This is a genomic window from Actinoplanes sp. 13 (assembly GCF_056134165.1).
On sequence record NZ_JBVYOQ010000024.1, the window covers coordinates 1 to 57,671 of the forward strand.

Sequence of the window (57,671 nt, forward strand, 5' to 3'; positions counted from 1 at the left end):
GAGGGCTCTGCTCCCGAGGGCTCTGCTCCCGAGGGCTCTGCTCCCGAGGGCTCTGCTCCCGAGGGCTCTGCTCCCGAGGGCTCTGCTCCCGAAATCGAAGAGACGTCGTCCAACACCGGGACGGTCATCGGGGTCATCGCCATCGCCGTGGTCGTTCTGGCCGGGCTCATTGGTTTCCTGTACGTTCGTCGCCGAAAGGCATGAAAGGTCCCGTGATGAAGCAATCCCTCCGGCGCACCGCCGCCGCCTCCGCCCTCACGGCGGCGTTCGTGCTCGCCCTGGCCGCCCCCGCGGCCGCTCACGTGACGGTGAACCCCGGCACGGCCACCCAGGGTGGCTACACCAAGGTGACGTTCCGCGTGCCGAACGAGAGCGACACCGACTCCACCACCAAGCTGGAGATCAACCTGCCGGCCGACGCACCGGTCGCCTCGGTCTCGCTGCGGCCGGTCCCGGGCTGGACGGCCACCCCGGTGAAGACCAAGCTGGCCACCCCGATCCAGGCGCACGGCACCGACATCACCGAGGCGGTCACGAAGATCACCTGGACGGCGGCCGCCGGCTCCGAGATCAAGCCCGGCACGTTCCAGGAGTTCGACGTCTCGCTCGGTCCGCTGCCGCAGACCGACCAGATGATCTTCAAGGCGCTGCAGACATACTCGAACGGTGACGTCGTGCGCTGGATCGACGAGCCGGCCACGGACGGCACCGAGCCGGAGAGCCCGGCGCCGGTGCTGAAGCTGACCGCCGCGGGAGCCGACGGGGCGCCGCCCGCCGCGGCCCCGTCCGAGCAGGCGGAGCTGACCGTCGGCGAGGCCGAGGAATCGGACAACAGCGGCGTCGTGTGGGGCATTGCGGGCCTGGTCGCCGGTGTGGCGGGCCTGGTGCTCGGGCTGCTCGCCTACCGCAGGGCGGCGGCGGGCTCCACCACTTCCTGAGCCGACGGCTTCTCGCACTTCCGGGGCGATCCCGGCGCTGCTGCCCAGCGCCGGAGATCGCCCCGGATCCTTTTCGGCGTGCTCAGTTGTCGGGAGGGCTCAGTTGTCGGGAGGGCTCGGCTGTCGGGAGGGCTCGGCTGTCGGGAGGGCTCGGCTGTCGGGAGGGGCTCAGTTGTTGGGAGGGGCTCATCCGTACAGCCGAAGCTTGATGCTTGAAAGGCTCTGCTCAGGCGTTCAGCTGCGCCTGGATCTCCTCGGGAGCGCGCATTCGCCACGCATCGGTGATCAACTCAGTGAGTCTGGCCACCGAGACCTCCGGGAGCCGCAGCATGACCAGCGGCAGGCCGTCGTACCCCGGCGTGGTGAAGAAGAGGTCCGGCTCGCCGAGCAGCAGCGCCTGCTTCTCCGCCTCGTCACCGACGAACAACACGGCCACATCGGTCCGGATCACGCGCGGCTTCCCGGGCGGGCGTTCCGGGTACGACCAGACGAAACCCCTGTTCGCCACCCGGAAGTCGAAGCCGTCACTGTCGATCTCCACGACCTGGGGCAGCGAGAGCGCCAGGCGGCGCACGTCGTCCGCGTCAGCCATGGGCACAGGCTAACCGGGCCGATATCGATCACAACATGTGGACGCCCGCTTGTCGGGGGGTGAGCTATGTACTAATCTCCGACCCAATAAATAGGAAATAGAGACCAGGCATAAATAGAAATCACCGCGCAGGGGTCGGCGACGAGGCCGAATTGCTCGCTGTGCGTAGGTCGTCCACCCACCATCGGCGGTGAAGACATGCAGAAACTCCTCCTCCTGGCTCTGGTCGGGCTCGGGGCTCAGCTCGTCGACGGCAGCCTGGGCATGGCCTACGGCGTGACCTCGACCACCCTGCTGCTGGCCGTCGGCACCAACCCGGCAGCCGCGTCGGCCACCGTGCACCTGGCCGAGATCGGCACCACGCTGGTCTCCGGCTTCGCGCACTGGCGCTTCGGCAACGTCGACTGGAAGGTCGTACTGAAGATCGGTGTGCCGGGTGCGATCGGCGCCTTCGCGGGCGCGACGTTCCTGTCCAGCATCTCGACCGAGACCGCGGCGCCGCTGATGGCGATCATCCTGCTCGCGCTCGGGCTCTACGTCTTCCTCCGTTTCACGTTCCAGGGCCTGCCCCAGGGGCAGCTCGGCAAGCCGCTGCGCAAGCGGTTCCTCGCCCCGCTCGGCGTGGTGGCCGGCTTCGTCGACTCCACCGGCGGCGGTGGCTGGGGCCCGGTGGGCACCCCGGCGATCCTGGCCAGCGGCCGCCTCGAGCCGCGCAAGACGATCGGCTCGATCGACACCAGCGAATTCCTGGTCGCGGTGGCCGCCAGCATCGGCTTCATCATCGGCATCGGCTCGGAGAACATCGACTACGGCTGGGTGCTCGCGCTGCTGATCGGCGGCGTGATCGCCGCACCGATCGCGGCCTGGCTGGTCCGCCACGTGCCGCCGCGGGTGCTCGGCGCCGCCGTCGGTGGCGTGATCATCCTCACCAACACCCGGTCCCTGCTGCGCAGCGACTGGATCGACGCGTCGGACACCGTCCGCTACGGCTTCTACGCGGTGATCTACGTGGCCTGGGCGGCGGCGCTGGTCTACGCGATCAACCAGTACCGCAGCCACCGCGACGAGGACGCCCGGATCCTGGCAGAGGCGGAGGCGGAAGCCGCTGCCGCCGGCGGCGACACTCCCGACGAGAAGGCCGGCACACCCGCCTGAGCGGCGCTGCCACAGTCGGCTCTGTGCGGCCGGCTCTGTGTGGCCGGCTCTGTGTGGCCGGCTCTGTGTGGCCGGCTCTGTGTAGTCGGCTCTGTGTAGTCGGCTCTGTGTAGCTGGCTCTGTGTAGTCGGCTCTTTGCGCGGCCGGCGTCGTCAGTGGTCGGGGGTGCCGGGCGGGGCCATGATGCGCAGCGCGTTGGCGTCCAGCGCGATCCGCAGCGGCGTCTGGCCGCACGGCTCGCCGTCCACCTCGACGTGCGCCGGCCGGTCGGTCTCCAGCCACAGCTCGCCGACCGCCAGGAACGGCCGCTCGTGCTGGCTGCGCCGGTGCCCGGTCAGCGCGTTGCGGGCCGTCTCGCGCAGCAGTTCGCGGCGGGTGCGGCCGCCGACCGGGTACGCCACCAGCAGCCGGTCGTCGGCGTGCGCGTCGGCGGCGATCGGGCGGCCGGCGTGGAAACCGCCGTTCGCCACGTACACCTGGTGGGTGGTGAAGACCAGCTCGCGGCCCTCCGCGCGAACCGTCACCCGCAACGGCCGGTGCCGGGTGAGCAGGCCCAGCGCGGTGACCGGATAGGCGAGGCGGCCGATCACCCGCTTCAGCCGGCTCGGCGCGTTGATCATCACTTCGGCGGAGAGCCCGGCACCGACATGGTTGGTGAACGGCATGTTCCCGGCGACACCCAGATCCACGTCGATGACCGCACCGTCGCTGAGGACAGCGATCGCCTCGTCCAGGTCCGGCACGATGCCGACCGTACGCGCGAAGTTGTTGGTGGTGCCCAACGGCAGCAGCCCGAGCGCGATGTCGCGGTGCGCGAGCATCCGGCCGGCCGTGCTGATCGTGCCGTCGCCGCCGCCCGCGACGAGCAGGTCCGGACCCTGCTCGATCGCCGCGGCCAGCGACTTCTCCAGGTCACTTTCCACCGCGTACGCCCCGGTCAGCCGGAAGCCGGCGGCCTCCAACCGGGCCCGGGCATCCGCGTAGAGCTGCCGGCCCCGGCGGGAGCGCGCGTTGACGACCAGCGCCGCCCGCCGGTCGCGCCGGATTGCCTCGGTCAGCTCCTGCTTCGTGCGCACCGGCAGACCCTATCGCCCGGCCCGTCCGTTCCCGCCGCGACCGGCGGGCATCGCGGTCCCGCCGTCAGCGCGTCACCCGAACCTGGACCGCCCGGTAGCCGCGCAGCACGAATGTCGGGTGATACGCCGGCTCGGCGGCCAGCGTAAGACCCTGCGTGGTTGGGTGCTGCGTGGTCGGGTGCTGCGTGGTCGGGTGCTGCGTGGTTGGGCGCTGCGTGGTTGGGCGCTGCGTGGTTGGGCGCTGCGTGGTGGTGCTCTGCGTCTGGAGCATGGCGGTGAGGCCGGCCTCGAGCTCGATGCGGGCCAGCGGGGCGCCGAGGCAGAAGTGCAGGCCGGCCCCGAAGCCCAGGTGCGGGTTCGGGTCGCGGCCGGCGTCGAAGCGATCCGGTTCGGTGAAGACCGCGGGATCCCGGTTGGCGGCGCCGATCAGTGCGGCCACCTCGGCGCCCGCCGGAACAGTGACGCCGGCGATCTCGACGTCCGCGGCGGCGGTCCGGATGAACAGGTGCAGCGCGGCGTCGTACCGAATCATCTCCTCGATCGTGGTGGCGATCAGCGCGGGTCGCGCACGCAGCCGGGCCATCTCCCCGGGGTGGCGCAGCAGCGCCACCGTCCCGTTGCCGAGGGTGTTCACGGAGGCCTCGTGCCCGGCGTTGAGCAGCAGGACCGCCGAGGCGATCACCTCGTCGGCGGAGAGGCCGACCGCCACCAGATGACTGATCAGGTCGTCGCGCGGCTCGGCACGGCGGCGGGCGGCCAGATCACGCAGGTAACCGGCGAACTCACGGCAGGCGTCGAGGGCCGCCGCCTCGATCTGCGGGGTGCGGGACACCTCGTACATCCGCACGATCGCGGCCGACCACGGCCGCAGCCGTCGCCGGTCGGCCGGCGGCACCCCCAGCAGCTCCGCGATGACGGTCACGGCGAGCGGCTCGGCAAGGTCGGCGATCACATCGAACTCGGGGCCGGCGGCGGCCAGCAGAGCGGTGGCCTCGGCGGCGATCCGCGGTCGCAGGCGTTCGACGTGCCCGCGCCCGAACGCCTTCGCCACCAGTGAGCGCAGCCGGGTGTGCACCGGCGGCTCGGTCTCCATCAGCTGGTGGCGGTGCAGGACGTTGAACGGTTCGAAGATGTCGGCCGGCTGCCTGTCCCGCCAGAACCGGCCCAGCCTCCGGTCGCGGAGCACGGCGTTCACGGTGGCATGGCTCGCGGCCAGCCAGCGCCCGCTGGGTGCGTGGAAGCTGAGCGGGGCGCTTTCGCGCAGGGCGGCCAAGGTGGGGTACGGGTCTCGCAGGAACCCGGGATCCGCGAAGTCGACGTGCACCCGGTCCAAGGTAGAGCGGCGAAGCGGAAGTGGGCGACGCCCGCCTGGACCGGCACGCGGGTGTCCGTTAGCCGACGAGGCGGGATAAGGACTGGAAGGCAGCGATCAGCGGTGGCGAGAATGACGCCGTGAGTATCCAGGTGGGCCTGCTGGGGCCGATCGAGCTGCGCCGCGACGGTGTGCCGGTTGCGCTCGCCGGTGTGCCGCAGCGTGTGCTGCTCGCCCGGCTCGCGCTGGCTGCCGGGCGTGTCGTGCCGGTCAGCGAGCTGATCGACGTCCTGTGGGAGAGCGCGCCGCCGGAGAACGCGGTCGGCAACCTGCACAGCTACGTGTCGCGGCTGCGGCGGTGCACCGGCGGGGACGCTGTCCGGCGCGAACCCGGCGGCTATCGCCTGGAATGCGCTGTTGATCTCAGCCCTGTTGATGTCAGCCCTGTTGATGTCAGTGCTGTTGATGTCAGTGCTGTGGATATCGGGGTGGTGGAGCGGCTCGTCGAGGCGGCCCGCGGTCAGGACGCGGCCCGGGCGGCGGCGACGCTGGCCGAGGCGCTCGCGGTGTGGCGCGGGGACCCGCTCGCGGATGTGGCGGACCGGCCGGCGTTCGCGCCGGAGGTGGCCCGGCTGGCGGAGTGGCGGCGGCACCTGCGGGAGGAATACCTGGAACGGCGCCTGGACGCGGGGGAGGCGGCGGCCGCGCTGCCGGAGGTGGAGGCCGTGGCGCTGGGGGAGCCGCTGCGGGAACGGGCGCAGCTGCTGCTGATGCGGGCGCTGCACGTGACCGGGCGGACCCCGGAGGCACTGGCGGTGGCGCGCGGGTTCCGGGAACGGCTCGCGGAGGAGCACGGTATCGATCCGTCGCCGGCGTTGACCGGGCTTCAGCAGCGCATCCTCAGCGATGATCCGGGGTTGCGGCCGACTGCGCCTGTGCCCGCAGTGACCGCACCGCCTGCACCCTCTGACTCTTTGGCGCCGTCCGAGCTGTCGGCGGGTGCCGGGCCTGCGGCGGTCGGCGCGGTTGAGGGGCGTGCGGTTGTGGGGCGTGCGGTTGAGGGGCGTGCGGTTCGGGGGCATGCGGTTCGGCGGCGTGCGGATCGGTTCTTCGGGCGGGTGGCCGAGTTGGCGGCGGTTCGCGACGCGCTCGCCACTGGGCGGGTCACCACGCTGGTCGGGCCCGGCGGCGTCGGGAAGACCCGGCTGATGACCGAGGCGCTGACCGGCGGAGAGCTGGTCGTCGAGCTCGCCGAGCGTTCGGTGCCGGCCGACGTCTTCGGCGACGTCGCGGCGGCGGTGGCGGGCGCGCTCGGGCTGCGCACCGCGCCCCGCGGCGGGATCGCGGCGCTCGCTGAACGGCTCGGGGCGACGCCCGCCGTCCTGGTGCTGGACAACTGCGAGCACCTGCTGGACGCGGTGCGGGCCCTGGTCGGTGAGCTGGTCACGCGCTGCCCGCAGGTGCGTGTGCTGGCCACCTCCCGGCAACGTCTGGACGTGCCGGGCGAGCGGGTGCTGCGCCTCGGCCCGCTGCCGGCCGACGATCAGGTCGCGCTCTTCTGCGACCGCGCAGCCTTGCTGCGGGCTGATTTTCCGGACGATTCGCGTACGCGTGAAGTCGCCGCCGAGATCTGCCGGCTGGTCGACGGGTTGCCGCTGGCGGTGGAACTGGCGGCCCGGCGGGAGGCGGTGTTCGGGCTGACGCACCTGCGGGACCGGCTGGGCGCCGGGCTGCACGTGCTGGACCCGGCGCGGGGAGGGGATCGGGCTACTGCGGTGGCGGCGACCGTCGAATGGTCGTACCGCCTGCTGGATCCCGCGGCGCAGCGCCTGCTGGACCGGCTCGCGGTGTTCCGGGGTGGTTTCGGCCTGCCCGTCCTGCCGTATCTCACCGGTCCAGATCACGTGGGTCCAGATCACGTGGGTCCAGATCACGTGGGTCCAGATCACGTGGGTCCAGATCACGTGGGCCCAGATCACGTGGGCCCAGATCACGTGGGTCCAGATCACGTGGGTCCAGATCACGCGGGTCCAGATCACGCGGGTCCAGGGGGCTCGGGTGCACCGGACCAGCTGCTCGCTGAGCTGGTGGACGCGTCGCTGGTCACCTGTGACCTCTCCGCCGACCCGCCGCGATATCGCCTGCTGGAGACCGTCCGGCACGTCGCGCTCGCCCACCTGAGCCCGCACGCCGAGCACGAGGCCCGGGACGCGCATGCCCGCTGGGCGCTCGACCTCGCCGCCGAGCTGGTCGAACGCGGCCGGGAACGCGATCCGTGGACCACCCCGACGCTGCGCCGGGAGCTGGCCAATCTGCAGGAGGCGCTGACCTGGCTGGGCGCCAGCAACAGGGATCGCGCCAGCAACAGGGATCGCGCCAACAGGGATCGCGCCAACAACAGGGATCGCGCCAACAACAGGGATCGTGGTGCCCGCCTGGCCGCGCTGCTCGCGGTGATCGGCTCGGACGCGCCCGATCCCGGCCTCACCGAACAGCTCGCCGGCTGGGCGCCGCAACGGGTGGAGACCGAGACGGAGGTGCTCCGCGCGCTCGCCGCCGGCAACGCCATCTGGCTGCGAGGCGACCTGCCCGGCGCGGACCGGCTGATCAGTCAGGCGCTCGACCGGATGCCCGGGGACCATCCGCTGCGCTGGGCGGCCCTGATCGTACGGATCTCCTGCGCGATGTTCGCCGGCCGGGCCGATGCGGTGCGGGCCGACGCCGAGGTGATGGCCGACGATCCGGGGGCTCCGCGGTGGGCGCGGGCCACAGGCATCTGCTGTGCGGCGTTGATGGACGCTTACGGCGGGGATGCAGCGGCGGGCCGGCGGTGGTTGCAGAGGTACGCGGATCGGCTGCAGAGTCCCGACGGCTTCGTCCCGTTCACCCACGGTGAGCTGCTCGCCGACAGCGATCCGGCGGAGGCGCTCGCCTGCTATGACCGGTCGATCGCCGCCAGCGACCGGGTCAACCAGGTCTACGTGGGCAATGTGGCGCGGGTGGCCCGTGCAGCGGTGCTGATCCGGCTCGGTCGCCACGAGCAGGCCGTGGCCGCTTGTGACGAGGTGATCCTGGCTGTCCGGGACACGAGCATGACGGCGCAGGTGTGGACCATGATCCGGTTGATCGCGGAGCTGCTCGCGGACCTCGGTGACGTGGGGACGGCTGCGGCGCTGGTGCGGGCGGCGGACGCGGATCCGCTGGCGCCGGCGGTGATGGCGGCGGACCGGGAACGGCTGGGCCGGCTGCGGGATGCGGTGCCACCGTCCTCCGTGTCGCCGTTCTCCGTGTCGCGGTCCTCCGTGTCGCAGTCCTCGGTGTCGCCGTTCTCCGTGTCGCAGTCCCCCTTGCTGCCGTCTCCGGTGCCTGGGGACGCTGCCATGCTCATCGGGTACGCGCGGGACGCTCTCAGCAAGGCGTGGGCAAGGCGACGGCAAGGGGTGGCCCGCAGTGTCGAGGCATGACTACTTCTGCTGTAACCGCATCCGCATCTGCCGTCGACTCCGCACCTGCCACCGACTCCGCACCTGCCACCGACTCTGCACCTGCCACCGACTCTGCACCTGCCACCGACTCTGCACCTGCCACCGACTCTGCACCTGCTGTCGATGAGGCTCGGGTCGAGGCCTTCGTCGGTCAGCTCATCACTGACTTCGCCGGGGCGGCGAGCACGGCGATGACCGTCCTCGGTGACCGGCTCGGACTGTTCCGGGCGATGACCGGGGCCGGTCCCGTCACGGCGGAGAAACTGGCTGCGCAGACGGGCCTGAACCCGCGCCTGGTCACCGAGTGGCTCCGGCAGCAGGCGGTCTCCGGCTATGTGATCGCGCACCCCGCCGGCTCCGCTCCGGCGGCTACTGGATCTACGGCTGCTGGATCTGCTACTCCTGGATCTGCTACTCCTGGATCTGCTACTCCTGGATCTGCCGCTCCTGGGTCTGCTGCTACTGGGTCTGCCGCTATTGAATACGCAGCCTTCGAGCTGCCCGTGGAGCATGCGCTGGCGTTGTCAGTGGTGGACTCCCCGGCCTACCTGGTGGCGGCAGGCGAGATCATCACCGGCTACTTCCAGGCGATGGAGAAGCTGGAGACGGCCTTCCGGGGTGACGGCGGGCTGCCGTACGAGGAGGCGCCGGGGTGCACCCACCACGGCATCGAGCGGTACTTCCGGACCGCGTACGTCAACCAGCTCGCCCAGATCTGGTTCCCGGCCGTGCCGGGCCTGGTCGCCAAGCTGGAGGCCGGGGCCCGGATCGCCGACGTCGGCTGCGGGCACGGCTTCGCCGACCTGCTGATCGGCAGCACCTGGCCGTCCGCCACGGTGCTCGGCTTCGACAACCACGAGCCGTCGATCGCCCTCGCGCGGGCCCGTGCCATCGAGGCCGGCAGCCCGCCCAACGTCTCGTTCCACGTCGCCGAGGCGGCCGGGATCGGCGGGCACGGGTCGTACGACATTGTGGTGTTCTTCGATGCCCTGCACGACATGGGTGACCCTGGTGCGGCGCTGCGGGCGGCGTACGAGGCGCTCGCCCCGGGCGGGATCGTGGTGGCCGTGGAGCCGTGGTCGGCCGACGACTGGACCTCGACGATCGGGATGCCCATCACCCGGATCGGGTACGCGTCCTCGACCGCCCTGTGCACCCCGGGCTCGCTGAGCCAGCCCGGCGCGTACGGGCTCGGCACCCTGGGCGGCCCCGCCGAGCGGCTGAAGCTGCTGGCCGGAGCCGGGTTCGCCGACCCGGTGGTGGCCGCCGACACCGGCTTCAACCTGGTGGTGTCGGCGACCAAACGGTGACGTGTTTGGTCACAGCGACTTGATGTTCAAGTTGCCCTTCGTCTGCGCGGCCCTTCGTCTGCGCGGCCCTTCGTCTGCGCGGCCCTTCATCTGCGCGGCCCTTCATCTGTGCGGCCCTTCATCTGTGCGGCCCTTCATCTGTGCGGCCCTTCATCTGCGCGGCCCGGAGCTAGTCAGTGGCCTCCGGGCCCGCGCAGATGTAGTTCGGCTCAGCGTCGTACTTCCAGGTGAACTTCTCCCGCTTGACCACCTTGCCGTCCTTGTGGAACAGCCGGAAAGCGTCCTGGGTGAATCCGTTGATGCCGCTGGTGGCGATGCAGCTCGGCCCGTCCGGCAGGGTGATCGTCTGCGGCGAGGTGATGTTGCGGCGCGGGCTGTACTCGGTGGTCACCTTGTCCCAGACCTTGGTGCTCCACACCGACACGGTGATCGAGTTGCTGGTGTACGCGGTGTCGATCAGCACCCCGTGCGGGCTGTCGTTCTTGAACTTGAAGTCCAGGTCCGGGTAGAAGATCGTCGACTCGATCACGGCCGGATAGCGGTCGAAGTAGAACGAGTGCGGCTTGTGCTCGACGTCCTCGAGCCCCGCGTAATAGGTGGCGTTGAACAGCGTAGTGGTGAACTGTGAGACGCCGCCGCCGACGCCCGGGACGAGCTTGCCGCCCAGGATCACCGGAGCGTCCTTGTAGCCCTGCTTGTAGCTGCGCTCGCCGGTGTGCCGGTTCAGCGAGAACGTCTTGCCGGGCAGCACCAGGGCGCCCCGGACCTGCTTCGCCGCCTGCACGATGTTCTGGCTGCGGGACGAGGACAGCCCGCCGGTGAACTTCGTGGTGAAGGTCGAGACCTTCTCCTTCACGCCGAGTTTCTGCAGGTCGGCGGTGGTCAGCTTCGGGGCGCTCTCGATGAGGGTGGCCTTGATCGACCGTTCGCCGGTCTTGCGCAGCACGTCGAGCAGTTGCGGCGCCATCGCGGCCAGGTCGACGGCGTTGCCCTCGGCGCCGTCCACGATCACCGGCTTGCCGCCCTTGAACGTGAACCGGGCGTCGCGGGCCGTCACCTCGACCTCGGCGAGCCGGCCCTTGACGGCGGCGCGCAGCTTCCTCTCGTCGATCCGCGGCTCGATCCTGCCGCTCTTGTCCGCGGTCAGCACCAGGCTCTTCGCGATGGCGGCAGGCGGCAGGGTGACCGTGCCGCGCGGCGAGTTCACCGTCACCGGACCGGAGACCGCGGGCTTGGCGAGCGACTCGACCAGTTCGTCGACCTCGGCCGCGGTGGTGGTCGCGTTCACGTCTACCAGCGGAACGGTGATTGTCTGGTCCGGGCTGGGCTGTCCAGTGCTGGGCTGTCCAGTGCTGGGCTGTCCAGTGCTGGGCTGTCCAGTGCTGAGCCAGCCGGCTCGCACCGCCTCGGCTGACCGGGCCGGGTCCAGGTCGCGGCCCGGCTGGGGGTGCACGGCGCGCGGTTTGACGCCGTCGAAGACTACGGCGGGCTTGCGCATCGGGGTGCCGACCTTCCCGGCCGACTTGCGCAGCGCGGCGTCCAGCAGCTCGGGGTCGACGGCTACTACCGGGGCCACCTCGCGCTCGTCGAGGAGCGCGGGACGGCCAGTGGCGGCCGCGTCGATCGTCGCCTCGACGTCGACCACCAGGCCGACGTCTGCGGGCTTCACGGTGACCTCTTTGCCGCCGCCGTCTGCGTTGCCGCCTTCGTCGATTCGTACTTTGACGGGCTCGGTCAGCTTCTTGTCCGCGGCCAGGTGGTTGCGCAGGGCGGTGGCCGCCGCGGTGCGGCTCAGCCCGCCCAGGTCCACGCCCAGCACGGTGACCCCACGCGGCACGTCGCCCCGGAAGGCCCAGGACGCCGCCGCGCCTGCGCCGATGGCCAGAGCGAGCGTGGTGACGCCGGCGATGAGCAGGCGCCGGCCCCGGCGTGGGCTGCCGTCCGGGCGGTCAGGGTCCGCGGGTGCGCCGGGTTGCAGGAGGACCGGCTGGCCTGCGCTGTCTCGGCTGGCGCTGTCCTGGCCTGCGCTGTCTCGGCTGGCGCTGTCCTGGCCTGCGCTGTCTCGGCTGGCGCTGTCCCGGCCGGTGCTGTCCCGGCCGACGCTGTCGTGCGCCGGTGTGGCCTGGTGCGGCAACCGTATGGTCGGGTTGTCCTCGACGGGCGGCTGGCGGTCACTGGCAGGTGTCACCGGGCGTCCTCCTGGGGGGCGGTGGGCGCTACGTCCGGTCTGGACGCATTTGTTCGCGCCGATCGCGGCGCGGGCTCAGCATGCTAATCGACGCGGAGCCCCTCCGACCTCTCGATCAGTTGTGATGAGTGGCATTCAACGCCGACCGCACCGTGTTGACCAGGGTCTCCCGGTTGTACGGCTTCGCCAGAATGGTGGATCCCGGCTCCAGGTTGTTGCCGGACTCGTCGAACAGCGCCTCGGCGAACCCGGAGACGAAGACGATCGTCAGGTGCGGCTGCCGGGCGGTGGCGATCTGGGCCAGCTGCCGGCCGTTCATGCCCGGCATCACCACATCGGTGACCAGCGCCGACACGTGCCCCGGGTGCTGCTCCAGGACCTGCAGCGCCTCGGCGCCGTCCGACGCGGTGAGCACGTTGTACCCGGCGCCGCTCAGGATCCGCGCGGTCACCTTCAGCAGCGCGGCCTCGTCGTCGACCAGCAGCAGCGTCTCCCCGCCGGCGCACGCCTCGTGCTCCTCGGCCGGCGGCTGCGCCACTGTGGTGAGGACCGGCCCAGCGAGCGGCCCGGCGAGCAGCCCAGACAGCGGCCCAGCGAGCGGCCCGGCGAGCAGCCCAGACAGCGGCCCAGCGAGCGGCCCAGCGAGCGGCCCAGACAGCGGCCCAGACAGCGGCCCAGCGAGCGGCCCAGCGAGCGGCCCAGACAGCGGCCCAGCGAGCGGCCCAGACAGCGGCCCACTCAGCACCGCCGGCAGCGCGAACGTTGCCGTGGTGCCGTGTCCCTCCCGGGACAGCAGGGTCAGCTGCCCGCCGGCCTGGCTCACGATGCCCTGCGCGGTGGACAGGCCCAGCCCGGCCGTGCCGCGGGTCGGCTTCGTGCTGAAGAACGGCTCGCAAGCCCGGTCCAGCACGTCCGGCGGCATGCCGTTGCCGGTGTCCCGGATGCGCAGCACCACGTTGTCTTCCTCCCGGGCCGTGGCGATGGTGACGGTCCCGCCGTCCGGCATCGCCTCGGCGCTGTTGCGGACCAGGTTCTGCACCGCCTGGGTGATCTGGGCCGGGTCGGCCTGCACCTCCGGCACCCCCGGATCCAGGTCGAGCACCAGGTCGACGTGGTCACCGACGGCTTCGCGCAGCGACGAGGAGGCCTCGCGCAGCAGGGCGTTCATGTTGAACGCGGTGGGCTGGGTGATCTCGCGGCGGCCGAACGCGAGCAGCTGCTGGGTCAACGTCTTGGCCCGCTCGCCGCCGTTGACCACCTGGCTGAGATCGGCGAGCAGCGACTCCGCCACCTCCGCCGGGATGCTGCCGTCCGCCTGCCCGTCGGTGATCGACTCGATCGCGAGCGTGGTGTACCCCAGGATGGCGCCGAGGATGTTGTTGAAGTCGTGCGCGGTGCCGCCGGCCATCCGGCGCAGGCTGTCCAGCCGCTCCGCGTCGCGGTGCCGGATCTCCTCCTGGCGCCGCTGGGCCTCCTCCTGGCGGTGCTGGATCTCCTCGCGCAGCCGCTCCTCCGCGGAGACCAGGTCGGTGACGTCGTCGACCATCAGGACGCCGCCGGCCAGCTGCCCGTCATCGTCGTCGCGGATCTGCCGCAGGTGCAGCCGCAGTCGCCGGGTGGTGCCGTCCGGCCAGGTGATCCGATGATCGAACTTGAGCTCGGTCGCGTCGCCGACGCCGTGCACCAGACTCAGCGCGGCGTCCTGGGCGGTGGTGTCGAGGGCGGTGTCGAGGCAGGCCAGCCAGCCCGCGCCGAGAAGGCTGTCCAGCGGCACCTGCATGATCTCGCCGAGGCGCGGGTTGATGTAGTCGGCGTTCCCGTGCCGGTCGAGGATGCCGATGCCGACCGGGGACGCGACCGCCATCGCCTCGAACCGGCGCTCGGTGTCGTGCAGGGCGCGGACCTTCTCGATCAGCTTGGCATTCACGGCATGCAGGTGCGCCTGGGCGAAGGTCTCGTCGGCGGCCGGCACGTCGACGGTGACCGGGCCTTGCGCCAGCGCGGTGTCCACCGCGTCGAGGAGGGTGTGCGGGTCCTGCGAGCGCAGCACCACCTGGCTCACCCCGCACGCGTCGGCGATCGGCCGGGTCTCCGGCTCCAGATAGTTGGCGGTGTAGAAGATCACCGGCGCCTGGGCGGCGAGCGGGTCGGGGTCGGAGCGCAGCCGGTGAACCAGTTCCAGGCCGTCGATGCCGGGCATCAGCACGTCGGAGACCACGACGTCGGGGTGGTGGACGTGGGCGAGGCGGAGCGCGTCGGCACCGTCGTGCGCCTCGATGACGTCGTGACCCCGGTACCCGAGGAGCATGCGCACGATGTCCCGGTTGGCGGCCACATCATCGACGACCATCACCGTCGCCACGGCGCCCCCTCTGTGACGTCGAGAAGCCTGTCCTGTCGAAGGTCGTTCACCAGCTTTGTCCGGTATTAAGGCTAATGCAGAAAATGATCACATGTACGGTGATGCTGAATCAGATTCGTCTTGATGCAGGTGTGGCGCTGGGCTGCTGGGATCATGGCTGCTGGGATCTGGGGCTGCTGGGATCTGGGGCTGCTGGGATCTGGGGCTGCTGGTGGCCTCTGGGAGGGAAAGAGTGGTGGGGGAGAGCGGTGCGTAGGCCGGGGCGGGCGCCCGCACTGCTGGTGCTCGGCGCGCTGACCGCGGCAGGGGTGACGCTCGGCGCCGAGGTACTGCGCTACCGCATAGGGCGCCGGCTCGACCAGTACTTCTACCTGGCCGCGATCCTGGAGCACGCCGAGACGCCGGCCTTCGTGAAGAGTCTCAGTGGCCGCTTCCGTCTGGTCAGTGGGGCCTTCGAGCAGGTTGAAGGGCTGCCCGCCGGCCGAGTGGCTGGTCGCCTCGACCGGGAGGTGTTCACCCCGGAACGCCTGGCGGAGATGCGGCGCCGGGATCGGGCCGTACTGACGGCTGACGGCCCGCTCGCCTTCGAGGACGTCTTCCCGGGCCGTTCAGCGCCGGGCAGCTCAGCGCAGGGCAGCCCAGCGCCGGACAGCTCAGCCTGGGGCAGCTCAGCCTTGGACAACTCAGCCCTGGACAGCTCAGCCTTGGACAGCTCAGCCTTGGACAGCTCAGCTCCCGTCAGCCCATCCTCGGAGAACGCTGCCGGTGAACGGCGGTTCCTCACCACCCTCTACGTGCTGCGCAATCGACGCCAACGGCCGTACGCCATCTTCGGGGTGGGCACCGAGGTCACGCAGTTGCGCCTGGCCGAAGGGCAGGTGGAGAACGAGCGCCGGGCGCAGGCGCACACGAACGCCCGGCTCGCCGCCATCGTCGAGGCCTCCCAGGACGCCATCGTCAGCAAGGCCCTGGACGGCACGATCCACACCTGGAACCCGGGCGCCGAGCGGCTGTACGGCTACACCGCCGAGGAGATGGTCGGCAACGACGTCACCCGGCTGCTCCCACCGGACCGGCTCGGCGAGGAGAAGATTCTGCTCGGCCGGGTGCTGCGAGGCGAGGCACTGAGCCGGTACGAGACCCGCCGTCAACGCAAGGACGGCACCGTCATCGAGGTGTCGCTGAGCATGGCCCCGATGCGCGACATCGACGGTACCGTGATCGGCGCCTCCACCGTGGCGCACGACATCACCGCCCGGGTGCACGCCGAGCAGCGGCTCCGCGTCGAACGCGAACAGCTCGAGATGATCATGCGGGCGGCCAGCGACCCGTTCTTCACGATGGACGGCGACGGCCGGATCGTGGAATGGAACCGGCAGGCCGAGCATGTCTTCGGCTGGCCCCGTGCGGAGATCGTCGGCCGCCACGTGGCCGACACCATCCTTCCGGCCCGCTACCGGGAAGGGTTACGCAGTCTGCTCAGCGGGCGACTGGACCGGCTGCTGGACCGGCCCACCGAGATCGCGGTGATTCGAAGGGACGCTTCTGGCGCCCACCGTGATGGCAGTTCTGAGACCGGCGGTTCTGATGTCGGCGGTTCAGACGTAGGCGGTTCTGATGTCGGCGGTTCTGACGTAGGCGGTTCTGATGTCGGCCGCCCTGTGGTCGGCGCGGAGGTTCCAGCCGAGCTGACCATGTGGCGTCTCGGCTACGACGGGGGAGCCAACTTCCACGGCTTCATGCGCGACATCACCGCCCGCCGGCAGACCGAGCTGGCCCTGGCCGAGGCGCGGGACCAGGCGATCGAGACGGCGCGGTTGAAGTCGCAGTTCCTGGCCTCGATGAGTCACGAGATCCGGACGCCGATGAACGGCGTCATCGGCTTGACCGGCCTGCTGCTCGGCTCGGACCTCGACGAGAAACAGCGCCGGTACGCCCAAGGCATCAGCGCCGCCGGGTCCGCGCTGCTCGCCGTGATCAACGACATCCTGGACTTCTCCAAGCTGGAAGCCGGCAAGGTCCTCCTGGAGGAGGCCAACTTCCAGGTCGGGCACCTGATCGACGATGTGGTATCCCTGGTCGCGCCGCCGGACACCCGCGACTCGGTGACGGTGACCGCGATCTGCGACCCGCGCCTGCCGTCGACCGTCTGCGGTGACCCGGCCAAACTGCGCCAGGTGCTGCTCAACCTGGCCGGCAACGCGGTCAAGTTCACCAGCCACGGACACGTCACGGTGACCGCCTCGTTGGACGACCGGCAGCTGGGTGACCGAGAGCTGGGTGACCGAGAGCTGGGTGACCGGCAACCCGCGGACCCCGACGCGGTGCCGATCCGGTTCGAGGTGCACGACACCGGCATCGGCATCGACAAGCGCCAGCAGGTCGACCTCTTCGAGGCGTTCACCCAGGCCGACGCGGGCACCACCCGGCGGTTCGGCGGCACCGGTCTCGGCCTGGCGATCAGCCGGGACCTGGTCGAGCTGATGGGCGGCCGCATCGGTGTGGACAGCCAGCCGGGGCGGGGCAGCACGTTCTGGTTCACGGTCACGATGCGTGCGGCTCGCCCCGGGCTGGACGTCTCCGACCGGCATTCGCTCGACGGCCTGCGCGTGCTGATCGTCGACCGGGACGACACCGATCGCGCCGCGCTCGCCGACCAGCTCACCGCCTGGTCGATGCAGGCGATCAGCGCGGAGGACACCGCCGGCGCGGGAGCCGTCCTGCGCGAGGCGGCCGCCGCAGGGCGGCCGGTCGATCTGGTCCTTCTGGACATCGGCACGGTACGCCAGGACGGGCAGGACATCACGGGACTGACGCTGACGCCGGACGGCTGCCCGGCACCCAAGACCATTCTGCTCGCCGGCGATGCCCACCACCTGCCCGATGAGCGGGACCCGGAGCGGTTCTCCGCGGCGTTCGCCAAACCGCTGCGCCAGTCACAGCTGTATGACGCCCTCGTCGGCGCGCTGGCGGACCGGGCCGGACGCCAGCGCGCCGACACCGTCGCCGGAGCGTCGCCGAGCCGGGGGCACCTGCTGCTGGTCGAGGACAACGACATCAACCGCACCGTGGCCCTGGGCATCCTGGCCAATCTCGGCTACAGCGCGGACGTCGCGGTCAACGGCGTGGAGGCGGTCGAGTACGCGGCTCGTGCCTCTCGCCCAGGTGAGCCCGGATATCAGGCGATCTTCATGGACTGCCTGATGCCGGAGATGGACGGGTACGCCGCCACCGAGGAGATCCGCCGCCGTGAGCCACCCGGCCGCCGCGTGCCGATCATCGCGCTGACCGCGAGCGCGTTGCCCGAAGACCGGGCGCGGTGTCTGGCAGCGGGGATGGACGCGCACATCGCCAAACCGCTGATCCCGGGTGACGTGGCCCGGGTCCTGGAGGAGTGGGGGAGCGGAAAGCCGGTGCGTGATGTCACCGTCAGCGCGCCCCAACCAGATTTGGCTGCCGAGCCGAATCTGACCCCGGAATCCGAGCGAGCGACGGTGCTTTCGGAGATCGAGCGGCGCCTCGATCAGCTGCGCGGTCCGGATCCGGTGGCCACCGCGAAGGCTCTGGACGCTCTGCTCGGCTCCCTGACCGCGAAGATCCCGGAACACCTGGAGCGGATCGCGCAAGCCCTCGCCCTCGACGACGCGGCCACGCTGCGCGGTGAGGCGCACCAACTCAAGGGCATCATGGCGAACCTCGGGACGACAGCCGCCACCGCGGCCTGCGACCGGCTGGAACTCGACGGCCGGGCCGGCGACCTGGACGCGGCGGTGGTGTCCCTGTCACAGGCCCGCCGCCTGGTCGCGATCGTCGGAGACGCGGTCGGCCGGATCCGCGAGCGCTCCACATCGATGCCCGCACCGGCCGGCCCGCCCCCAGCGCCATAGCGACCCCCCAGCGCCATAGCGGCCCGCCCCAGCGTCATAGCGGCCCGGCTCGCGATCAGTTAACCGACCGGCGTCCGTTCGCGCGCCGCGTCCCGCCGGTTCGCGAGCACGCTGGTCACAGTCACGGTGGCCAGCGTCACCGCGATGACGGCCAGCGACAACTCCGTCGGGATGTCCGGCACCCGCGGCCACACCTTGTGCGCCCAGTGCAGCACCAGCTTCACCCCGATGAAGGCCAGGATGATCGCCAGCCCGTAGTCCAGGTGCCGCAGCCGGTCCAGCACGTTGCGCAGCACGAAGTACAACGCCCGGAGTCCGAGCAGCGCGAACGCGTTGGTGGCGAACACCAGGTACGGGTCCTCGGTCACCCCGTACACCGCCGGCACGGAATCGACGGCGAACACCAGGTCGGTCATGAAGACAGCCACCACGACCAGAGCCAGCGGCGTCAGTGCCCGGCGCCCGTCGACCCGTACGGTCAGCCTGCTGCCCTGGTAGTCCCGGGTCACCGGCATGAACCGGCGCATCAGTCGTACGCTGCGCATGTTGTCGATGTCGACATGGAACTGCTCGTCCCGCATCGCGTCGCGCATGACCTTTATCGCCGTCGCCAGCAGGATCGCACCGAACAGCAGGAACGCCCACGCGCCGGTCTGCAGCACCGCCGCCCCGGCCGCGATGAAGATCGCCCGCAGCACGAGCGCGCCGACGATCCCGTAGAGCAGCACCCGTTGCGCCAGGGCGGTGGGCACCGCGAACGCCGCCAGCAGAAGCATGAAGACGAACAGGTTGTCGACCGACAGCGACTTCTCCACCACGTACCCGGTGAAGAACTCCATGGCCGGTGTCCGGCCGTACACCTGCCAGATGAGCACCCCGAACGCGGCCGGCAGCGCGAGATAGAAGATCGACCATCCCACCGCCTCGCGCATCGCCACTTCATGCGGGCGGCGTGTCACGGCGAAGTCGGCGGCGAGCAGAGCGAGCAGCACTGCCACGGTAAGCGCCCACAATTGTGGGGTCGCGATGGTGTTGAGGGCTGCACTGGAATCCAGGGCGGCGCTTGAATCCAGGACAGCACTGGAATCCAGGGCAGTACTTGGATTCAGGGCAGCGACAGTATTCAGATGTGGCACGGGTCCCCCTCGGACACGTTTCGTCGTCCGAGGTCTCCCTCACCCGAAGCGCCGTTCGTCGGCGGCAGCCGGGCGAGCGCACGGGGGCAAGTTCGGCATGCCCGTGGTGACCGCCACGCTCTTTCCGGAGGTACTCCCCTCACTCCGCAGGATAGGCAACAACTGGGGGGTCAGCTATCCGCATCACGCGAATACGCGATTCGGGTTGACGGGCCGCGGGTCGGGGAGGACCGTGGAAGTACGCCGTTAAGGCAGGTCAAGGGGTTCGCGTGATCCCGTGGTCGCGGTTCCGGGGAGGTTCCGCATGTTGATCGACATCCTGATCGGCACGATGCTCATCGCCTGCATGCTGATCAGCAGCGCCGCGCTGCTGCCACCACGCCGGCACGGGCATGCGGGCCATCATTTCTACCATCGCCGTTTCCACCATCGCCGTTTCCACCATCGGCACAGCTGAGAAACATCCGACCGGCGACCCGTGTGCGTTAGGGCCGCCGGTCCTCCCGTTTGGTCTGATTCACAGGCGCAATCCGTAAGCCGCAATCCGTGCGAATGGGAGCCGCGCCTTTCGGAACCCGGTTCCGCTGATCCGCGCGATTTCTCAATCGCAGCGATTACTCCCTCAGCTAAATAAGATCGCGCAGCGTGGCCGCGAAAGTCGCCGGCGCGCGCAGATGCGGGAAACCCGAACGCGGCCGGGTGGGGGAGACCGGATGGGGCCGCCCACGACCTGCGGTCGGCCGCTTGAACCAGCATCGGTACGCCCGAAGCAGCGTCGCATCCCGTTGAGCGACCGCGAACTGCCGGTACGGTGCCGGAATGTCTCCCAGATCGGCCGCGGCGAGGTGTTGCTCCACGGTGTCCGACGGCTCGGCGAGCGGCTCGTCGAACGTGAGCACCGCCCGGGTCGCGTAGGAGCCGGCGAACGCGTCAGCGAGCAGCGCTGACTCGCCGTGCCCGACGATCACCGGCGCCCGGTGCAGGTCGAGGCCGGCCACCAGCACCGCCAGGTCCTGGGTGAGCGCGTCGAGCTCGTAGTCGCCGCGCGGCGCCGACTGGCCGTGACCCGGCAGGTCCACGGCGATCACGCTGCACGAGTTCCCCAGTTCGGCGGCGACCGGCCACCACATCGTGCGGTCGTACAGCAGCCCGTGCAGCAGCACGACGGGACGGCCGTACCGGCCCCAGCGGTCGTACACGAGACGATTTCGTGGGGTTCCGAAGGCGTGAGTGGTGCGGCGGGGCGGTTGGGGATGCATGCGTCTGGTCTTCCTGTTCCGGGGCGCCACCAAACATGTGACGTCTTCCGCCATGTGCTGAGCCGCGCACGGATCGTGGCCGGCGGCACGGTCCTGGAGGTCCACACTTCGCTCTCGACATCTGCTGAAAACACACCTCCTGTACGAGCCATCCTTATGTACGGACAAGATGATGTTCTCGATCGAAGGCGACGACAGGAGCTCTCCGGTGACCGATCAGGCCGCGCCGTCCCGACCGACGAGCGCGCTCACCCCGTGGCGGGCGATCGTCGGATTCGGGGTGGTGAGCCTGGCGGCCGACATGGTGTACGAGGGCGCCCGCTCGATCACCGGACCGCTGCTCGCCACCCTCGGTGCGTCCGCGTTCGCCGTCGGTCTGATCAGCGGCGCCGGCGAGGCTGCCGCCCTGCTGTTGCGCCTGGTATCCGGCCCGTTCGCGGACCGCAGCGGCCGGTATTGGGCGCTGACCATCACCGGCTACGCGATGACCGCCGTGTGCGTGCCGCTGCTCGCGATCGCGCCCCTGCTCGGCGGCGCCGGCCTCGCGGTCGCCGCGTGCCTGATCGTTGCCGAACGGGTCGGCAAGGCGGTCCGTAGTCCAGCGAAATCGGCTCTGCTCGCCGAGGCGGCCGGCGCAGTGGGCCGGGGACGCGGATTCGCCGTACACAAGGCTCTTGATCAGATCGGTGCTTTCGCCGGTCCGCTGGTGGTGGCCGCGCTGGTCGCCGCAGCGGGCACGCTGTGGCCGGCGCTCGCGGCCCTGGCCGTCCCCGGCGCCGTCGCGATGGCGTTGCTGCTCTGGATGCGGCGTAGATTCCCGGCCTTCTCCAGCGCTACGGCCTCGGGCACGGTTCCGGGGGGCGCGGTCCCGCCGGACACAGTTCCATCGGGCACCGCTCTGTCAAACACCGCTCCGTCAGACACCGCTCCGTCAGACACCGCTCCGTCAGACACCGCTCCGTCAGACACCGCTCCGTCAGACACCGCTCTGTCAAACACCGCTCTGTCAAACACAACATCGCCGACGTCGGCCCAACCTGCCTCACCCGCCGGCCGTCTTCCGCAGCGCTTCTACTGGTTTGCCGCTTCGGCTGCCGCCGCCACCGCCGGGCTCGTCACGTTCGGGATGATCTCCTACCACGCCAACCGCACCGCCGGGATCGCCCTCGCCGCGGTGCCCCTCCTGTACGCCGGCGCGATGGCTGCAGGTGCTCTCGCTGCGCTGGTAAGCGGCCACCTCTACGACCGCATCGGCGCACGGGTGCTGTACGCGCTCCCGCTCCTCGCCGCGGCCACCCCCGCGCTCGCCTTCGCCGACGGGTCCGGAGCGACGGCCGCGATCATCACCGGCACGCTTCTCTGGGGCGCCGCGATCGGTGTGCAGGACTCCACGGTCAAGGCTCTCGTGGCCGACATGGTCCCCGCGCCCCGCCGGGCCACCGCTTACGGAGTCTTCGCCGCGATCCAGGGCGCCGCCGCGCTGGCCGGTGGCGCCCTCGCCGGCGGCCTCTACGGCTATTCGATCACCATGCTGGCTGTCGCGGTGGCAGCTCTCCAGGCCGTTTCAGCAGTCCTGCTGGCCGTAGCCCTCATCCGAACGGCTCGAGCAGACGATCAGCCGTGAGCGCCTGTAACAGGGACCAGTTGCAACAGGGGCCAGTTGCAACAGGGGCCAGTTGCAACAGTGGCACTTGCAACCGTGGCACTTGCAACCGTGGCACTTGCAACAGTGGCACTTGCAACAGTGGCACTTGCAACCGTGGTCGCCCGCAACCGTGAACACCTCCCGATGCGTGGGCAACAACCGATGGACCGTGGGCAAAATGCGGTCTTGTCGCCGATCGTTCGGCTCGGCGTCACGGACGTGTAGCCCTGTTGATCGAACCCGGCATTCCCCTGTGTTCATGCGCATCGCGCTGGTCACAGAGTCTTTCCTGCCCGACGTCAACGGCGTCGCCAACTCGGTCGCACGGATGGCCGAGCACCTGGTGCGCACCGGCCACGACCCCCTGGTGATCGCCCCGGAGCCGCCGGCCGGCACCGGCCAGTCGGTCGGCCCGCTGCCGTACCCGGTGGTGCGTGTGCGGTCCCTGCCGATGCCCGGCTACCCACAGCTGCGGCTCGGCCTGCCGGCTCCGGCGTTGCACGCCGCCATCCGCCGCCACGACACCGACGTGGTGCACTTGGCGAGCCCGTTCGTGCTCGGCGCCTGGGCGCAGGTGAGCGCCCGGTCACTCGGCCTGCCCTCGGTCGCCGTCTACCAGACCGACGTGGCGGCGTACGCCCGCGCCTACCGAGCACACCTGGCCGGAGCACTGCGCCCGGCCGAAGCTCCAGCCCTCCCGGGTTCACGAGGTCTCGCCAGATCCCAGAGCCTGCCCGAACTACGGAACCTCACCGGACCGCGGAGTCTGACCGGGTCACTCGGAGCGCGCATGGCGTGGCGGTGGATCCGTACAGTGCACAACTCCGCCACGCGTACGCTCGTGCCCTCCACCGAATCGATGGCCGCCCTGGAGTCCCACGGCGTGCGCCGCCTCCACCTGTGGCGGCGCGGTGTCGACGACATCCGCTTCCATCCCCGCCACCGCAGCACCGGCATCCGGCGCGCGCTCGCCCCGAACGGTGAGGTCGTCGTCGGTTTCGTCGGCCGGCTCGCCGTCGAGAAGGAGGTCGACCTCCTCGCCGGCGTCGCCCGCCTGCCGGGTGTGCGACTCGTCGTGGTCGGTTCCGGTCCGGCCGCACCGGCTCTGCGCAGGGCACTACCCGGCGCGACCTTCCTGGGCGCGCGGCACGGCGCCCAGCTGGCCCGCATCTACGCGAGCCTCGACATCTTCGCGCACACCGGCCCGTACGAGACCTTCGGCCAAGCAGTCCAGGAAGCGATGGCGAGCGGCCTGCCCGTCGTCGCCCCCGCCGCGGGCGGCCCGCTCGATCTGGTCGCGCACGGCCGTACCGGATATCTGGTGCCGCCACATCAAGCCGGAGGCTTCACCGAGGCAGTGGCACATCTCGTCGCAAATACCCAACTGCGGCGGGCCTTCGGCACCGCGGCGCGGGCGACGGTGGAGGGCCGCAGTTGGTCCGCGATCGGCGACGAGCTTGTCGGTCACTACCGGGCCGCTCTGGGTACGCCAATTGCGGCGCGCGTCCCCGCGGTTGCCGGATAGCGGACGTATGGTGGCCGCGTGGCCGTGCGCTCCGATTCTTGTGATCCGATCCGTATGAACCGTCGCGCAGCGAACCGCAGCCCTGTTCATCACAGCTATCTCAGCCGCGGCCTGCACAGCCACCGCACCCTTGCCCGCCAAGAGTCGAGCCATCAATGCCCACCTTGGTGGTGATTCGCGGGAACTCGGGCAGCGGCAAGACCACCACCGCCCGTGAGGTGCGTCGCCGTTACGGCCGCGGTTGCGCTCTGCTCGAACAGGACTATCTCCGCCGCATCGTGCTGCGGGAGCACGACAGCGGCAGCATTCGCCCCGTTGCGCCGCGCTTCATCGCAGCGACCGCGCGGACCACCCTCGAGCTCGGGTACCACGTCGTGCTCGAAGGCATTCTGCACACAGAGCGCTACGCATCCGCCCTGCACGAGCTGATAGCTGCGCATGCCGGGCCGGTCTGCACCTATTACCTGGACGTCTCCTTCGACGAGACCGTCCGCCGTCACCACGGCCGTGCCGATCCGATCCCGGTCTCCGCCGACCAGATGCGCGGCTGGTACGCACGGCTCGACCTGCTCGGCGTCCCCGGCGAACGCGTCATCCCGGAATCGAGCACCTTCGACGACACCGTCGAGACGATTCTGCACACCAGCGGCCTGGCCACCACGCCGGCCACGACTCCATGCCCCACACGCTGCCCGAACTGCTGACTGCCCGCGCTGCTGACTGCCCGCGCTGTGAGCTCGCAGCCTCACACCTGCATCTCGCCGATACCGGCTTGTCGGCCCACCGCTTATGGCCCACTCCTCTTATAGCCCACTCCTTTCGTGGAGCACCGTTTTCTCAGCCGAACGTGCACAGTGATGGGCATGGCTTTCGTTCTCGACACCGCAGGCCTTCCGCTTCACGACCGGATGGAGGCCGTGCACACCGCGATGATGTACGCCTCCGCGCCCTGCCACGTCATCCACGAGAATCCCGCAGTTTCGATTTACGCCCGGATGGAAGTCTGGGACCTCGGCGACGCGAACGTCTTCACCCAGCGGTCCTCCGGCATCCGCCTGGTACGCACCTCGAAGCTCGCCCGTCAGGACTCCGTACCGGTAATCGCCCTCTCCGTGCAGCAACGCGGATCCGGCCGACTCGGCCAGGCCGGACGCCAGGAGATCTGCCCCACCGGCGACCTGATCGGCGTTGACCTTTCCGGCGCGTACGACTACTCCTGGCCCGGCGACGGCGCGGCCGGCTGCATCCAGATTCCTGTGGACCGGCTCGACCTCCCGGTCGACGTGATCCGGTCAGCTCTGGGCAACCTGCGCGCCAGCCCGCTGTACCGCCTGGTCACCACCCACATTGCGCAGCTCGCCGGCGATCCCGCCCGTATCACCGCGGACCCGGCCGCAGCCACCGTCGCCGCCGCCAGCATCGATCTGTGCCGGGCGCTGCTCGCCTCAGCCGCCCGCGATGACAGGCACTCCCGTCAGGTGCTTGCTGAGACGATGCTCACCCGCATCCGCGCCTTCGTACGCCAGCGCCTCACCGACCCGGACCTGAACCCCGCAATGATCGCCGCCGCGCACAACATCTCAGTGCGGCATCTGTACAAGCTGTGCGCCCAAGCCGACCTGAGCCTCGAACAGTGGATCATCAATGAGCGCCTGCAGGGCGCCCGCCACGAACTACTCCAGCAGTCACCTCACCAACGTGCCGGCCGCCCGATCTCAGCGGGCCGGATCCCAGTTGGTCAGCGTCCCGCCCGCCAAGGGCCCGCCGTACCGACCTCGATCGCTGCCATCGCGCGCGCCTGGGGTTTCCGCGACCCCACCCACTTCACCCGCCGCTTTCAGGCCCGTTACGGCATGACCCCGAGCCAGCTGCGCAGTGCCTCCATCGAGGCCCGTAGCCCTTCTCGTCACTTCCCGCCCGCACCGTGAGCCTGCAGCGTGAGCCGGTGATCGTGCACTCACAGCCGACTGTTACCGGCGGTGCCATGAATACGGTTCGACCTAGTCATGGTTCTCAGGGGAAGAGCCGAGGAGTCCCGCGCATTACACGCCTTCATAGGCGCCCTGCGCAGGGGTCTCGGCGGAACATTGGTGTTGCAGGGCGACCCAGGCACAGGCAAAACAGCCTTGCTGGACAGCGCCCTCTCCGCCAGTGCCCTCTCCGACGGCGCCCTCTCCGGCAGTGCCTCCTGCGACAGTGCCTCCTCCAACAGTGCCTCCTCCAACAGTGCCTCCTCCAACAGCCCCCTCTTCGGCAGCGACCTCAAGAACCGCATTACCCCCGACAGCCCCGCGCAGGGTCCCATCCTGCAAGTCCTACGGCTGTCCGGCGTCGCGGCGGAGACCGACTTCCCTTACGCGGCCCTGCACCGCCTGCTGCTGCCGTTCTTGGAGGATCCCAACTCCATAGCGCACTTGCCGCCCGTGCAACGCTGCGCCCTCGACGTAGCGTGCGGTCTGACCGACGGCCCACCCGCCGATCCCTACCTGACTGGCCTTGCCGTCACTGCGCTGCTGACCCGAGCCGCTGTTGAGAACCCTCTACTGTGCTGCGTGGACGACGCTCAGTGGATCGACCACCAATCCCTCCAAGTCCTCGCCTTCGTGGCCCGCCGCCTGCCCACCTCGGACGCGTCATCACTCAAACCAGCGGCGTTGCGCTCAGCGGTCTCCCGCCCACGAGCAAGCGTGGCGCCCACCCCCACCGCTGCGTTCAACGCAAGCATCGTGCCAAGGCCAGGCTCCGTGCCGGCCACGGGCTCCGCGCCGGCTACGAGCACCGCGCCGGCCACGAGCACCGCGCCGAACACAGTGTTTGCCTTCGACGCAGCGCTTACCGTTGAAACAGACCCTGCGCCCGCTGTGCCCGCTCCAGCTCTCCTACCCCGGCCGACCGGAACTCCACGTCCCCGCCCATCTCTCGGCATTCTGTTCGCCGCTCGGGGTGACGTCCCGGGGTTGGCCGAGTTCCCCACCCTCAGCCTCACCGGTCTCCCTACAGCCGCAGGCGTTGACCTTCTCCGTGACGCGATCCCCGGCCCCGTCGACCACCTCGTCGCGACCCGCCTGGTCGCAGCCACCGCCGGCAACCCACTGGCCCTGCTCGACCTCGGCCGCGAACTCTCCGCCGACCAGCTCGCCGGCGTCCGATCCCTGCCTGACCCGCTTCCGATGGGCCGCCGGCTGGCCGAGGATCACCTGCATCGCATCCGCCGCCTACCCGAACTCACCCAGCTCTGGCTCCTGGTGGCCGCCGCAGCCCAACCCGGCGGTGACCTCACCTACATCACTGCCGCGGCCAACCTCCTAGAACTTCCTTCGGACGCACCCACACCGGCCGAGACGGACGGCGTGCTGACGCTCGGCGCCGCTGCCGTCTTTCAGCACCCGCTCACTCGCTCAGCTGTCTACAGTGGTGCAACCGCTCCCCAGCGTCGCAGCGCCCACGCCGCCCTCGCGACGGTGACAAGCAGCCCCGAGCACGCCGACCTGCGTGCCTGGCACTCGGCCGCCGCCTGCCTGGGCCCCGACGAGGACGTCGCGGCGGAACTCGTGCGCACCGCGCACCAGGCAGCCGCTCGAGCGGACGCCCACAGTAGACACGCCACCCAAGTCACCTTCCTGGCCCGAGCCGCTGAACTAACCCCCATCGGTCCCGCGCGCGCGGAACGCATGCTCGCCGCTGCCGCGCTCACCGCACGTGCCCCTCTCGAGGCTCTCCGGTTGGCAGAAGTCAGCGTTGTCGAGGATGAGGTAGGCGCGGCGATCGACGCCACCGACGAGCTGCAGGCGATTTACCGTCATCCTGAACTGCTCGCCTGGCACAGGGCGGAACCTGCCGCGACGCCGACCAACGATCTGACGGACGCACTCGCCACTGCCGAGTGGCTGAGCTCAATCTCCGCCCAGTCGCTGACCCGGATGGGTCTCGTCGTGTTGGCACTGAGCCGCGGCGATTATGCGCGCGCCTGCGCGGTGGCTCGCGAGCTGTACGAGGCCGACAGTCTCAAGTCGGATTCCCGAGTCCTGCCCGATCTGGTCGAGGCGGCAGCGCGCAGCGGCAACCGAGCGCTGGCCGACCAGGCCCTTGCCGAACTGACGGAGCAAACCATCGCCGCCGGTACGGACCGGGCGCTGGGCGTGCTAGCCCGCTCTCAAGCCCTACTCGCGCAGACCTCACCCACTGCGCCCGAGAATCCCACTGCGCCCGAGAATCCCACTGCGCCCGAGAATCCCACTGCATCCCAGAGCTCCACTGCACCCGCGAGACCCGCCCCGAATCCGAGCGCAGAGTCCCTGTACCAGCGAGCTATTACCCTGCTGGCCCGCACCCCGGCGCACGCCGACCTCGCTCGCGCACACCTCCTCTACGGCGAATGGCTGCGCCGGCAGCGCCGCCGCCGCGACGCCCGTGTTCAGTTACGCACCGCGCTGGAGATTTTCGAGGCGATCCGCGCAGCCGGGTTCGCTGCCCGCGCTCGGCGGGAACTCGACGCCACCGGCTCCCCGGCCCGCCACCGCAGCACCGCCACCGAGCCGTCAAACAACCCCCGCCGCGCTCTGCCGGAGTCGCCGACCGGCCCGCACCTCACCCCTCAGGAAGCGGTGGTCGCCCAGCTCGCGACCACTGGCGCCACGAACGCCGAGATCGCGGCGCAGCTCTTCATCAGCGCGTACACGGTTGATTACCACCTGCGAAAGGTGTTCCGAAAGTTGGGCGTGACTTCCCGCCGCCAGCTGCGGAAAGCACTACTCGGCTGACACTGCTCGGCTGGCACTGCTCGGCTGGCACCGCTCGGCTGACACCGCACGGCTGGCACTGCACGGCTGGCACTGCTCGGCTGACACCTCCGACTCCGCAACTCACGTCCGCCGGTGGAAGGGATTGGTTCGCGGTGTCCGCTGGGAATCCATCCACACCGGCGGCAGAAACTCCGGTCGCCCGTCCGTTCCGAGCCGCACCTCCCAGCCGGACCGCTCGTCGTGGATCAGGCGGTGGTGGTGTTCGCAGAGCAATGCGAGATTGGCCAGCTCAGTGGTCCCGCCAGCGGCCCATCCGACGATGTGGTGGGCGTCGCACCAGCGGGCCGGTCGATCGCACCCCGGAAACGTGCACCCTTCGTCCCGGACGACGATCGCTCGCCGGAGGGCTCCGGTGACCAGTCGCCGAGCGCGTCCGGCGTCCAGGACCTGACTGTCCCCGCCCATGATGATCGGCAGGATCCGGGCATCGCAGGCCATCCGCCGCACCGCCGAGGCGGACACCGTCTCACCTGTGTCCAGTCGTCCGCCGGTGAGCTCGCGCCGGAGCGGGTCGAAACCCACGGTGACGGCCATCTGCGGCCGGTCGCCGCCGTTCTCCGGCAGCCGTCCGCCGCTCAGGGCGACTCGGCACACTTCGACCAGGGCGTCCGCGCGCCGCTGCGCCGGTGTTCGGGTCTCACCGGTCTCAGCCACTTCGGCGGCTGCGCGGTCCGGCCGGCACAGCGGGTCCAGCGCAGCCGACACGGTTGCCGCGCTCTCCGTGTCGAGGATGCCGCGCAGTAGGACCCGGCCGTCGCCGAGCGGGCTCACCGTGAAATACCGCTGCCGTCGCGCGCGCTGCTCCGCCCGGCGAAGTCGTTCCTCTTCGGAAGCCTCGGCAATCTCCGGAGCGACGTGTTCAAGAATTCGCCGACCGGAAGTGCGCAGCCCGTGCGGATCAAGACGTGGCGCCCATTCGGCCAGCATCGCCGATGCCTGTTGCCGGGTCTCCTGATCCAACTCGTCCGGCAGGTCGTCGAGCGTGCCCGCGATCGCCGTCAGCTGTTCTGTGTTGATCCGCCCCTCGCTGATCCCGCGGTCGAGGATCGGGTCGGCATCGAGCAGCCGGGCATGCGCGAGCAGCCGCGCCGCACGGCGCGGGCTGATCCGTAGACGGCCACGAAGCCACACCGCGGCCGAACTCGCCGCCTGCGCCGCCGGAATGCCCCGGCCGTCGATCTCCCGGATCACGTGCAGCAGCGCGGCGTGCAGCATCTGCTTCGCCGCATGGATGCCTTCCAGCGCGGCGAGCAGCTCATCCTCGGGCAACGCCCACATCGGCGCCTTGGCGCACTCCGCGCTCAGCCCGGCGACTTGCTCCACTGTCTCCTGCACGCCGCCATCATCGAACACACGTACGACAACCTCGGGCGCTCTCGGTGGCCGATGTGCCCGCTCACACCCATGATGAAAATCCCGAAGCGGCGGTACGCAGAAGCAGGCACCGATCCTGATGAAGCTGACAGCCCAGCCGTTCAAGATCGGCAGACGCGGCCCCGACCAGCGGACCTCAGTACCCGGTGTCCCGTGGCAGGACCGGCCGATCCGCCGCAGGCCCGTCCTCGGGCAGCCGTCCGGTGTCCACCAGCCACCGCTCCACCAACGGCCAGTACCACACCGAGGTGCCCGGCTCCGGCGCCGGAAACGCCGGATGCTCGGCTCGCCACAGATCCGCGAGGGACACACTGACACGGGCCCGATGCGCGATCTGCTGCATGGTCAACAGCGCGGGGTCGTCCTCATCCCGCTGCTCGGCACTGGCCCAGACACTGACCTGCGGTTCCTCCCAGCCGCGATCGGCCACCGCGGCGAGCGTCGGCGACACGGCCCGCATCCGCCCCCGCAGCGTCTCCCGGTTGATCTCGATGGTGTCCCAGACCGCCGCGTTGGCCGCCCGGATGCTGCCGAAGTCGCCGATGTGCCCGATGCCGTACGGCCGGGTGCCGACCTCGGCCGACCAGACGCCACGCAGGCCGGGCTTCACCGAGCCGAGGGTCATCGACGTGTACTCGGGCAGCCGGAGCGCACGCCCGCAATCCGCCGCCAGGCGGCAGGCGATCACCACATCGGACACCGGAGTCGGTCGCTGAGAACGGCACAAAGCAGCCACGTGTACGGCGAGCCGGTGCACCGGCTGGAGACGCTGCCACCACAGCTCCCGCACCCGGTCCAGCATCTCGTCGAGGGCGGGAACACCCTCCGCCACCATCTCCGGCGGCGCATGTTCGACCACCGCGCTGCTCAGCATCGTGATGAGCTCCAGAGCCAGCCGAGCCGACTCCGGAGGTGCTGCCGCCTCGAGCTGAGCCGCCGCCTCCGGCAGCGCTGTCACCTCGAGCCGTGCAACCGCCTCCGGCCGTGCAACCGCCTCCGGCCGAGCAACCGCCTCCGGCCGTACCGCCGCCTTCGGCTGCGCTGTCGTCTCTTGCCGCCCAGCCCCCGGATCCAGCGGGGAGGTCATCGTCATCGCCCACCTCAGGTCGTACCCCCGTCGTCTCAGCATGCCCGGCTTGACCGTCCCGGGGTGTCTACCGCGACCCACCTCCGCTGTCAGGTGTCCGACCGTTCACACCCCGCGACGGGTAGCCTCATCACAGGTCTGGAGGGGGAACAGTGCCGAAGATCGTCGATCACGACCAGCGGCGCGACGAGATCATCGAGGCGTACCTGGCCGTTGTCGCCCGGGACGGGCTGCCTGCGGCAACCAGCCGTGCCATCGCGGCGGAGCTGGGTGTCGGCACGGGCGCGCTCTGGCACTACTTCGACGGGTACGACGCGGTGGCGGCCGGCGCCTATCAGCGGATCACCGAGCGGACGAACCGGCGAATCGAGGCCGCCACGGCGGAGTTGCGCGGTCTTCCCGCGGTGTACGGGATGTTGCGCGAGATCCTGCCGCTGGTGAAGGAGACCGTCGACGAGGCGCATGTGGTGGTCGGCTTCTGGGGCCGGCTCGCCGCCAACGACAAGATCGCAGCGACCCGCGCCGACGTCGACGAGCACTGGCACGACTTGCTCGGGCAGCACCTCACCGAGGCGGCGGAGGACGGCGAGCTCGACCCGGCCACCCCGATCGAGGAGATGATCGACGTGTTGCTGTCGATCGCGGTGAGCCAGCAGGTGCACGCCATCATGGGCTCCGACCTGGCCGAGCCGGAACGCCAGATCAGGATGATCGACCACTGCCTGCACCCATGGTGCCGGTGAATCCATGGTGCCGGTGAACCCATGGTGCCAGTGAACGGCCGGTGAAACGGCCGGCGAGGTAACCGAGTGGGCACGATCCCATCGCCAGAGCGGCGCGAACGGCTGTTCGGTGTCAATGATGGGTCATGAGTGACTTCAGACTGAACCGCAGACTGCTCTTCACTGCCGGCTCCGGAGTTCTGGGCGTGACTGTCCTCAATACGCTGACCGGCTGCACCAGTTCAGACAGTCCCACCAGTTCCGAAAGCTCCGCCGGTTCAGGAGCCCCCGCCGTCTCAGGATCAACAGCGGCAGCCGGGGGAAACAACTCGGCGGGACCGGCTTCCGGAGGCGACAACCGGGTCGTCGGCGACTGGCAACGCGTCAACCTCTCCTTCGTCTCCGCGTACCTGCTGATCCGCGGCGCCGAGGTGGCCGTGGTCGACACCGGGACAGCCGGATCCGAGTCCGCCATCGAGACCGCGCTCAAGGCGGCCGGCGCCGACTGGTCGGCGGTGAAGCACGTCGTCGTCACCCACCAGCACGAGGACCACGCCGGCGGCCTGGCCGGGGTGGCGCCGCTGGCGACCGCAGCCAAGCTCTACACCGGGGAGGCCGACGTCGCGGGCATCGTCTACGACAAGCCGCTGACCGGCCTGAAGGACGGCGACGAGGTCTTCGGGCTGCAGATCATCGGCACGCCCGGGCACACCCTGGGGCACGTCGCGGTGTTCGAACCGGCCACCGGAGTGCTGGTCGCCGGCGACGCGTTGCGCAACCAGAACGGTCTCGAGGGGGCTGCGCCGGAGTACACCGCAGACCTCGGCCAGGCGGCCGCCTCGGTGAAGAAGCTGGCGGCGCTCGACGTGAGAGCGATCCTTCCCGGCCACGGCGACCCGCTGCTGACCGATGCGGCGCAGGCGCTGAAACAGCTCGCCGCATCGCTGTGAGCCGGAAGGAATGCCGGTGTGGCTGCCGGGGTGGGCTACCAGGCTGGTGACAGAGTGGTTGGCAGGGTGGTTGACAGAGTGGTTGGCAGAGCGATTGGCAGTCGCGAGGGCGCGCAGCAGATCGCGCTGGTACGTACCATCGTCGATCTGGCGCGTAGCCTCGGATTGACCACGGTTGCCGAGGGGGTGGAGACCGCGTACCACGCCGATCTGTTGCGGGATCTCGGCTGCGATCGTGGCCAGGCCTACCACTTCGCCGGCTCTGTGGTCGAGGTCGGCGCAGTTATTTCGGTCGGCGCAGTCGTTCAGGTCGGCGCTGTCGTTCAGGTAGGCGCTGTTTCCGCCGATCAGCAGAGCGACGCCGGATGCGGAGTGAGTGTGTAGGTGACGGAGACAGGACGGGCCAGGCCGGCGGATCTGACCGACCTCGAAGTCGTCGAGGAGCTCGGCCGCGGCGCTTTCACGATGGTGCACCGCGCCCGGCGTGGCGACCGGTGGTACGCGGTGAAACGACCGCTCGCCGACACCGAGGACGACCCGCAGATCCGAGCCGCCTTCCACCGGGAGGCTGCGCTGCTGGCCTGCATCGACGATCCCGGTGTGGTCGGCGTGCACGCCGCCGGCGAGTTCGACGGCATGCCCGCACTGGTGCTCGAGCACCTGCCCGGCGGCTCCTTGGCCGACCTGCTCGCCGGTGGTCTGATGAGCCAGGAGCGGGTGGTCGAGATCGCCGCCCAGCTCGCCCGCGCGCTCGCCGCCGCGCACCGTCTGGGCCTCGTGCACCGCGACATCAAGCCCGGCAACATCATGATCTCCGGCGAGAACGCCCCAGGTGACAGCACCAGAGCACCCGGGCAGGCGAGATCAGGGCAGGCGAAATCAGGGCACGCGAAATCAGGGAACCGCCGCGTCAAGCTCATCGACTTCGGTCTGGCCCAGCTCGGCCGCGACGAGCGCCCAGCCGCGGAGGAGGCGGTCGGCACCTTCCTGTACGCGCCTCCGGAGCAGTCCGGCATGCTCAAGCGCCCGGTGGACGGGCGGTCCGACCTCTACTCGCTCGGCGTCGTGCTGTTCGAATGCCTGACCGGACGGCTGCCGTTCGAGGCCGACGACGTCGGCGAGCTGCTCCGCCTGCACCTGGCCGCGCCCGTCCCCGACCTGGCCGTGCTGCGTCCCGGCGTCGATCCCGCGCTGGCCAAGGTGGTGTACAGGCTCCTCGCCAAGGACCCCGACGACCGCTATCCGGACGCCGCCGCCCTCCTCACCGACCTGCGGAACTGCCCCGGCGGGGCGGCCGCCGAACGCCCCGCGGTGACCGGCTGGCCGCTGTGCGGCCGCGACGCCGAGGCAACCCGGCTGCTCCGGCGCTGGGAACGCGCCCGAGCCGGCCAGGGCGGCGTCGCCGTGATCCGTGGCGGTCCGGGCACCGGCCGCACCCGCCTGGCCGCCGAGCTGGCGACGCAGGCAAGCTCCGCGACCGGCCCGACAGCCGACTCGGCACTCGTCCCGACAGCCGGCTCAACCGGCGGCCCAACCGGCGGCCCAACCGGCGGCTCAACAAGCGACTCAACCGGCGGCTCAGGAAGCGGCTCAACCGGCGGCGTGCCGGTGCTGTGGGCGACCGGCCGTCCCGACGAGGACCCGCTCGCCGCCGCCCGTGAAGCCCTCCGGTCCTGGCTGGCCGCGGTCCGCCGGCTGCCCGCGGCCCGGCGCGCCGTCATCGAACAGCACATCGACGACGCTTCGGCCGCTGCCGGCTCCGCCCTGCTCCGTCGCCTCTTCGGCGACCTCGGCCCGACGCCCACCGAGGGGTACGCCGAGCCCGGCGACCCTCAATCGCTCCCGCCCGGCACATCCGGCGCGGGCGGCGACGAGCACGTCCTCGCCGCCGGTGCCGCGTTCCTCGCCCACCTGGCGACCAGCGCCGGCGGGCTGGTCATCGTCGTCGACGACGCCCATGAGATCGACGCCGGCACCCGGCAGCTTTTCGCGAAGCTCGCCCCCGAACTGCCCGGCCTGCCGATTCTGCTGCTGCTCACCGCCCCGGACGGCGCCCGCGACCCGGCCGAGGGCCTGAACCCCGTCGACGGGCTGGCCGGCCCGGCGCCGCTGGAGGTCACCTGCGGTCCGCTGCCCGCCGCCGCGATCACCGAGCTGATCGAGTCCCGGTTGCCGGGCGCGACGGTCGGCGCCGAGCTGGTCCGGCACATCACCACGCGTACCGACGGAACTCCGCTCGCGGTCGTCAGCTACTTGCTGCGCCTGCTCGACGCGGGTCTGCTCATCCCGTTCTGGGGGGTCTGGCGCCTGGACTCCGTGGGCGCCGACCAGCTGCCGGCCACCGCCGGCCTGCGTGATCTGCTGGCGACCCGGCTCGACCGGCTCGGCGCCGAACACCTCGACTGCCTCGCCGTGGCCGCGGTGGCCGGTGTCCGGTTCCGCCCGGAGCCGCTGCTGACCATCGGCGACCCGGACCGGGTGGTGGCCGCGCTGGCCGCGGGTGTGGACCGGCACGTGCTGGAGGCGCGGCCGGGCGGGTGGTACGGCTTCGTCCACCCGCAGCTGCGCGACGTGCTGCTGGAACGGATCGACGAGGAGCACCTGCCGCGGGTGCATGCGGCCTTGGCGGGCGCGCTCGAGCAACTGCCGGAAGACCTTCGGGACGAGGGGCACGCGTACGCGATAGCGCGGCACCACCGTCGTGCGGGCACCGTGGTTCCGGCCGCGGACCGGCGGCGCAGCGCGGCGGCGGCGGGCCTGCGCGCGCTCCAGGACCAGGCGCCGGCCGAGGCGATCGACTATCTGAGCGAGGCACTGGCCGGGGATCGTGTGCTGGCCGGGGACCCTGTCCTGGCCGGGGACCGCGCTCCAGATGAGGGGCTAGCCGGGGGAGCTGCGCCGGACACTGAGCTGCTGCATGCTCTGGCCCGGGCCTATCTGGGCGCGTGGCGGTTCGACGAGGCCGCCGAGGTGCTGGACCGGGCGCTCGCCGCGGAGCCGGACCGGTTGCGCCGTGCCCGGCTGCTCACCACCCGGATCGAGCTGCACCACACCCTCTGGGACGACGAGCGTGCCCTGGAGGCGGCCCGCGCCGCGCTCGCCGAGCTGCGCCGGCCGCTGCCGGGGCGGGGACTTCTGGTTCTCATCTCGACGCTGTTCATCGCGCTCGGGGGTGCGCTCGTCCGTCGTACCAGAATCGGTTTCGGATCAGCACGGGGCCGGCGGCGGGAAACGCTGGCCGCGCTCACCGCCGTGCTGGATGCCGGTGGCTATGCCGCCGGGATCGGTATGCGCCTGCGCGAGGCCGGAACGCTGAGCCTGCGCGCGCTCTACGCGGTGAACCGGCTCGGGCCCTGCCCGGAGTACGTCCGGGTGTACGCGCTGATCGGGTACGTGACCGCAGTGATCAAGCTGAAGGGCACTTCGGAACGGTGCCTGAGACGGGCCGCTGAGGTGGCCGCCGGGCTCGGTGATCCGGCGCTCGTCGCCTATGTGGAGTGGCTGCGCGGCTGCGCGCTGCTGTTCGGTGGCTACGACGACGGCACCGCCTGGGAAAAGGTGATCACCCGCAACGTCCGGTGGTACTCGCCGGCCCAGATGATCCCCGGCTACGCCACGCTGGGCTTGCGGTTCCTGTTGCGCGGTTACGTCGGTGAGGCGGAGCGCGAGTACGAGCGGGCGATGGCGCACCTGCAACGGCCGGAACTGGCGCTCGGCACCTCGCTCGGCATGCTCAGCGTGATGATCCCGGCCGGGCAGAGCCGGTTCGGCGACGCCGCGACGGCGTTGAAGCGGCTGCGCGAGACGTTCCCGGAGGGCACCGGCACCCGGGTGCAGCGGGCCAACATCCTCACCGCCGCGGCTTGCGTCCTGCTGGAGCAGGGCGAGGTCGGCACCCAGCTGGAAGAGGCGCTCGCCGAGTTCCACAGTCTCGGGCTCAAGCCCGGCGACCTGATGCCGCAGCACAAGTGGATCTACGTGTATCAGGCGCACGCCCGGCTGATCCAGCTGCGTTACGCCCCCGACGAGGAGCGCGCGCAGCGGATGGAAGTGGCGCGCAAGGCCGTGCACATGCTGGGCAAGGTCGGCGGGACGCCGCTGCTGCGGGCGGTCTTCCACACCACGCGGGCCTCGCTGCTCTACGTCGGCGGCGACTACAAGCGCTGCCTCAAGACCGCGGACGAGGCGGAACGCCGGCTGCGCGCGGTGGACGCCCCGTTCATCCAGTACGAGATCTTCCGCATCCGGGCCCGGGCGATGCGTGCGTTGGGCCTGGCCAACGAGGCCGACCGGCAGGCCCGGTTCGCGCTGAGCCTGGCCGTCTTCCACGGCTGGGAGCAGCGGCGCCGGCAGACCCGCACCGAGTTCGGCGTGGACGAGGGCGCGGGCACACACCGGCGTACCGTCGCGGAACGCCGCCCGATCTCCGGACGCAACCGCCACCTGGACGCGTTGCAGCAGGTCAGCACGGCCGCCGCGACGATCCTGGACCCGCGGCAGCTCGCCCAGGTGGCGCTCGACGAGATGCTGCGCATCCTCGGCGCCGAACGCGCGCTGTTCTTCCTGCTCGACGACGCCGGCGAGCCGGCCCGGTTCGCCGGGCGGGACGCCGCCGGCGACCTCACCGAGACCACCGAGTACGGCGCGACGCTGGTCCGGCGGGTCGCCGAGACCGGCGAGCCGCTCGTGGTCACCGGCACCGACCAGGGCGCCGCGCTCGGCTCCCGCAGCGCGGTCGTACACGGCCTGCGCAGCATCCTGGTGGTCCCGGTGCACTTCAAGGGCCGCCTGGTCGCCGTCGTCTACCTGGACAGCCGGCTCGCCCGCGGCATCTTCACCGACGACGACGTCGCCGTGCTCACCGCGGTCACCAGCCACGTCGCCGTGTCGCTGGAGACCGCCCGGGCCGCGCAGCTGCACTCGGCCGTCGAAGCCGCCCGCCAGCAGCAGGCCCTCGCCGAGATGCTGCGGGCCAGCCTCGCCGAGCTGAGCACCATCCTGGAACCGGACCAGCTGTTGCGGCAGCTCGGCGCCACCCTGCGGACCCAGCTCGGTGCGGACGCCGGGTGCCTGCTGAGCCCCGGCGGCGAGGTGCTGGAGGTGCTGGGCGAGGCGCCGGCCGAGATGGTCGGCGCGGTCTCACCAACGATCATGGAGGACTTCTCGCTGGTCGAGGCGCCGGTGCTGCTCGAGCCGACGGCCACCGGCGCACTCCGGGAACGCCTGCTCAACGGCGCCGCCACGGTGCTCGCCGTGCCCCTGCACGCCCGCGACGAACGCGCCGGGCTGATCCTGCTCGGCGGCGCCGGCCTCGACGACACCAGCCGTCAGGTGGCGGCCGCGCTGGCCACTCAGGGCATGACGGCGTACGAGAACGCGCGCCTGTTCAGCCGGGTCCGGGAACTGGCGACCACCGACGAGCTGACCGGCCAGCACAACCGCCGGCACTTCTACGCGATCGCCGGCGCGCTGGTCCAGGCCGCCTCCCGCAACAGCCGGCAGCTGGCGGCCGCCATGCTCGACATCGACAAGTTCAAACTCATCAACGATACGTACGGCCATGCGGTCGGCGACGAGGTGATCCGCGTCGTCGCCGCCCGGATCCGGACCCGCATGCGCCACTCGGACGTGCTCGGCCGGTACGGCGGCGAGGAGTTCGCGGTGGTCCTGCCCGACCACGAGGGCCACGCGGCCGAGCTCGCCGAACGCATCCGGCTGGCGGTGTCCGAGGAGCCCGTCGCGACCGCGGCCGGCCCGGTGCCGGTGACGATCAGCGTGGGGCTGACCCGCCTGGAACCGGGAGACAGCTCCCTGGACGAGCTGCTCGCCCGGGCGGACCATGCTCTCTACCGCGCGAAAGAGGGCGGCCGGAACCGCGTCGTCACCGCCTGAAGATCACCGCCTGAAGATCACCGCCGGACCGGATCTCGCCCCGGCTGTTGCCGGTGACCAGCTCGGCGAACCCGAGCGTGTGAACTTCGGGTGCGAATCGCACCCGAAGTTCACACAGTTCAGAGGTCTGTGGTGCTGAAGTGCATGTAGTCCTTCAGCGAGGTCCACAGGCCGCCCCAGGCGAAGCCGTTGCTGGTGAAGGCTCGCACTGCCCCGCCGGCGTGGACCATGCCGGGCCAATAGTGCTGGCGGGCCAGCCACGTCGCGCTGTTCGGCGGGTCGAGGTAGGTGCCGCGGATCATCGGGTTCTGGCGCGGGTTGACGTCCACCGCGCGGCCGTACGAGTGCTGTGACCACCTCGACGTGCCGGCCACGTAGCGACATTCGTAGCCGCTGGTGAGGACGGTCTTGTCGGTCAGGCCGGGCATGTTGATCGAGGCGGGCTGCATCACCAGGACGGGGAACCGCCAGCGGTAGAGAGCGGCGAACGCCTTCTGGGTGGGCACCACCAGCGAGCGATGCATGATCAGATTGCCGGTACGGGCCACGCCCTGGAAGTCCAGGTAGCGGACCCAGATGCGGCGCAGGTCGGTGGCCGGAACCGGGCATTTCTTCGCCGGGTCGCCGTTGGCCTCGGTCGCTGTGACGGTCTCGGTGCGGGTATGCCAGGCGGGAAGCGGGGCGGCGGGGGCGGTCAGCCGCAGCAGGCCGTCGGGCTGGAGCCGGTAATCGGGGGAGAGGCTGTTCCAGCGCCGCAGGTCGGCCACGCTGACGTCGTGCCGGGCCCCGATCTTGGCGAGCGTGTCGCCCGGCCGAATGATGTGCGCGGTCTGCGTAGGGCCGGCATCCTGGGCGGGTGCAGCGACCTGGGCGGGTGCAGCGACCTGGGCGGGTGCCGCTGCTCGGGCGGGGGACGGGCCGGGGGCCAGGAGCGCGACGGCTAGCAGCGCGGGCAGTGGTTTCCACATAGTTATCCAGGTTGAGCCCTATAGCGCTGATTGTCCTGGAAACGGCGGATCAGGGGTGCGGTGCCAGCGCGGGCACCGCGGCCAGCCACTCCTGCGCCAGAGTCGCATCTCCGCTGATCCGGACGGGCATCCGCGACGGGTCACGCCGGTTGCCGACCAGCCGGCAGAATTCGACCACGTCGACGGAGATCGAGGCGTCCGGCGGTGCGGGATTCAGCGGTGCGGGATTCAGCGGTGCGGGATTCAGCGGTGCGGAATCCAGCGGCACCAGCCACGATCCGCCCCCGGCGCCGGTCAGGTCGAGCCGCACCGTGCGCCCACCGGCACCGGGCAAGACTTGCGCGGTGACCGACGGCAGCATCCGGACAGCCAGGCCGGCCATCGGGCGCAGATGCTCCGCCAGCGGTGTGATCATCGGGCCGCCGACGACGCCTGCGATGTCCTCGCCGTGGATCCACGTCTCGAAGGCCCGGGCGAGCAGCGCGTCCGCCACCGGCAGCGGCCGGCCCAGCGTCACCGTCACCACATCAGGCCGTGGAGGCAGCGCCCGGCAGATCGCCTCGGCCTGATCACGCCACGCGCGCAGGGTGTGCGCCGCCGGCTTCCCCTGCTCCGCATCGAGCACCGTTGCGGTCCGTTCCGCCGCGGTCGCCGCCGGCGCGATCGGCGGCGACACCGGCAGGCCGAGGGCCGCGGCGATCATCCCGTCGACGGCCATCAGGTGGGCGAGCAGGTCGTGGACGCTCATCCGCTCGTACGCCGCGGTCCGCTGCCAGTCGCCGTCGCCCAAGCCGGTGAGGAGCAGATCAAGGGCGGAGATCTGTGCGGCGTACGGCTTCGCGTACCCCGGCGCAGGGAAAGCCGGACGTCGCCGGACCGGCATCGCGGAGCGTAACCGTGCGCCGAGGCCGGCCGGGGGTTGGCGGAGCAGTGCGGCGGCGGTCTCCCGGAGAGTCCGAGCCTCGCCGGCGCACTCCACGCACCCGTCCAGATGGGTCCGCACCAGGTTGGTCTCGGCGGGGGAGCAGGCGTCCACGGCCCACGCCCCGATCAGCTCGGCGACCACCCGGTGACCGTTGTCGGCAGTCATCGCTCCTCCCGGCCGTGCGAACTACCAGAGCTGGGCGGGCTGTGCGGATTGGGCGGGCTGGGTGAGCTGGGTGCGCTGTGCGGGCCGGGTGAGCTGTGCGCGCTCGGAGCGCCGTTCTGGCTGGTCAGCTCGGCGGTCAGCCGGCGCAACGCCTCGCGGAGCCGGGATTTCGCGGTCCCCTCCGGCAGGCCCAGCTCGGCCGCGACCTCCCGGTAGGTGCGACCGTGCAGGTACGCCAAGGTGATCGCGCTGTGCAGCGGCTCCGGGAGTGTCCGCAGCGCCACCCGCAGACGCTGGGTGGTGTCCGCGTCCGACACCTGGTCCCCGACCGGGTCGCCGCCGCTCAGCGCATCCATGCTGAGCTGCGGCTCCCGGGTGCCGCGGCGGTGTGTCTCCTCGCGCCGGACCAGGTCCACCGCGCGCCGGTGAGTGATCATCGCCAGCCAGCCGCGAAGCGTGCCCTTGGCCGGGTCGTAGGCGAAGGGCCGCTGCCAGAAGGACAGGAACACCTCCTGGGCGACGTCCTCGGCGGCGCGGTGGTCCCGCGTGACCCGGAACGCGATGGTGTAGACGAGGGCGTTGTGCCGCTCGTACACCTCGCTGAACGCGTCCTCGTCGCCGAAGACGAGCCGATCGCGCAGCCTGCCGTCCCCATCGGACGCGTGCGCGTCAGTCGTAGCCGCGTCTGTCGTAGCCGCGTCTGTCGTAGCCGCGTCTGTCGTAGCCGCGACAGTCGTAGCCGCATCAGTCGAATCCGGAACAGTCGAAGCCAAGACCCTTAACCCCCGGGGCCACTGTAGGGCGGTACCACATCGCAGTCACGTCGGCCGATGTGCCAAACCCCGGGGGTTGCGGTGACTCAGGCGACCTCGGGGCGCCCGGCGGTCTCCGGGCTCTGGATGGCTTCCTCGACGTGGTCGTCCGCCGCGTCGCCGTCCGGCGGTGGATCATGGCTGAGCTGCTCACGCAGGTAGTTCCAGACCACCGCGATCAGCGCCGCCACCGGAACCGCGAGCAGCGCGCCGACAATCCCGTACAGGCTGCTGCCGAGCGTCACAGCGAGCAGCACCGCGCCGGCGTGCAGGCCGAGTCCCCGGCTCTGCACCATCGGCTGGAAGACGTTGCCCTCCAGCTGCTGCACCGCCACGATGATGCCGAGCACGATCAGCGCGTCGGTCCAGCCGTTCGAGACCAGCGCGATCAGCACCGCGACGAAGCCCGCGAACAGCGCGCCGACGATCGGCACGAACGCCGCCACGAACGTGAGCACGGCGAGCGGCAGCACCAGCGGCACCCCGACGATCCACAGGCCGATGCCGATCGCCACCGCGTCGAGCAGGCCGACGAACGCCTGGGAGCGCACGAAGGCGCCGAGCGTCTCCCAGCCGCGGGCGAACACGACCGGCACGTCACGGGAGAGCCGGCCGGGCAGCTGCTGGGACAGCCACGGCAGGAACCGCGGGCCGTCCTTGAGGAAGAAGAACATCAGGAACAGCGCCAGGATCGTGGTCACCAGGCCGTCGACCACGGTGCCGACCCCGGTCAGGGTGGCCGTCGCGATGCTGCCGACACTGCTCTGGATGCGGTCGATGGCGGCGTTCGCGGCCGTGTTCACCTCGTCGTCGCCGATGTTCAGCGGCGGTCCGGCGGCCCAGTCCCGGACGGTCTGGATGCCGTTGGCGACCCCCTCGGCCAGCTGCGGGGACTCCGACGCCACCGGCGCCACGATGCCGAACAGCGTGCCCGCCGCGATCAGCAGGAACAGCACCGTCACCACCGACGCGGCGAGGGCGGGCGGCCAGTTGTGCCGGCGCAGGAACCGCACCGGCGGCCAGGTCAGGGTGGTCAGCAGCAGCGCCACCACCAGCGGCCAGACGATCGACCACGCCTTGCCGATCAGGGTGAGCGTCACCCAGAGCATGACCAGCACGAGCAATATCTGCAGCGAGATCATCGCTGAGGAGCGCAGCGCCGACTTCGTCTTGCGGGCGCTGAGATTGGAGTCCATGCGATCACCCTAAGGACCCCGGCCCGGACCGCGCGCGCCGAACCGCCGACCCTAGCGCTGCCCGGTCGTCATTGCATGGATGTATGTCGATGCCTGCGTGTGGCCACCGGGGCCCGTGGCGCGATCAGCGCACCGGGCCCCCGCCGCCGGTCAGAGGGCCAGGGCGAACTTGAGGAAGTCGCCGATGCGGAACTGCCCGGGCGTCGTGGCGATCGGCGCGGCCGGCCGCCAGCGCGGGTTGACGCGCAGGTAGCTGTCTCGGTCGGCGTCCAGGATGCCGAGGATCACCTCGGTGACGATGCGGCCGCCGACCGGGCCGAGACGCTCGCCGGCGTGGGTGAGCTCGGCCTCCTTGAGGATGTAGAACCAGAGTGGCGCCTTGCCCTGCCAGCCGGGATTGGCAGCGTCGGGCAGGCCCAGCTGGGCGTTGGTGAGCGGGGTGATGCCCATCCGGGCGGCGACGTCCTGGCCGGCCGGCAGGCCGAGGCGCTTGCCGCGCACCAGGTTTCGCTCGGCCAGCGACGGCGTCCCGTCGGTGACGACCGTGCCGGGCAGGTTGAACAGCGGCAGGGAGAGCTTGCCGTCGATGCGACGGGCGGCGTTGCGTGGGGCGGACGGCTTGCCGGGGACGTCGAAGAAGTGCCACCAGTCGATCTCGAGCCGGGCCGGTAGCGGGCGGTTGCCGCGCAGGTCGCTGCCCTCGGCCCCGAAGATGGCCGCGGCCGCGGGCGGTGTGGTGCGCGTGTTCATCAGGTAACCCGCGCGGATCATGCTGTGTCCGAAGCGGTACGCGGCGACCGAGTACTCGATCGGCATCATCGGGCGGTGCGGGTTCTTGGGCTTGTAGAACTCCCGCTTGACGTTGCCCTTGCTGTTCAGGAACCGGCCGACCACCTCGGGCCCGGCCACCCGGTCGAGGAAATCGTGCACGATGATCCACTGGAAGTGCCAGCGGGTCAGCCGCTGCGCCTCGGCGAGGTTGCCGGCCAGGCCGGTGGCCAGGCACCGGTTGTGAAACTTCGCGAAGGCCAGGTGCAGCTGCGCGATGATCAGATTCTCGTCGTTGCGGGCGTCGCCGAGGATCGCGCTGCCGTCCGCGCGGCGGGGCAGGTCGTCGACGCCGTTGGCGTTGCGCACGACCTTCATCCGGGTCTTGTCGGCCTCGTACAGGTCCGGGTCGAGGGCGGGGCCGCGGCCGTAGAGTGAGCCGAGGTCGAACAGCGGCGTGTCGAAGTTGGTCAGCGCCTGCGGGTCGGTCTGCTGCTCGGGCAGCGGGGTCCGGTCCAGCGTCATGTCGTGGTCGATGAACTGGCCGAGGAAGGTGAAGCCGGCCGGGATCCGCGGGTTGTCCAGGTCGGCCGGGTTCGGCCCGTCGGGCTCGCCCATCTGCGCGCCCAGTGCCTTGATCAGCTCGTCCGGCGGGTTGTGGGCCTCGGCGTTCTTGAACATGATGCCGAAGCGGCCCTCCTTGTCGCGTCCGGCCTTCACGGCGATGTCGCTGCCGCGGGTCCAGGCAACGGCGTGCTTCCAGTCGGCCGGCCTGCCTGGTGCGGCCGCACCAGCGAGGACCGAGGCCGAGGCAGGGTTTGCAGAAGCAGGGTTTGCAGAAGCAGGGTTTGCAGAGGCAGGGGTTGCTGAAGCAGGGGTTGCAGAGGCCGCGGCGACGCCCGCCGAGGCGGCGACCGCGCCCGCCGCACCGGCAAGAACGGACCGTCGGCCGATTTCGGATGGTTTATCGCCCATGTGTGCTCCTCGCGCAAATGCCAGTATTGAGAACCGGATGACCGCAAGTTAGCGGTGCGCGAGGGCAGTCGGCGGCGTTCGGGGGCGCGCGCCGGGATTGCGGACCGGACGGCCTAATCCGTCCCGGCGGCGTGCGGCGCGGGGGAGGGAGACGGCCGCATCCGGGTGCGGCGTACGGCGTTAAGGGTCAGATAGGCGGTGGCGGCCAGGGCCAGCGCGGCGGTGCCCGCGGCGCACCACATGATCACGGGGAACGTGTGCGGCGTCAGCCAGGCGACCACGACGAGCACCACGGTGGACGCCCACAGGGGCGCCGACGGCCATCTCGCGCCGGCCGCGACCTGCGCGTTGACCAACACGAAGACGAGCGCATAGAGGGCGCCAGTCAGGGCGAAGACCGGGGCGTACCGGCCGAGTCCCACGTAGTCGGGGCCGCCCGCCGCGCGGAAGGCCAGGCCGCCGGCCAGGGCGGACATCACGACGAGCAGGGTGCCGGAGCCGGTGACGAGCCCGACGGAGACGGCGAGCGCGCGCCGGCTGCCCTGGGCGAGCCGGGGCAGGGCCAGCACGGTGACCACCTGCGGTGCCCACATCGCGCCCTTGGTGAGCACGGTGCCGACCGCGTAGGCGCCGGAGTCGGCGGCCGGCAGCAGCGCCCGGGCCAGCAGCAGGTCGGCGTAGGAGACGACCAGCATGGCGAGCGTCGCCGAACAAGCGGTGAGCACCTGTGCGGGGGAGACGCCCCGGCCGCCGGTTGCGGCGCCGGGGATGCGGGCCACCACGGTCAGCACGGCCGGGATGAGCAGCGACACCACGGTGGCGATCAGCACCGAGCCGGTCAGCCCGGCCCCGAGAAGAAGCCCGGCGACGAGCCCGCCGTACCGGCCGGCGGCCAGCACCGCCATGCCCAGCGCGAGCCGCAGGAAGCGCTCGTCGCCCTGCACCTGGCCCAGCCAGCGGCCGGCCACCACGATCGCTCCGGTGTAGACGGCGAGCAGCAGCATCACCTGCGGCGGCAGGTCGAGCACCGGCCCGGCGATCGGGGTCAGCAGCGCGACGATCCCGGCGCACACGCCGGCGGTGATCCAGCCGATGTGCCCGGCCGTCGAGCCGGGGTTCTTGGCCCGTTGCACGGCCACCGCGATCTGCAGGCCCATGCCGGGCACGCTCGCGATGGCCACGATGGCAAGCACCGTGGCGAGCGCGCCGAGGTCGGCGGCGCTGAGCCGGCGGGCGCCGAGCACCGGCACGACGTACCCGAAGCCGCTGGTGACCGCGCTGGCCAGAGCGACCGCCGCGCCCGCGAGCCCGATGCCGCGGCGCCGGGACGCCACCGGCCCGGGCCCAGCCGGCCCGGGCTCAAGCGGCCCAGGCTCAGCCTGCCCGCTCTCAGCCTGCCCGCTCTCAGCCGGCCCGGCCCCGGTTACAGCCGGCCGTCCGCCACTGCCTGTGTGATCCACGGAATCACCTCGTCGAGCATGGTGTCCAGCGTGGTGTCCGCGGTGAAGCCGAGCACCTCGCGGGCCTTGGACACGTCCGGCACCCGCATCGCGACGTCGTGGGCGAACGGCTCGTCGCTGACGTGGCGGAACGGCACGTCCGGGCCTTTGATCTTGCGCCAGATCAGCTCGGCGAGCTGGAGCACCGTGGTCGATTCGGCGGTGGAGAGGTTGAAGTCCTCACCGGCGGAAGCCTCGTGCAGCATCGCCGTGACGATGCCGCGCGCCAGGTCCCCGCCGTACGTGTAGTGCCGCACCTGGTCCCCGGCCCCGAGGATGTGCAGCGGATCCTGACCCTTGAGCACCTTCTGCACCAGGTCCGGGACCACGTGCGACATGGCCAGCTTCACGTTGCCGGAGAGCACCTCGGCCTCGCCGAGCGCCCGGCCCTCGCCGACGCCGACGCAGTTGAACGGGCGCACGATCGTGTAGGGCAGGTGGTACTGGTCCCAGGCGGCGCGGGCGTAGTACTCCACGGCGAGCTTCTGGAAGCCGTACGACGACCGGGGCGGCGGGATGACCTGCTGGTCGCCCTCCTTGCTGGGCCACCGGTCGGTCGACTCGAACACCATCGACGACGACACGTAGGTGACCTTCTTCAGCGTCCCGGAGCGGTGCGCCGCGATCGCCGCGTCGCACGAGGACGCCATGATCCGCTCGTTGGTGGCGAGCAGGTCGTACGCGTAGGTGTGGAAGTAGGAGATGCCGCCGATCATGGCCGCGCCCGCGATGAAGTGGTCGCAACCGGTCAGCAGGTCGGTCAGCAGGTCCGCGTCCCGGGCGTCGCCCTCGACGAACCGGAAGTTCGGGTGGTCGTCGTAGCTGTGCGCCACCGGGCCGTATTTCGAGAAGTTGTCCAGGCCGACCACCTCGTGGCCGCGGCCGAGCAGCTCCTCCACCAGGTACCCGCCGATGAACCCGGCGGAGCCGGTGACCAGTACCTTCGTCATGCCGGTGTGCCCTCTCTACTACGTTCTGCCGCCAGCGACGAAGCCGGCCGGCGGGCTGCCCAGCGGGCAGCGAGTTGATCGGCCGACAGTTGCCGGCCGAAAGCGAAGAAGTACCAGCGCAGATAGCTGGGCATGAACCTGCCCACGTCGAAGTGCGACTCGCCGAGCTGCCGGTCCAGCCAGATGGTCGGGATCTCGGCGACCATGCGGCGCATCCGGGTCGCCTTCGCGGTCAGCTCGATGCCGATCTCGAACCCGGTGTTCGACTCGATGCCCACCTCGCGGACGAAGTCGGTGTCGTACGCCTTGAAGCTGTTGGTGGCGTCCCGCGTGCCGACCCGGGCGAACCAGTGCAGGGTGCGACCCGCCCAGCGCGAGGCCATCCGCTTGAACCGCGGGCCGCCGACCTGCTGGCCCCCGGGCATGTACCGCGACGCGGCGGCGACCACCACGCCCCGGTCGACGAGCCGGGCCAGGTCGTCGATCTGCCGCGGGTCGTCGCAGCCGTCGGCCATGGTCACCACGGCCACCGGCGCGCGCGCCACGTCGATGCCGAACCGGATCGCGTTGGCCGGCCCCCGCCCGTACGTGTTGAGCACGGTGCGCACCCGCGGATCCTTGCGGGCGATGTCCTGCGCGAACGGCACTGTGGTGTCCTCGGGCATGTCGTGCACGACCAGGATCTCGGCCGGCAGCAGCACCTCCCGCAGGATCCGCTCGAGGTGCCGGACGACGCCCTCGCCCTCGTTGTAGACCGGGATGACCACGGAGACCCGGGGGATCACACCAGCACCCCCTGCCCGGTGAAGCCCCACATGTCGATCAGGGGCTTGTCGGTGTTCAGGTTCGCGTACTCCGGGTGCGGCGACGCGATCACCAGCAGGTCGGCGCGTTCGAGCACCTCGTCGAGCGGCAGCAGCCGGTCGTCCGCCACGTGCGGATCGGTGCAGAGCGTCTCTCGCGCCTTGAGCGTGAGGATCTTCTTCAGTTTGTACGCCAGCGAGTCCCGCGGGTCGTCGCTGCCGCCCTTGAACGCCATGCCGAGGATGCCGACGCTCAGGTCGGCGATCGGGAACCGGTCCTCCAGACGGGACACCAGGTAGAGCGGCAGCCCCTCGTTGATCAGCATCGCGGAGTGGCCGAGCACGAAGTTGTTCCGGTTGAACGCCGCCAGCTGCATCGTGTCCTTGAGCAGGCACGGCCCGGCGGCGAACCCGGGCATCGGCAGGTCGGCGGCGCGCGGGTAGTCGAAGGTGACCGCGTGCCGGATCCGGGCGAAGTCGAGCCCGAAGTCGTTGGCCATCATCCAGAACTGGTTGGCCGCGGCGAACTTCAGATAGCGCCAGGTGTTGGTGAACAGCTTGGCGAGCTCGGCCTCCTCCGGTTCGAGGCGGACGATCGAGCCGGTCAGGGTGCGGAAGAGCTTCTCGGCGCGGTCCAATGCCTGCGGGGTACGCGCGGCGACGATCTGTGGCAGCGTGAAGAGCTCGGTCATCGCCTTGCCCTCGGCGATCCGCTCCGGGCAGAAGGCCACGTCCACGGCGAGTCCCCGGCCGGCGAGCAGCTTCTCGGTCAGCGCCGTGACTCCGGGATAGACGGTGCTGCGCAGCACGATCAGCTGCCCGTCGTGCAGGTGCTCGACGCAGCGCTCGATCGCCCGCGGCACCGCGCCGAGGTCCGGGTTGAGGTGCTGGTCGACCGGCGTGCCGACGACCACGACCAGCGCGTCCGCGAGCCCGACGCTGGCCGGGTCGGTGGTAGCGCGCAACCGGCCGGTGGCGGTCAGCTCGGCGAGCAGCTCGGGAGCGCCCTCCTCGGCGAACGGCATGATGCCCGTGTTGACCCGCTCCACGGCTGCCGCGTCGATGTCGTAGAGGACGACGGACAGCCCGCGCGAGGCCAGCGCCACCCCGAGGGGCAGCCCGACCCGGCCGCAGCCGCCCACCACGCAGATGTCCACCGCGCTGTCGTTCACCGCGCTGTCGTTCACCGCGCTGTCGTTCACCGCGCTGTCCCGCACTGCGCTGTCGTTCACTGCGCCGGCGTCTGTCGCACCGACGTCCACTGCGTCGGGTTGAGTCATGTCGCCTCGCAATCGCGTTTCCGGGTGCTGGCTCGCGTAGGTTACTGGCGAGAAACATTCAGGTCTAGTGCTCGTTCATGCACGGGAAAAGCGCGGCGAACCGACTGACGATGCCGTGACCCAGCAAGCGCGTTGTTATGGCACCCTGCTGTCGTGCCCCTGGCCTCACACCCCACGACCGACGCCTCGCCGCCGCCGCCGACGGACCACCGTCCGGCCCCGGCCATCGGCGTCTCCTTGACGGCCGTCGCCGCCCTGCTCATCGCGGCGAGTGTGGCGGCCCGGGCCGCGATCGCGCACCGTGGCTACCTGTCGTACGACGACTTCCCCATGCTGTCGCTGGCCGACGCCAACAACCTGGTGCCGTCGTACCTGTTCGGACTCTTCAACAACCACCTGATGCCGGCCGGCCACGTGGTCAACTGGCTGACCGTGCGGTTCGGCGGCTTCGACTACGTGCCGTTCCTGGTGCTGCTGACAGCCGGTCAGGCGGCGGTCGGCATCGCGCTCTACCGGCTGCTGCGCCTGATGCTGCTGCCCGGCTGGACGCAGTTGGTCCCGCTGACGGTCTTCCTGTTCAGCCCGCTGACGCTGGAGAGCACCTCGTGGTGGGCCGTCGGGATCAACATGCTGCCGATGCAGCTCGCCATGATCCTGGCGGTCGGCGCCATGGTGAAGTACATCCGCACCGGCCGCCGCAAGCACCTGGTGACCCTCGCCCTCTCCGTCGTGCTGGGGCTGCTCTTCTTCGAGAAGGCGCTGCTCACGGTCGCGCTGGTCTTCCTGCTCACGGTCTGCCTCTATGCGCCCGGCGGCCCGGTGCGGGCGGTGGTCACCACGCTCCGCCGCTGGTGGCGGGCGTGGCTGATGCTCACCCTGCTCTCGCTGCTGTTCCTCGGCGGCTACCTGTCGGTCTCCTCCTCGTCGCTGCGCCGCCCCGCCTCGGTGCAGGAGGTGGTCGACTTCGTCACCCAGATGTTCGGCACCACGCTGATCCCGGGCCTGGTGGGTGGGCCGTGGACCTGGTTCCCGGCCGGTGACGGCGCCCCGATCAGCGCACCAGCCGAGCCGTTGCGCTGGCTGTCGCTCGCCGTGGTGGTCGCGTTCGTCGCGTTCACGATCTGGTTGCGCGGCACCGCCGCGGCCCGCGCCTGGCTGCTCGTGCTCCTCTACACCGCGCTGGTGGCGGGCCTGCTCGGCGCGACCCGGATGGGCTCGGTCTACAGCGCGGTGGCCGGCGCGGTGCCCCGCTACATCGCCGACGTGCTGGTGGTCGCCGCGATCGCGATCGGGGCAGCGCTGTGCGGACTGCGCCGCGACGGTCTGGAGTGGCAGGCAGAGCTGCGGGCAGGGCAGGAGGCAGGGCTGCAGGCAGGGCAGAAGGCAGAGCTGCGGGCAGGGCAGGAGGCAGGGCAGCAGGTGACAGGTCCGGCGAAGCAGCCCCGCCGCGTGCCGGCGGTCGCCGCCCGGCTGGCCCAGCCCGCGCTGCTCGTCGTGATCCTGGCGCTGCTGGCCAGCGCCACAGCGAGCGGCCTGCGCTTCGGCGACGAGTGGTCGCTCAAGGCGGGCCGCGACTACCTGGCCACCGCGCGCGCCGATCTGTCCCGGGTGCCGGCCGGCACGGTCTTCATGGACCAGCCCGTCCCGGAGTCGGTCGTCGGCCCGCTGTCCTTCCCGTACAACATGCAGTCCCGCTTCTTCGCGCCGCTGGATCACGGCCCGGTCTTCGTCACCCAGGCCCGGGAGGTGTCGGTCTTCGACGAGACGGGGCGGATCCGGCCCGGCTGGGTGCGCGGCGTCAAGGCGAGGCCGGGCCCGTTGCGGGGCTGCGGCTACCAACTGGGCTACGGCCGTGACACCCGGGTGCCGCTCGAGTCGCGGGTGAACTCGTACTGGCATGTCGTGCGGGTGGCGTACATCGCCGACCGGGACACCTCGGCGCAGCTGCGGGTCGGCATCGACAAGCCGGTCACCTTCGACGTGCGGCGCGGCCTGAACGCGATGTTCCTGATCGTCTGGGGCAGCGGCGCCGACGTGCGGGTGCAGGTGCTGGACAAGCGGGCCAGCGTCTGCAGCAACGAGATCCACGTCGGGGAGCTGGTCCCGGCCCCGGGCAGTTAGGTGCGCCGGCGGCTCCTGCCGCACGCGGTCGCCGCCGGCGTGACCGCGGTGGTGCTCGCACCGCTGGCTTCGCCTGGTCAAAGGTCGCCCGGTCAGATGTCGCCCGCTCAGATGTCGCCGGGTTACGTGCTGCGCTACGACATGACGTTCGTGCCGCGCCAGCCGCTGAACTGGGAGATGATCGCGCCGGCCGACGCGCTGCCCCGCGCGGTGCCGCTGGACGCGCTGGTGTCCGTGCTGAACGTGGTGGCGCCGGGCTGGCTGCTGCAGCGGATCGCGCTGGTCGCGGTGGTGTACCTCGCAGCGCTGGGCGCCGCCCGCCTGGTGCCGACCGCACGCACGCTGACCACAGTGGTCGCCGCGATCGCCTACGCGTGGACCCCGTTCCTGGCCGAACGACTGCTTCTCGGGCAATGGGCGCTGCTTCTCGCGTACGCCGGCCTGCCCTGGTTGATCGCCGCGGTGCGTGATCTGCGCTGCGGCCGTGCGAAGGCACTTCCTCGGCTGATTCTCGCGGCCGCGCCCGCCGCGGTGACGCCGACCGGTGGCCTGATCGCGCTGGCCACCGTGGTGGTCCTGCTGCCGCTGCGATCCCGGGCCGCCGCCGCGGGCCTGACGGCCGTCGCTCTGCTCAACGCGCCTTGGGTGGTGGCGGCTCTGACCGGCGTCGCGGGCGGCCGTTCGGACCCGGAGGGCGTCGCGCAGTTCGCCGCGCGCGCCGAGAACTGGGCCGGGACGTGGGTGTCGCTGGCCGGGACCGGCGGCATCTGGAACGCGCAGACCGTGCCGGCCAGCCGGACCTCGGTGCTGGCTCCGCTGGCGACGCTGCTGGTGCTCGCGGTGGCCGCGCCCGGCCTGCGGTCGTTGCGCACCCGCTGGCCCGGCGGCGCGACCCGGTTGTTCGGCCTGGCGGCGGGCGGCTTCCTGCTCGCGGTGGCGGGGGCCGGGCCCACCGCGCCCCTGCTGGAGTGGCTGGTCGTCCACGTGCCGGGCGCCGGGCTGCTGCGGGACGGACAGAAATTCCTGATTCCGTACGCGCTGACGCTGGCCCTCGCCTTCGCCCTGGGCGCGGAGGTGATCGCCGAGCGGCTGGCCCGCGGGTTCGAGCCGGCCGCCGGTCAGGTGCTGCTGGCCGGCGCGCTGCTGCTCCCCGTCGTGGCGCTGCCCGATCTGGCGTTCGGCGTCGGGGGCGCGCTGCGGCCGGTGAGCTACCCCCGCGACTACGACGAGGTGGCCGCGCGGGTGGACGCGGCGCCGGGCGAGGTGCTGTCGCTGCCGTTCGAGGGCTACCAGCGCTACGCCTGGAACCGGGGTGTGGTGACGCGCGATCCGGCCCCCCGCTATCTGGACGCGCCGGTGCTGATGAACGACGCCCTGCGGGTCGGCGCGGTCTTGGTTGAGGGGGAGAGCCCACGCGCCGCGGCCGCCCGGGAGCTGCTGGCGTCCGGCCGCCCCGCCGCGGCGTTAGGTGTCCGATGGGTCCTGGTCCGCAACGGAGCGGGCGCGAGGCCATCGACGGCTGTGCTCACCGGCTTGCGGGTGGCCTACGCCGGACCGGACCTGACGCTTTACGAGAACCCACTGGTCGCGCCCGGTGTGCGGGTCGCCGATGGACACCGGAGAATTTCGGCGCTGACGGCGCACCTACTCGCCGGTAGCATTGTCGTCGGTGCAGCTCTCGCACTACTGCCGGGCCGTAGAAGATCGTGGTACGGTCCGCGCACCCACGAGTCCGGGGAGGAACAACCATGGCCAAGCTGGCCACGTTCGTCATCGCTACGCTCGCCGGGGGTGTCCTCGGTGTCGTCGGCGTGATCGCGACCGTCGGTGCGGTGAGCCCGTCCGCCGAGCACGTCGCCAGTGAGACCAGCGGCAACACCGCTGATCTCGAGAGCTCGGTCTACGGCACTCGCTGATCAGCCGGCAACCTCTGACTGCCGGCCAGCTGCCCGGCGACCACCCGCGAGAACGCCGCACCGGCTTTCTCCCAGGTGAATCGCCGGGCATGTGCCGCCGCGGCAGCACCCATCGTGGTGCGGCGCCGGCCGTCCAGCACCAGTGAGCGCACGGTGCGGAAGAACTCGTACTCGTCCTCGACCAGCACACCGGTCTCCCCGTCGGACATGGCGTCGGCGACGCCGCCCGCGGAGCGGAACGCCACCGACGGCGTGCCACGGGCGCCGGCCTCCACGATGGTCAGCCCCCAGCCCTCCTTGAGCGAGGGCATCAGCAGCAGCCAGGAGCCGCCGAGCAGCTCGTGCTTGTGCTCCTCGGTCACGAAGCCGGTGAACGCGACCCGGTCCTCGATGCCCAGGTCCTCGGCGAGCGTGGTCAGCGGCTCGTCCCACCACCCCTGGCCGGCCACCACCAGCTCCACATCGGGCAGTTCGGTGGCCAGCAGCGCGGTGGCCCGCAGCGCGATCTCCACCCGCTTGTGCGGCACCAGCCGGCCCAGCACCATCAGGCGCGGATGCGGGGTACGCGGGACGGGCGCCCCGGTCACCTCCGGCGTGCCGTTGTGCACGACCGAGATCCGGTGCCGGTCCACGCCGAGCCCGATCAGCTCCTCGCGGGTGGATTCCGACACGGCGACGTAATGGCACCGGCGGTAGACGCGCACCGCCAGCCACGACTCGATCCACCAGCCGATCCGTGCGACCCAGGGCCCGAAAACCACCGGCCACTGCTCGCGGTGCACGTGGTGGATCAGCACGATGACCGGGCGTCGCGCGTACAACCGGCTGAGGAACGGCATGCCGTTGCCCACGTCGACGATCAGGTCGGGACGGCCGAGGTGCCGCCGGGACAGCGGCCCGAGGCGCAGCGCGCCGAGGAGGTAGACGAAGGCCGCCCACAGATAGACGGTGTGCCGCCCGCCGCGTCGCACTATTTGCAAACCGTCGGGGTTTGTCTCTTCAGATGGTGCGGAACCGTACGCCTGACAGAGAAGGCTGACCCGGTAGCCTTGCGTGATCAACTCGGCGGCGATCCGCTCCAGGAACAGCTCGGAACCGCCACCCTCGGGGTGGTGCGTGTCCCGCCAGTTCAGGAACAGGATGTGCCCGCCGCAGGCGTCCGTCATGGTCTACTCTGCACCCCTACTAGCGAGTACGATTCGCGGTCGCGTCACACTAGGGCAGCCTTCGCGGAACCGCAACGGTGCTGTAACACGGCGCGAACCCGCGACCGACCCGGTGCCGGCGCGGCATCATCGGCTTCCGCGCCAAGGACACCGGCGCGGTAAAACAGGAGCCCGCAACCCCTGGAGGACGAGGCGTGACCGATGGGAGCCTCCGCTCGAGGCCGGAGTTCTGGCCGGTCACGCTCCTGAGCGTCGCGTTGATCGCGGTCCTGGCCGGCTGGGCCGGGGTGACCTATGTCGAGCGAACCCGCAAGGACCCGGCCTGCGCCGGGCGGACCACGCTGCGGGTGGCGGCCGCGCCGAGCATCGCCCGGCCGGTGCGCGACGTCGCCGACCGGCTCGCCGGGCGGGAGCGCTGCCTCGACATCATCGTGGAGGCGCGGGAGTCGTCGGAGGTGCTGCGGACCATCGCCCGCACCGCCCCCGAACTGATGGCGGCGGGTCCCTCAGCAGCTTCGTCGGCGAGCTCGTCCGCGCTTGCGTCGGCGCTTCCGCCGGCTGGGCCCGGCGTGATCACGTCGGCGCCGGACGTCTGGCTGCCCGAGTCGACGCTGTGGCTGCGCCGGGCGCGCGCGGTGGGCGCCTTCGGCGTCCCGGCCGACGGCGTCTCGGTGGCGAACACCCCGGTGGTGCTGGCCGTCGACGAGAAGTCGGCATCCCGCCTGACCCTCGGGAAGCGTCTGAGCTGGACCGGCCTGATCGGCACCGCCAGACCGAGAGCGACCGCGCGGCCGAAGGTGTCGGTCCTGCTGCCGGACCCGGCGACCAGCCCGCTCGGCTTCGCCGCGCTGGTCGGCATCCGGGCGCTGGCCGGCAACGACCCGGCCGGCACCGCCGCGATCATGCGGCGCCTCTCCCGGGACACCGTCTCGACGGCCGGCGAGGCCGCGCCCGACCCCACCGGCCCGGGCACCGACGAGACCGTCGTGGCCAGCACCGAGCAGCAGGTCCTGCGCGCCACCGTCGAGGGCGGCAAGCCGCAGGTCGCGGTCTATCCGCCGATCGCACTGCCCGGCCCGGACTACCCGTTCGCGGTGCTCACCTCCGACAGCGACGGGCGGGAGACGGCCACCGCGTTCCTGCGCGCGATGCTCGCCGCCGACGGCGCCGCCGCGGTCACCGGGCACGGCCTGCGCACCCCGGCCGGCGCGCCGCCGGAGAAGGCGCCGGCGAGCACCCGGATCCGCACGACCGACTACCCGCCCGCCGGGTTGCCCGCCCCGGCCGAGGTGGAGACCCTGCTCAACGCGTGGGGCGGGGTGCACATCAGCGCCCGGATGCTGGCCGTCTTCGACACCTCCGGTTCGATGGCCGCCGCGGTGCCGGGCTCCGGCGAGACCCGGATGTCGGCCACCATCAAGGCCGCTCAGGACGGTTCCAACCTGTTGCTGGGCACGACCGAACTCGGTGTCTGGGAGTTCTCCATCGACCTCGACGGCAAGCGCGACTATCGCGAGGTGATCCCGGTCGGCCCGCTCGGGCCCCGCCGCGAGGAGATGATCGAACGGGTCGGGCAGATCAAGGTCAAACCGGACGGTGGGACCGGGCTCTACAACACCACGCTCGCGGCCTATCGGGACGGCACCCGCAACTGGACGCCGGGCCGGATCAACATGGTGCTGATCCTGACCGACGGCAGCGACGACAACGCCGACGGCATCAGCCGCCCCGAACTCCTGCGTGAGCTGGGCGAACTGGTCGACCGCAAGCGGCCGCTGCCGATCCTGTTCATCGGCGTCGGGCCGGACATCGACCCGGACGAACTGAACCAGATCGCGAAGGTCACCGGGGGCCGGGTCGCGCTGACCGCGAAGCCTTCCGGGATCCGCGACATCTTCTACACTGCGCTCGCCGAATTCAGCTGCCTGCCCCCGGAGTGCCGCCGATGACCGCCGCCCTCCGGGAGCGGACGCCCGCCGTGGCTGCCACACCACCCGCCCCCCGTCGTACGTCCTGGCTCGCGATCGCCGGAGCGCTGCTGCTCGTCGTGCTCGCGTTCGTCCAGCGTCCCGGCCGGACCACGTTCGACACCAAGCTGGACCTGGTGGAGAACCCGGTCGCCTTCATGGAGCGGGCCCTGCACCTGTGGAACCCGTGGGCGACCTCGGGAGAGCTGCAACAGCAGGCGTACGGCTACCTGTTTCCGATGGCGCCGTTCTTCGCCGTCGGCGACTTCCTCGGGATCCCTCCGTGGATCACCCAGCGGCTGTGGAGCGCGCTGCTGCTCTGCGCGGCCTATTTCGGGGTTTTGCTGCTGGCCCGGGCCCTGCGTATCGGCGGGTCCCGGCCGCATGCCGAAGCCGGTCGGGTGCTCGGCGCGCTGGCGTACGCCCTCGCGCCCCGGATGCTCACCGAGATCGGCCCGCTCTCCTCGGAGATGCTGCCGGTGGTCGCGCTGCCCTGGGTGCTGCTGCCGCTGGTTCGTGTGGACCGGATCGGCTCAGCCCGCCGTGCCGCCGCGCTCTCCGGGCTCGCCGTGCTCTTCATGGGCGGCATCAACGCGGCCGCCGTGGTGATGGCACTCGTCCTGCCCGGCCTCTGGCTGATCACCCGGCGCTGGGACCGGCGCCTCGCCGCGCTGATCTTCTGGTGGTGCCTCTGCGTCGTCGGCGCCACCCTCTGGTGGATCGTCCCGCTGCTGCTGTTCGGCGAGTACAGCCTGCCGTTCCTGGACTTCATCGAGTCCTCCGGCACGACCACCGCGGTCACGTCGCTGTTCCAGGCGCTGCGCGGCACCAACCAGTGGGTCGGTTACATCGTCACGGGTGAGCCCTGGTGGCCGGCCGGCTGGATCCTGGTCGACAACCCGGGCCTGATGCTGGTGACCGCGCTGATCGCCGCGATCGGCCTGGCCGGCCTCGCCGCGCGGGGGCTGCCGGAGCGGCGGTTCCTGGTGTTCGGCGCGCTGACCGGGCTGACCCTGCTGACCATGGGCTACGTCGGCACGCTGGACAGCCCCTTCGCCCCGCAGATCCGCGAGCTCCTCGACGGCCCGCTCGCGCCGCTGCGCAATGTGCACAAGTTCGAGCCCGTCCTGCGGCTCCCGATCGCGCTCGGTCTGGCCCACGCCGCGACCCGCGTCCTCACCCTGCCGCGCTGGATGCCGGGCCCGCGCTTCGAGCGCCGGTTCTCGGTGACACCGGTGGTCGCGCTGCTGTTGATCGCCGCCGCGGCCCCCGCCTGGATGATGCTGCTGCGCCCCGGGCCGGGCTGGTCGTCGATCCCCGCGCACTGGACCCAGGCCGCCGACTGGCTCGCCGGCCAGGACGCGCGGGCCCGGACCCTCGTCGTCCCGGGCGCCGGCTTCGCCCAGCACACCTGGGGCCGTACGGTCGACGAGCCGATGCAGCCGCTGGCCGGCGCGCCATGG

The 57,671-nt window shown here is 71.0% G+C and carries 39 protein-coding genes and 2 pseudogenes (1 of these 41 running past the window's edge); 22 read left to right on the forward strand and 19 right to left on the reverse strand.

Annotation, left to right across the window (positions count from 1 at the left end; genetic code table 11):
- Together AC0NH5_RS32935 and AC0NH5_RS32940 are read left to right on the forward strand one after the other, a co-directional pair.
- The coding region (locus AC0NH5_RS32935; protein ID WP_474410842.1) for an EGFR-like transmembrane domain-containing protein at nucleotides 1-204 on the forward strand (204 nt) is incomplete at its 5' end.
- Between the two features lie 11 nt (nucleotides 205-215).
- Nucleotides 216-938 carry a YcnI family protein gene (locus AC0NH5_RS32940; protein ID WP_474410843.1) on the forward strand — a complete coding sequence of 241 codons (723 nt, stop codon included), beginning with the start codon at nucleotides 216-218 and terminating at the stop codon, nucleotides 936-938.
- A gap of 226 nt (nucleotides 939-1,164) precedes the next feature.
- Here the strand turns inward: AC0NH5_RS32940 and AC0NH5_RS32945 are convergent, their stop codons facing one another.
- Nucleotides 1,165-1,530 carry an MmcQ/YjbR family DNA-binding protein gene (locus tag AC0NH5_RS32945; RefSeq protein ID WP_474410844.1) on the reverse strand — a complete coding sequence of 122 codons (366 nt, stop codon included), beginning with the start codon at nucleotides 1,528-1,530 and terminating at the stop codon, nucleotides 1,165-1,167.
- Between the two features lie 198 nt (nucleotides 1,531-1,728).
- Between AC0NH5_RS32945 and AC0NH5_RS32950 the strand changes: the two genes are divergently transcribed.
- On the forward strand, nucleotides 1,729-2,685 hold the full coding sequence (locus AC0NH5_RS32950; protein WP_474410845.1) for a sulfite exporter TauE/SafE family protein: 957 nt from the start codon (nucleotides 1,729-1,731) through the stop codon (nucleotides 2,683-2,685).
- A gap of 152 nt (nucleotides 2,686-2,837) precedes the next feature.
- Here AC0NH5_RS32950 and AC0NH5_RS32955 read toward each other — a convergent pair whose 3' ends face one another.
- On the reverse strand, nucleotides 2,838-3,761 hold the full coding sequence (locus AC0NH5_RS32955; protein ID WP_474410846.1) for a diacylglycerol/lipid kinase family protein: 924 nt from the start codon (nucleotides 3,759-3,761) through the stop codon (nucleotides 2,838-2,840).
- 64 nt (nucleotides 3,762-3,825) lie between these two features.
- Complete coding sequence (locus AC0NH5_RS32960) at nucleotides 3,826-5,085, reverse strand: cytochrome P450 (protein ID WP_474410847.1); 1,260 nt, start codon at nucleotides 5,083-5,085, stop codon at nucleotides 3,826-3,828.
- Between the two features lie 128 nt (nucleotides 5,086-5,213).
- Between AC0NH5_RS32960 and AC0NH5_RS32965 the strand changes: the two genes are divergently transcribed.
- The 3 genes and pseudogenes from AC0NH5_RS32965 to AC0NH5_RS32975 all read left to right on the forward strand — a co-directional run bounded on the left by AC0NH5_RS32965 (nucleotide 5,214) and on the right by AC0NH5_RS32975 (nucleotide 9,868).
- Nucleotides 5,214-8,537: an AfsR/SARP family transcriptional regulator gene (locus AC0NH5_RS32965; protein WP_474410848.1), complete on the forward strand. Its 3,324-nt coding sequence runs from the start codon at nucleotides 5,214-5,216 to the stop codon at nucleotides 8,535-8,537.
- Nucleotides 8,534-8,893 (forward strand): annotated as a pseudogene (locus AC0NH5_RS32970) (hypothetical protein); the annotation flags it as partial. The gene AC0NH5_RS32965 and the pseudogene AC0NH5_RS32970, both read left to right, overlap by 4 nt.
- 168 nt (nucleotides 8,894-9,061) lie before the next feature.
- Nucleotides 9,062-9,868 carry a class I SAM-dependent methyltransferase gene (locus AC0NH5_RS32975; protein ID WP_474410919.1) on the forward strand — a complete coding sequence of 269 codons (807 nt, stop codon included), beginning with the start codon at nucleotides 9,062-9,064 and terminating at the stop codon, nucleotides 9,866-9,868.
- A 169-nt stretch (nucleotides 9,869-10,037) separates the two neighbouring features.
- Here the strand turns inward: AC0NH5_RS32975 and AC0NH5_RS32980 are convergent, their stop codons facing one another.
- Both AC0NH5_RS32980 and AC0NH5_RS32985 read right to left on the reverse strand, forming a co-directional pair.
- A complete protein-coding gene (locus tag AC0NH5_RS32980) occupies nucleotides 10,038-12,056 on the reverse strand; it encodes a VanW family protein (protein ID WP_474410849.1) in 2,019 nt (672 codons plus the stop codon).
- A gap of 115 nt (nucleotides 12,057-12,171) precedes the next feature.
- On the reverse strand, nucleotides 12,172-14,418 hold the full coding sequence (locus AC0NH5_RS32985; RefSeq protein WP_474410850.1) for a response regulator: 2,247 nt from the start codon (nucleotides 14,416-14,418) through the stop codon (nucleotides 12,172-12,174).
- Between the two features lie 248 nt (nucleotides 14,419-14,666).
- On the opposite strand from AC0NH5_RS32985, the gene AC0NH5_RS32990 reads away from it, so the two are divergent.
- Nucleotides 14,667-18,305, forward strand: coding sequence for a PAS domain S-box protein (locus tag AC0NH5_RS32990; protein WP_474410851.1), 3,639 nt, complete (start codon nucleotides 14,667-14,669; stop codon nucleotides 18,303-18,305).
- A 59-nt stretch (nucleotides 18,306-18,364) separates the two neighbouring features.
- On the opposite strand, the gene AC0NH5_RS32995 is transcribed toward AC0NH5_RS32990, so the two are convergent.
- Nucleotides 18,365-19,360 (reverse strand): TerC/Alx family metal homeostasis membrane protein, encoded by a 996-nt coding sequence (locus AC0NH5_RS32995; RefSeq protein ID WP_474410920.1) that lies wholly within the window; start codon nucleotides 19,358-19,360, stop codon nucleotides 18,365-18,367.
- Between the two features lie 385 nt (nucleotides 19,361-19,745).
- Between AC0NH5_RS32995 and AC0NH5_RS33000 the strand changes: the two genes are divergently transcribed.
- Entirely contained in the window at nucleotides 19,746-19,898 is a 153-nt protein-coding gene (locus AC0NH5_RS33000) for a hypothetical protein (RefSeq protein ID WP_474410852.1), read from the forward strand.
- Between the two features lie 169 nt (nucleotides 19,899-20,067).
- Here AC0NH5_RS33000 and AC0NH5_RS33005 read toward each other — a convergent pair whose 3' ends face one another.
- Complete coding sequence (locus AC0NH5_RS33005; protein ID WP_474410853.1) at nucleotides 20,068-20,640, reverse strand: alpha/beta fold hydrolase; 573 nt, start codon at nucleotides 20,638-20,640, stop codon at nucleotides 20,068-20,070.
- A 325-nt stretch (nucleotides 20,641-20,965) separates the two neighbouring features.
- On the opposite strand from AC0NH5_RS33005, the gene AC0NH5_RS33010 reads away from it, so the two are divergent.
- From AC0NH5_RS33010 to AC0NH5_RS33035, 6 genes and pseudogenes are all read left to right on the forward strand, one after another.
- Entirely contained in the window at nucleotides 20,966-22,324 is a 1,359-nt protein-coding gene (locus AC0NH5_RS33010; protein WP_474410921.1) for an MFS transporter, read from the forward strand.
- A 280-nt stretch (nucleotides 22,325-22,604) separates the two neighbouring features.
- The gene (locus AC0NH5_RS33015; RefSeq protein ID WP_474410854.1) at nucleotides 22,605-23,870 is read left to right on the forward strand and encodes a glycosyltransferase family 4 protein; all 1,266 of its coding nucleotides are present in this window, start codon (nucleotides 22,605-22,607) and stop codon (nucleotides 23,868-23,870) included.
- Nucleotides 23,871-24,025: 155 nt separating this feature from the next.
- Nucleotides 24,026-24,574 (forward strand): AAA family ATPase, encoded by a 549-nt coding sequence (locus AC0NH5_RS33020; protein ID WP_474410855.1) that lies wholly within the window; start codon nucleotides 24,026-24,028, stop codon nucleotides 24,572-24,574.
- Nucleotides 24,575-24,733: 159 nt separating this feature from the next.
- Nucleotides 24,734-25,798, forward strand: coding sequence for a helix-turn-helix domain-containing protein (locus AC0NH5_RS33025; protein WP_474410856.1), 1,065 nt, complete (start codon nucleotides 24,734-24,736; stop codon nucleotides 25,796-25,798).
- Nucleotides 25,799-25,876: 78 nt separating this feature from the next.
- A pseudogene (locus AC0NH5_RS33030) lies at nucleotides 25,877-26,482 on the forward strand (AAA family ATPase); the annotation flags it as partial.
- Between the two features lie 345 nt (nucleotides 26,483-26,827).
- Entirely contained in the window at nucleotides 26,828-28,630 is a 1,803-nt protein-coding gene (locus tag AC0NH5_RS33035; protein WP_474410922.1) for a LuxR C-terminal-related transcriptional regulator, read from the forward strand.
- A 102-nt stretch (nucleotides 28,631-28,732) separates the two neighbouring features.
- Here AC0NH5_RS33035 and AC0NH5_RS33040 read toward each other — a convergent pair whose 3' ends face one another.
- Together AC0NH5_RS33040 and AC0NH5_RS33045 are read right to left on the reverse strand one after the other, a co-directional pair.
- Entirely contained in the window at nucleotides 28,733-30,151 is a 1,419-nt protein-coding gene (locus AC0NH5_RS33040) for an HNH endonuclease signature motif containing protein (protein WP_474410857.1), read from the reverse strand.
- Nucleotides 30,152-30,182: 31 nt separating this feature from the next.
- Entirely contained in the window at nucleotides 30,183-31,139 is a 957-nt protein-coding gene (locus AC0NH5_RS33045) for a hypothetical protein (RefSeq protein ID WP_474410858.1), read from the reverse strand.
- A 146-nt stretch (nucleotides 31,140-31,285) separates the two neighbouring features.
- On the opposite strand from AC0NH5_RS33045, the gene AC0NH5_RS33050 reads away from it, so the two are divergent.
- The 4 genes from AC0NH5_RS33050 (at nucleotide 31,286) to AC0NH5_RS33065 (ending at nucleotide 38,697) form a co-directional block, all read left to right on the forward strand.
- Nucleotides 31,286-31,876: a TetR/AcrR family transcriptional regulator gene (locus AC0NH5_RS33050; protein WP_474410860.1), complete on the forward strand. Its 591-nt coding sequence runs from the start codon at nucleotides 31,286-31,288 to the stop codon at nucleotides 31,874-31,876.
- A gap of 125 nt (nucleotides 31,877-32,001) precedes the next feature.
- Nucleotides 32,002-32,805: an MBL fold metallo-hydrolase gene (locus AC0NH5_RS33055; protein ID WP_474410861.1), complete on the forward strand. Its 804-nt coding sequence runs from the start codon at nucleotides 32,002-32,004 to the stop codon at nucleotides 32,803-32,805.
- 18 nt (nucleotides 32,806-32,823) lie between these two features.
- A complete protein-coding gene (locus AC0NH5_RS33060) occupies nucleotides 32,824-33,189 on the forward strand; it encodes an EAL domain-containing protein (RefSeq protein ID WP_474410862.1) in 366 nt (121 codons plus the stop codon).
- A complete protein-coding gene (locus AC0NH5_RS33065; RefSeq protein WP_474410863.1) occupies nucleotides 33,190-38,697 on the forward strand; it encodes a diguanylate cyclase in 5,508 nt (1,835 codons plus the stop codon). It abuts the gene before it with no gap.
- Nucleotides 38,698-38,816: 119 nt separating this feature from the next.
- Here the strand turns inward: AC0NH5_RS33065 and AC0NH5_RS33070 are convergent, their stop codons facing one another.
- The 9 genes from AC0NH5_RS33070 to AC0NH5_RS33110 form a co-directional block, all read right to left on the reverse strand.
- Nucleotides 38,817-39,665: a M15 family metallopeptidase gene (locus tag AC0NH5_RS33070; RefSeq protein WP_474410865.1), complete on the reverse strand. Its 849-nt coding sequence runs from the start codon at nucleotides 39,663-39,665 to the stop codon at nucleotides 38,817-38,819.
- Nucleotides 39,666-39,714: 49 nt separating this feature from the next.
- Nucleotides 39,715-40,755 (reverse strand): maleylpyruvate isomerase family mycothiol-dependent enzyme, encoded by a 1,041-nt coding sequence (locus AC0NH5_RS33075; RefSeq protein ID WP_474410866.1) that lies wholly within the window; start codon nucleotides 40,753-40,755, stop codon nucleotides 39,715-39,717.
- The gene (locus AC0NH5_RS33080) at nucleotides 40,752-41,528 is read right to left on the reverse strand and encodes a sigma-70 family RNA polymerase sigma factor (protein ID WP_474410867.1); all 777 of its coding nucleotides are present in this window, start codon (nucleotides 41,526-41,528) and stop codon (nucleotides 40,752-40,754) included. The genes AC0NH5_RS33075 and AC0NH5_RS33080 overlap by 4 nt, the downstream gene beginning before the upstream one ends.
- A gap of 86 nt (nucleotides 41,529-41,614) precedes the next feature.
- On the reverse strand, nucleotides 41,615-42,763 hold the full coding sequence (locus tag AC0NH5_RS33085) for an AI-2E family transporter (RefSeq protein ID WP_474410868.1): 1,149 nt from the start codon (nucleotides 42,761-42,763) through the stop codon (nucleotides 41,615-41,617).
- Between the two features lie 150 nt (nucleotides 42,764-42,913).
- On the reverse strand, nucleotides 42,914-44,251 hold the full coding sequence (locus AC0NH5_RS33090) for a peroxidase family protein (protein WP_474410869.1): 1,338 nt from the start codon (nucleotides 44,249-44,251) through the stop codon (nucleotides 42,914-42,916).
- A gap of 368 nt (nucleotides 44,252-44,619) precedes the next feature.
- Nucleotides 44,620-45,840: a polysaccharide biosynthesis protein gene (locus tag AC0NH5_RS33095; protein ID WP_474410870.1), complete on the reverse strand. Its 1,221-nt coding sequence runs from the start codon at nucleotides 45,838-45,840 to the stop codon at nucleotides 44,620-44,622.
- A gap of 89 nt (nucleotides 45,841-45,929) precedes the next feature.
- On the reverse strand, nucleotides 45,930-46,955 hold the full coding sequence (locus AC0NH5_RS33100; RefSeq protein WP_474410871.1) for an NAD-dependent epimerase/dehydratase family protein: 1,026 nt from the start codon (nucleotides 46,953-46,955) through the stop codon (nucleotides 45,930-45,932).
- A complete protein-coding gene (locus tag AC0NH5_RS33105; protein ID WP_474410872.1) occupies nucleotides 46,952-47,740 on the reverse strand; it encodes a glycosyltransferase family 2 protein in 789 nt (262 codons plus the stop codon). The genes AC0NH5_RS33100 and AC0NH5_RS33105 overlap by 4 nt, the downstream gene beginning before the upstream one ends.
- The gene (locus AC0NH5_RS33110) at nucleotides 47,737-49,038 is read right to left on the reverse strand and encodes a nucleotide sugar dehydrogenase (RefSeq protein WP_474410873.1); all 1,302 of its coding nucleotides are present in this window, start codon (nucleotides 49,036-49,038) and stop codon (nucleotides 47,737-47,739) included. The genes AC0NH5_RS33105 and AC0NH5_RS33110 overlap by 4 nt, the downstream gene beginning before the upstream one ends.
- 153 nt (nucleotides 49,039-49,191) lie before the next feature.
- Here AC0NH5_RS33110 and AC0NH5_RS33115 point away from each other — a divergent pair, with 153 nt between their 5' ends.
- Nucleotides 49,192-51,159: a hypothetical protein gene (locus AC0NH5_RS33115; protein WP_474410874.1), complete on the forward strand. Its 1,968-nt coding sequence runs from the start codon at nucleotides 49,192-49,194 to the stop codon at nucleotides 51,157-51,159.
- Nucleotides 51,160-52,974, forward strand: a complete 1,815-nt coding sequence (locus AC0NH5_RS33120; RefSeq protein WP_474410875.1) for an MmpA family trehalose lipid delivery protein — start codon at nucleotides 51,160-51,162, stop codon at nucleotides 52,972-52,974.
- 85 nt (nucleotides 52,975-53,059) lie between these two features.
- Here the strand turns inward: AC0NH5_RS33120 and AC0NH5_RS33125 are convergent, their stop codons facing one another.
- Nucleotides 53,060-54,241: a glycosyltransferase family 4 protein gene (locus AC0NH5_RS33125; protein WP_474410876.1), complete on the reverse strand. Its 1,182-nt coding sequence runs from the start codon at nucleotides 54,239-54,241 to the stop codon at nucleotides 53,060-53,062.
- Nucleotides 54,242-54,435: 194 nt separating this feature from the next.
- Here AC0NH5_RS33125 and AC0NH5_RS33130 point away from each other — a divergent pair, with 194 nt between their 5' ends.
- Together AC0NH5_RS33130 and AC0NH5_RS33135 are read left to right on the forward strand one after the other, a co-directional pair.
- Nucleotides 54,436-56,190, forward strand: a complete 1,755-nt coding sequence (locus tag AC0NH5_RS33130) for a substrate-binding domain-containing protein (protein ID WP_474410877.1) — start codon at nucleotides 54,436-54,438, stop codon at nucleotides 56,188-56,190.
- Nucleotides 56,187-57,671, forward strand: the start of a protein-coding gene (locus tag AC0NH5_RS33135) for an alpha-(1->3)-arabinofuranosyltransferase domain-containing protein (protein WP_474410878.1). The gene runs 3,705 nt beyond the window's last position; the window shows 1,485 of its 5,190 coding nt (coding positions 1-1,485); it begins with the start codon at nucleotides 56,187-56,189; its stop codon lies off the right edge, out of view. The genes AC0NH5_RS33130 and AC0NH5_RS33135 overlap by 4 nt, the downstream gene beginning before the upstream one ends.

What these genes read in the sequence shown, in the direction of transcription:
- AC0NH5_RS33070 (WP_474410865.1), bottom strand. Translation starts at nt 39,665, where the DNA reads ATGTGGAAACCACTGCCCGCGCTGCTAGCCGTCGCGCTCCTGGCCCCC.
- AC0NH5_RS33100 (WP_474410871.1), bottom strand. Translation starts at nt 46,955, where the DNA reads ATGACGAAGGTACTGGTCACCGGCTCCGCCGGGTTCATCGGCGGGTAC.
- AC0NH5_RS33075 (WP_474410866.1), bottom strand. Translation starts at nt 40,755, where the DNA reads ATGACTGCCGACAACGGTCACCGGGTGGTCGCCGAGCTGATCGGGGCG.
- AC0NH5_RS33085 (WP_474410868.1), bottom strand. Translation starts at nt 42,763, where the DNA reads ATGGACTCCAATCTCAGCGCCCGCAAGACGAAGTCGGCGCTGCGCTCC.
- AC0NH5_RS33025 (WP_474410856.1), top strand. Translation starts at nt 24,734, where the DNA reads ATGGCTTTCGTTCTCGACACCGCAGGCCTTCCGCTTCACGACCGGATG.
- AC0NH5_RS32945 (WP_474410844.1), bottom strand. Translation starts at nt 1,530, where the DNA reads ATGGCTGACGCGGACGACGTGCGCCGCCTGGCGCTCTCGCTGCCCCAG.
- AC0NH5_RS33000 (WP_474410852.1), top strand. Translation starts at nt 19,746, where the DNA reads ATGTTGATCGACATCCTGATCGGCACGATGCTCATCGCCTGCATGCTG.
- AC0NH5_RS33055 (WP_474410861.1), top strand. Translation starts at nt 32,002, where the DNA reads ATGAGTGACTTCAGACTGAACCGCAGACTGCTCTTCACTGCCGGCTCC.
- AC0NH5_RS33110 (WP_474410873.1), bottom strand. Translation starts at nt 49,038, where the DNA reads ATGACTCAACCCGACGCAGTGGACGTCGGTGCGACAGACGCCGGCGCA.
- AC0NH5_RS33125 (WP_474410876.1), bottom strand. Translation starts at nt 54,241, where the DNA reads ATGACGGACGCCTGCGGCGGGCACATCCTGTTCCTGAACTGGCGGGAC.
- AC0NH5_RS33045 (WP_474410858.1), bottom strand. Translation starts at nt 31,139, where the DNA reads ATGACGATGACCTCCCCGCTGGATCCGGGGGCTGGGCGGCAAGAGACG.
- AC0NH5_RS33015 (WP_474410854.1), top strand. Translation starts at nt 22,605, where the DNA reads ATGCGCATCGCGCTGGTCACAGAGTCTTTCCTGCCCGACGTCAACGGC.
- AC0NH5_RS32940 (WP_474410843.1), top strand. Translation starts at nt 216, where the DNA reads ATGAAGCAATCCCTCCGGCGCACCGCCGCCGCCTCCGCCCTCACGGCG.
- AC0NH5_RS33020 (WP_474410855.1), top strand. Translation starts at nt 24,026, where the DNA reads ATGCCCACCTTGGTGGTGATTCGCGGGAACTCGGGCAGCGGCAAGACC.
- AC0NH5_RS32950 (WP_474410845.1), top strand. Translation starts at nt 1,729, where the DNA reads ATGCAGAAACTCCTCCTCCTGGCTCTGGTCGGGCTCGGGGCTCAGCTC.